This window comes from Streptomyces sp. BE303 (assembly GCF_036290945.1).
GTDB lineage: Bacteria > Actinomycetota > Actinomycetes > Streptomycetales > Streptomycetaceae > Kitasatospora.
Genome location: NZ_JAQYWZ010000960.1, coordinates 115343 through 173013, shown reverse-complemented (window position 1 = coordinate 173013; position 57671 = coordinate 115343). Strand labels below are relative to the sequence as shown.

At 74.1% G+C, this 57671-nt stretch carries 47 protein-coding genes and 1 pseudogene (2 of these 48 running past the window's edge); 14 read left to right on the top strand and 34 right to left on the bottom strand.

The features are described 5' to 3' along the window. The 6 genes and pseudogenes from PUR56_RS42390 to PUR56_RS42365 all read right to left on the bottom strand — a co-directional run. Window positions 1–869: the 5' portion of an ABC transporter substrate-binding protein gene (locus PUR56_RS42390; protein ID WP_329952924.1), read on the bottom strand. 154 nt of this gene lie to the left of the window's left edge; only the first 869 of its 1023 coding nucleotides appear in the window; its start codon is at window positions 867–869; the stop codon falls past the left edge of the window. A 174-nt stretch (window positions 870–1043) separates the two neighbouring features. After that, window positions 1044–2438 carry an enterobactin transporter EntS gene (entS, locus tag PUR56_RS42385; RefSeq protein ID WP_329952923.1) on the bottom strand — a complete coding sequence of 465 codons (1395 nt, stop codon included), beginning with the start codon at window positions 2436–2438 and terminating at the stop codon, window positions 1044–1046. Window positions 2439–2648: 210 nt separating this feature from the next. Next, the gene (locus PUR56_RS42380) at window positions 2649–3980 is read right to left on the bottom strand and encodes a cation:proton antiporter (RefSeq protein ID WP_329952922.1); all 1332 of its coding nucleotides are present in this window, start codon (window positions 3978–3980) and stop codon (window positions 2649–2651) included. Window positions 3981–4179: 199 nt separating this feature from the next. Beyond that, complete coding sequence (locus tag PUR56_RS42375; RefSeq protein WP_329884040.1) at window positions 4180–5703, bottom strand: tryptophan 7-halogenase; 1524 nt, start codon at window positions 5701–5703, stop codon at window positions 4180–4182. 37 nt (window positions 5704–5740) lie between these two features. Next, complete coding sequence (locus PUR56_RS42370; RefSeq protein ID WP_329884041.1) at window positions 5741–5986, bottom strand: phosphopantetheine-binding protein; 246 nt, start codon at window positions 5984–5986, stop codon at window positions 5741–5743. 1070 nt (window positions 5987–7056) lie between these two features. Further along, a pseudogene (locus PUR56_RS42365) lies at window positions 7057–7254 on the bottom strand (SIP domain-containing protein); the annotation flags it as partial. A gap of 232 nt (window positions 7255–7486) precedes the next feature. Between PUR56_RS42365 and PUR56_RS42360 the strand changes: the two are divergent. Beyond that, entirely contained in the window at window positions 7487–8740 is a 1254-nt protein-coding gene (locus PUR56_RS42360) for a hypothetical protein (RefSeq protein WP_329952921.1), read from the top strand. A gap of 71 nt (window positions 8741–8811) precedes the next feature. Here the strand turns inward: PUR56_RS42360 and PUR56_RS42355 are convergent, their stop codons facing one another. After that, window positions 8812–9372, bottom strand: a complete 561-nt coding sequence (locus PUR56_RS42355) for a GNAT family N-acetyltransferase (RefSeq protein ID WP_329952920.1) — start codon at window positions 9370–9372, stop codon at window positions 8812–8814. A gap of 222 nt (window positions 9373–9594) precedes the next feature. Here PUR56_RS42355 and PUR56_RS42350 point away from each other — a divergent pair, with 222 nt between their 5' ends. Continuing rightward, window positions 9595–10545, top strand: a complete 951-nt coding sequence (locus PUR56_RS42350) for an NAD-dependent epimerase/dehydratase family protein (RefSeq protein WP_329952919.1) — start codon at window positions 9595–9597, stop codon at window positions 10543–10545. 82 nt (window positions 10546–10627) lie between these two features. Here the strand turns inward: PUR56_RS42350 and PUR56_RS42345 are convergent, their stop codons facing one another. From PUR56_RS42345 to tdh, 17 genes are all read right to left on the bottom strand, one after another. After that, on the bottom strand, window positions 10628–11527 hold the full coding sequence (locus PUR56_RS42345) for a Gfo/Idh/MocA family protein (RefSeq protein ID WP_329884148.1): 900 nt from the start codon (window positions 11525–11527) through the stop codon (window positions 10628–10630). A gap of 155 nt (window positions 11528–11682) precedes the next feature. Then, window positions 11683–12744 carry an ATP-grasp domain-containing protein gene (locus tag PUR56_RS42340; RefSeq protein WP_329952918.1) on the bottom strand — a complete coding sequence of 354 codons (1062 nt, stop codon included), beginning with the start codon at window positions 12742–12744 and terminating at the stop codon, window positions 11683–11685. A 2-nt stretch (window positions 12745–12746) separates the two neighbouring features. Then, on the bottom strand, window positions 12747–13400 hold the full coding sequence (locus PUR56_RS42335) for a GAF domain-containing protein (protein WP_329884047.1): 654 nt from the start codon (window positions 13398–13400) through the stop codon (window positions 12747–12749). After that, window positions 13390–14265 (bottom strand): S8 family serine peptidase, encoded by an 876-nt coding sequence (locus tag PUR56_RS42330; protein ID WP_329952917.1) that lies wholly within the window; start codon window positions 14263–14265, stop codon window positions 13390–13392. The genes PUR56_RS42335 and PUR56_RS42330 overlap by 11 nt, the downstream gene beginning before the upstream one ends. After that, window positions 14258–17509, bottom strand: a complete 3252-nt coding sequence (locus PUR56_RS42325) for an AAA family ATPase (protein WP_329952916.1) — start codon at window positions 17507–17509, stop codon at window positions 14258–14260. The genes PUR56_RS42330 and PUR56_RS42325 overlap by 8 nt, the downstream gene beginning before the upstream one ends. Continuing rightward, a complete protein-coding gene (locus PUR56_RS42320; RefSeq protein ID WP_329952915.1) occupies window positions 17506–18948 on the bottom strand; it encodes an MFS transporter in 1443 nt (480 codons plus the stop codon). The genes PUR56_RS42325 and PUR56_RS42320 overlap by 4 nt, the downstream gene beginning before the upstream one ends. After that, the gene (locus tag PUR56_RS42315) at window positions 18945–19892 is read right to left on the bottom strand and encodes a DUF6895 family protein (protein WP_329952914.1); all 948 of its coding nucleotides are present in this window, start codon (window positions 19890–19892) and stop codon (window positions 18945–18947) included. Before PUR56_RS42315 ends, PUR56_RS42320 begins: the two co-directional genes overlap by 4 nt. Before the next feature lie 2 nt (window positions 19893–19894). After that, on the bottom strand, window positions 19895–21088 hold the full coding sequence (locus tag PUR56_RS42310) for a radical SAM protein (RefSeq protein ID WP_329952913.1): 1194 nt from the start codon (window positions 21086–21088) through the stop codon (window positions 19895–19897). Continuing rightward, the gene (locus tag PUR56_RS42305) at window positions 21085–22128 is read right to left on the bottom strand and encodes a DUF6895 family protein (RefSeq protein WP_443034635.1); all 1044 of its coding nucleotides are present in this window, start codon (window positions 22126–22128) and stop codon (window positions 21085–21087) included. Before PUR56_RS42305 ends, PUR56_RS42310 begins: the two co-directional genes overlap by 4 nt. Next, on the bottom strand, window positions 22034–23299 hold the full coding sequence (locus PUR56_RS42300) for a glycosyltransferase (protein ID WP_329952911.1): 1266 nt from the start codon (window positions 23297–23299) through the stop codon (window positions 22034–22036). The genes PUR56_RS42305 and PUR56_RS42300 overlap by 95 nt, the downstream gene beginning before the upstream one ends. Before the next feature lie 413 nt (window positions 23300–23712). Continuing rightward, window positions 23713–25605 (bottom strand): AfsR/SARP family transcriptional regulator, encoded by a 1893-nt coding sequence (locus PUR56_RS42295; protein WP_329952910.1) that lies wholly within the window; start codon window positions 25603–25605, stop codon window positions 23713–23715. Between the two features lies 1 nt (window position 25606). Then, window positions 25607–25798, bottom strand: a complete 192-nt coding sequence (locus PUR56_RS42290) for an aroma-sacti cluster domain-containing protein (RefSeq protein ID WP_329884063.1) — start codon at window positions 25796–25798, stop codon at window positions 25607–25609. Next, complete coding sequence (locus tag PUR56_RS42285) at window positions 25758–26150, bottom strand: helix-turn-helix domain-containing protein (RefSeq protein WP_329952932.1); 393 nt, start codon at window positions 26148–26150, stop codon at window positions 25758–25760. Before PUR56_RS42285 ends, PUR56_RS42290 begins: the two co-directional genes overlap by 41 nt. 320 nt (window positions 26151–26470) lie before the next feature. Next, window positions 26471–28873 (bottom strand): excinuclease ABC subunit UvrA, encoded by a 2403-nt coding sequence (locus PUR56_RS42280; RefSeq protein ID WP_329952909.1) that lies wholly within the window; start codon window positions 28871–28873, stop codon window positions 26471–26473. A 357-nt stretch (window positions 28874–29230) separates the two neighbouring features. Further along, a complete protein-coding gene (locus PUR56_RS42275; RefSeq protein ID WP_329884070.1) occupies window positions 29231–30142 on the bottom strand; it encodes a LysR family transcriptional regulator in 912 nt (303 codons plus the stop codon). Between the two features lie 357 nt (window positions 30143–30499). Continuing rightward, window positions 30500–31693 (bottom strand): glycine C-acetyltransferase, encoded by a 1194-nt coding sequence (locus tag PUR56_RS42270; RefSeq protein WP_329952908.1) that lies wholly within the window; start codon window positions 31691–31693, stop codon window positions 30500–30502. A gap of 80 nt (window positions 31694–31773) precedes the next feature. Further along, on the bottom strand, window positions 31774–32802 hold the full coding sequence (gene tdh / locus PUR56_RS42265) for an L-threonine 3-dehydrogenase (protein WP_329952907.1): 1029 nt from the start codon (window positions 32800–32802) through the stop codon (window positions 31774–31776). A 563-nt stretch (window positions 32803–33365) separates the two neighbouring features. On the opposite strand from tdh, the gene PUR56_RS42260 reads away from it, so the two are divergent. Then, the gene (locus PUR56_RS42260; protein WP_329952906.1) at window positions 33366–34802 is read left to right on the top strand and encodes a serine hydrolase domain-containing protein; all 1437 of its coding nucleotides are present in this window, start codon (window positions 33366–33368) and stop codon (window positions 34800–34802) included. A gap of 102 nt (window positions 34803–34904) precedes the next feature. Here PUR56_RS42260 and PUR56_RS42255 read toward each other — a convergent pair whose 3' ends face one another. Continuing rightward, window positions 34905–35966, bottom strand: a complete 1062-nt coding sequence (locus tag PUR56_RS42255; RefSeq protein WP_329884078.1) for an ATP-dependent DNA ligase — start codon at window positions 35964–35966, stop codon at window positions 34905–34907. A 189-nt stretch (window positions 35967–36155) separates the two neighbouring features. Between PUR56_RS42255 and ligD the strand changes: the two genes are divergently transcribed. Next, entirely contained in the window at window positions 36156–37172 is a 1017-nt protein-coding gene (gene ligD / locus PUR56_RS42250; RefSeq protein ID WP_329884150.1) for a non-homologous end-joining DNA ligase, read from the top strand. Between the two features lie 89 nt (window positions 37173–37261). Next, window positions 37262–37438, top strand: coding sequence for a hypothetical protein (locus PUR56_RS42245; RefSeq protein ID WP_329952905.1), 177 nt, complete (start codon window positions 37262–37264; stop codon window positions 37436–37438). A gap of 145 nt (window positions 37439–37583) precedes the next feature. Here the strand turns inward: PUR56_RS42245 and PUR56_RS42240 are convergent, their stop codons facing one another. From PUR56_RS42240 to PUR56_RS42230, 3 genes are all read right to left on the bottom strand, one after another. After that, on the bottom strand, window positions 37584–38120 hold the full coding sequence (locus PUR56_RS42240) for a hypothetical protein (protein WP_329952904.1): 537 nt from the start codon (window positions 38118–38120) through the stop codon (window positions 37584–37586). 85 nt (window positions 38121–38205) lie between these two features. Continuing rightward, entirely contained in the window at window positions 38206–38880 is a 675-nt protein-coding gene (locus PUR56_RS42235) for a hypothetical protein (protein ID WP_329952903.1), read from the bottom strand. 113 nt (window positions 38881–38993) lie between these two features. Next, the gene (locus PUR56_RS42230) at window positions 38994–40190 is read right to left on the bottom strand and encodes an 8-amino-7-oxononanoate synthase (RefSeq protein ID WP_329952902.1); all 1197 of its coding nucleotides are present in this window, start codon (window positions 40188–40190) and stop codon (window positions 38994–38996) included. 404 nt (window positions 40191–40594) lie between these two features. Between PUR56_RS42230 and PUR56_RS42225 the strand changes: the two genes are divergently transcribed. Then, window positions 40595–43087, top strand: a complete 2493-nt coding sequence (locus PUR56_RS42225; protein WP_380360834.1) for a DEAD/DEAH box helicase — start codon at window positions 40595–40597, stop codon at window positions 43085–43087. Window positions 43088–43223: 136 nt separating this feature from the next. On the opposite strand, the gene PUR56_RS42220 is transcribed toward PUR56_RS42225, so the two are convergent. Further along, window positions 43224–44072 carry a hypothetical protein gene (locus tag PUR56_RS42220; RefSeq protein WP_329952901.1) on the bottom strand — a complete coding sequence of 283 codons (849 nt, stop codon included), beginning with the start codon at window positions 44070–44072 and terminating at the stop codon, window positions 43224–43226. Between the two features lie 210 nt (window positions 44073–44282). Here PUR56_RS42220 and bioB point away from each other — a divergent pair, with 210 nt between their 5' ends. From bioB to PUR56_RS42195, 5 genes are all read left to right on the top strand, one after another. Then, a complete protein-coding gene (gene bioB / locus PUR56_RS42215; RefSeq protein ID WP_329952900.1) occupies window positions 44283–45614 on the top strand; it encodes a biotin synthase BioB in 1332 nt (443 codons plus the stop codon). Between the two features lie 43 nt (window positions 45615–45657). Further along, window positions 45658–46962 (top strand): adenosylmethionine--8-amino-7-oxononanoate transaminase, encoded by a 1305-nt coding sequence (locus PUR56_RS42210; protein ID WP_329884094.1) that lies wholly within the window; start codon window positions 45658–45660, stop codon window positions 46960–46962. Further along, the gene (bioD, locus tag PUR56_RS42205; RefSeq protein ID WP_329952899.1) at window positions 46959–47696 is read left to right on the top strand and encodes a dethiobiotin synthase; all 738 of its coding nucleotides are present in this window, start codon (window positions 46959–46961) and stop codon (window positions 47694–47696) included. The genes PUR56_RS42210 and bioD overlap by 4 nt, the downstream gene beginning before the upstream one ends. 198 nt (window positions 47697–47894) lie before the next feature. After that, a complete protein-coding gene (locus tag PUR56_RS42200) occupies window positions 47895–48338 on the top strand; it encodes a hypothetical protein (protein WP_329884096.1) in 444 nt (147 codons plus the stop codon). 154 nt (window positions 48339–48492) lie between these two features. Then, entirely contained in the window at window positions 48493–49107 is a 615-nt protein-coding gene (locus tag PUR56_RS42195; RefSeq protein ID WP_329952898.1) for a hypothetical protein, read from the top strand. Window positions 49108–49168: 61 nt separating this feature from the next. On the opposite strand, the gene PUR56_RS42190 is transcribed toward PUR56_RS42195, so the two are convergent. Continuing rightward, window positions 49169–50107, bottom strand: a complete 939-nt coding sequence (locus PUR56_RS42190; RefSeq protein WP_329884100.1) for an aldo/keto reductase — start codon at window positions 50105–50107, stop codon at window positions 49169–49171. A 139-nt stretch (window positions 50108–50246) separates the two neighbouring features. Next, complete coding sequence (locus tag PUR56_RS42185; RefSeq protein ID WP_329952897.1) at window positions 50247–50588, bottom strand: deoxyxylulose-5-phosphate synthase; 342 nt, start codon at window positions 50586–50588, stop codon at window positions 50247–50249. 313 nt (window positions 50589–50901) lie between these two features. On the opposite strand from PUR56_RS42185, the gene PUR56_RS42180 reads away from it, so the two are divergent. Continuing rightward, window positions 50902–52062 carry a N(5)-(carboxyethyl)ornithine synthase gene (locus PUR56_RS42180; protein WP_329952896.1) on the top strand — a complete coding sequence of 387 codons (1161 nt, stop codon included), beginning with the start codon at window positions 50902–50904 and terminating at the stop codon, window positions 52060–52062. A gap of 128 nt (window positions 52063–52190) precedes the next feature. Here PUR56_RS42180 and PUR56_RS42175 read toward each other — a convergent pair whose 3' ends face one another. The 3 genes from PUR56_RS42175 to PUR56_RS42165 form a co-directional block, all read right to left on the bottom strand. Beyond that, on the bottom strand, window positions 52191–53624 hold the full coding sequence (locus tag PUR56_RS42175; protein WP_329952895.1) for a pyridoxal phosphate-dependent aminotransferase: 1434 nt from the start codon (window positions 53622–53624) through the stop codon (window positions 52191–52193). Between the two features lie 268 nt (window positions 53625–53892). Continuing rightward, on the bottom strand, window positions 53893–54330 hold the full coding sequence (locus tag PUR56_RS42170; RefSeq protein ID WP_329884107.1) for a GNAT family N-acetyltransferase: 438 nt from the start codon (window positions 54328–54330) through the stop codon (window positions 53893–53895). 126 nt (window positions 54331–54456) lie between these two features. Next, window positions 54457–55146: a class I SAM-dependent methyltransferase gene (locus tag PUR56_RS42165; protein ID WP_329952894.1), complete on the bottom strand. Its 690-nt coding sequence runs from the start codon at window positions 55144–55146 to the stop codon at window positions 54457–54459. 232 nt (window positions 55147–55378) lie between these two features. Between PUR56_RS42165 and PUR56_RS42160 the strand changes: the two genes are divergently transcribed. Both PUR56_RS42160 and PUR56_RS42155 read left to right on the top strand, forming a co-directional pair. Next, window positions 55379–56161, top strand: a complete 783-nt coding sequence (locus PUR56_RS42160) for an SDR family oxidoreductase (RefSeq protein WP_329952893.1) — start codon at window positions 55379–55381, stop codon at window positions 56159–56161. Between the two features lie 415 nt (window positions 56162–56576). After that, on the top strand, window positions 56577–57671 hold the 5' portion of the coding sequence (locus PUR56_RS42155; protein ID WP_329884113.1) for an ROK family protein. 93 nt of this gene lie beyond the right edge of the window; only the first 1095 of its 1188 coding nucleotides appear in the window; its start codon is at window positions 56577–56579; its stop codon lies beyond the right edge, outside the window.

The following is a 57671-nucleotide window of genomic DNA, read 5'->3' as shown; positions in this document are numbered from 1 at the left end:
GCGGACGGCTTGGTGCCCGGCTCGTCGCCGTCGACGAGGATCACGTCGGCGCCGTCGAGCTTGCCGATCTCCTCGTACGAGAGGTCGGCCCAGGCGTCCTCGAAGCCCACGCCCGGCAGCGCGGCGAACTTGCCGCCCACGTCCTTGAGGACCAGGCCGAGCCAGGACTTGCCGTTGTAGGCGGAGAACTTGCCGGACTCACCGGAGTTGACGATCGCCCAGCTCGTCTTCGCCAGCTTGTCGGCGTAGGCCGTCTTGATCCGGGCGGCCTTGTCCTCGTACTCCTTCTTCACCTTGAGGCCGGCCTCCGGCCGGCCGGCCGCGTCCGTCACCTTGAGGGTGGTGGCGAGCAGTTCGTCCGGGTTGCCGATGCCGAAGGAGACCACCGGGGCGATCGGCTTGAGCTTGTCGATCTGGAACTGGACCCGCTTGGGCGCGGAGATGATGATCAGGTCGGGGGTGAGCGAGGCGATCTTCTCGAAGTTCAGCTCGTTCCCCTCGCCGACCAGGGGGATCTCCTTGACCTTGGCCTTCTGCTCGGCGGAGAGCGCGGCGTCGTCGATCGAGGTGACGCCGACCATCGGGATGCCGGAGTCCAGCAGCCAGGCGGCGGCGTAGGAGAGGCCGATGATCCGCTTGGGCTTCGCGGGGACGGTCACGTCACCGTCGGGCGTCGAGACGACGCGGGTGGCGTTCGACGACGCGGACGGGTCCCGGGAGTCGGAGGCGCTGCCGTCGGAGCTGGTGGTGCAGGCCGCGGCGGCGGCGATCAGGACGGTGGTGAGAAGGGCGGCGAGCACCCCACGCGGCCCGCGGGCGCGCGTGTCTCTGCGCCGGTTGTGGTCGGGGCTTGCGATCTGACGGGTCACCTGTGGTGCCTTTCCGGTTTCTTCGGGGTGGGGCGGCCGGCCGTGCGGGGCACGGGGCCGCCGGTCTGGAGCCATCGGCGCAGGGGCCGGGTGGTCCGGGTCTGGGTGGTCCGGGTCTGGGGGTCCGGGTCCGGGTCTGGGGGAGGTCGGAGCGGGAGACCGGAGCCGGCGGGGTCAGGGGCTGGCCGACGCCGTCGGGCGGCCCTCGCCCTGTTCGGTGTGGACCGGGTCGGTGCCGTGGACGGGGCCGGACGGGCCTGCGCCGTCCTCGTGGCCGTCGTGGCCGTCGTGGCCCTCGTCGTCCTCGCCGTCCTCCTCCTCGTCGTCGGGGAGCGTCGCCCGGCGCAGGCCCGGCACCGCGAGGGCGACCACGACCGCCGCCAGGGCGCACACGATGCCGTTCAGGAGCGCCGCCCCGCCCGGGTTGAACCAGCGGGCGAGCAGGGCCACTTCGGCCTCGCCGCCGATCTCGCCGGTGGTCTGCTCGGCGGTGACGACGCTGACCATCCGGCCCCGCAGGCGGTCCGGGGTGTGGTGCTGGAGCAGGGCGTAGTCGAGGATCGCGGCGACGGTGCCGGCCGCACCGGCCACCGCGAGCGCCAGGAAGGCCGGGACCACGGACGGGCTGAGGCCGAAGCCGGCGACGGCCAGTCCGGTCACCAGGACGGACCCGATCAGCACCGCACCGGGGCGCTTGGTGCGGCCCACCCATCCGCTGGTGGCGGAGGCGATGACGGCGCCGACCGCCGGCGCGGTGTAGAGCAGGCCGAGCATCAGTTCGCCGCCGCCGAAGCGCGTGTCGACGAGCTCGGGGAAGAGCACCACGGGGACGCCGAACAGCGCCGTGGCGCCGCCCAGCAGGAGCAGGCCGCCGACCACCCGGTGCTTCACCGCGTAGCGCAGCGCGACCAGCGGCGATCCGTCGTCCGCGCCCGACTCGTCGTCCGGGTCGGCCTCGTGGCGGACGGGCGGCAGCGGGCGGAGCCGGGTCACCAGCAGGGTGGTCAGCGCGGTGGTCGCGGCGGTGACGGCGAAGGCCGTGCCGGGACCGGACGCGGCGAGCAGCACGCCCCCGAGGAACGGCGCGGCGACCGAGCCGATCTCCGTGGTGAGGGACAGCAGGGCACCGGCCGCCGGGAGTTGGTCGCGCCGGACCAGCGTCGGTGCGACGGCCATCAGCGCGGTCACACTGACGCCGGAGGCGAGGCCGTCCCAGGCGACGCAGAGGTAGATCGCCCAGAGGCTCGGTTCGGGGAGGAAGGCGTTGGCGGCGAGCCCGGCGAACGCGAGGGCCGCGGCGCCGCGCGCCAGGATGATCAGGCGCCGCCGGTCGGTGCGGTCCGCCAGGACGCCGCCGACCAGCGAACCGACCAGCACGCTGACGCTCATGACCATGCTGACCGCGGCGACGGTCAGGGTCGATCCGCTGAGGTCGTAGACCTGGGCCGCGAGGGCGACGGTGGCGATGCCGAGACCGAAGAGCGAGACGGTCCGGGCTATGAAGACCGCGCGGAAGTCGCGGCTCGCCCGTAGGGGGGCGGTGTCGATCAACAGGTCACGCAGGGACACTCAGAGGCTCCTGGGAGGACGGCACGGGTGACGGCGGCGCGGTGTCGCCGGTGGCTGGGCGGTGGAGGTCGGGCCGCGGTGTCGAGGGGTCGACGGCGGCGGGCCGGCGGGGCGGACACGGTCGAACCGGACGCTGTCCGGGTCCGATCAGGTCGGGGATCGGGTCGGGCTCGGGGTCGAAACGGGGTCGGGTTCGGGGTCGGGGCGGGCCTACCGGGCCGCCCGGACCCGGTCGGCCGCCCCGGCCCTGGGGCCGGCGGGCTTCAACAGCCGGCCCGGCGGGGGCGCGACCGCCCTCAGCAGCGGCCCGGTGGCGGCGGTGGTCAACAGGGCCATCAGCACGATCACCGTGTAGCCGGTCTCGCTCAGCACCCCGGCGGAGAGTCCCACCGAGGCGACCACCACCTCCACCGCACCGCGGCAGTTCAGGCCCACCGCGACGGCCAGACCTTGGCGTCGCGGGAGCCGGGCGAGCCGCGCCCCCCCGTACGCGCCGGCGACCTTGAAACAGACCGCCACCGCGAGATATCCGGCCGCCCAGAGCAGTGCCTCCGCACTGCTCAGGACGGTGAGGTCCATCCGCAGCCCTGCGACCGCGAAGAAGACCGGTGCCAGCAGGACGAGCGTGACCGGCTCCAACTGACCGCGCAGGCGCGGCCGGTAGTGCGGCGAGCGTCCGAGCAGCAGACCCGCCGCGAAGGCACCGAGCAGGCCGTCGGAGCCGACCGCGTCGGCGGCCACCGCGAGCACCAGGGCCAGGACGACGGCCACCAGGAGGTCCCCGGAGCCACCGGTCCCGGCCTCACCGGCCTCGCCTTCCCCGCCGGTCCCGCCGGTCCCGCCGGGCAGCCGGTCCGACCGGCGCACCCGGGCCAGCGCGGCGTCGACCAGCCGCGGGGCGACCAGCACGAGGACCGCCGTCAGCAGGAGCAGGCCGGCCACCGGGGCCAGCAGCTCCCCCGCGTCACCGCCACCCGGTCCGGCGAGCACCGTCACCCCGGCGAGCGCCATCCACCCCACCGCGTCCGACACCAGCGCCACGGTGAGGATCATCTGACCGAAGTCGGCCTTGAGGAAGCCGAGTTCGGTCAGCACGCGGGCGACCACCGGGATCGACGAGATACTGAGGGAGACGGCGACCAGCAGCACGAACGACGGCCGGCTCGCGGCGCCCCCGGCGAACGAGTCCGGCAGCAGCAGCGCGAGGCCCACCCCGGCCGCGAACGGGACCAGGACGGCCCCCGCGGCGATCATCAGCGCCGGGCGGCCCAGCCTGCGGATCACGCCGAGGTCGGTGTCCAGGCCGGTGAGCAACAGCAGGAAGGCCGCGCCGAGCCAGGCCACCGTGTTGATCGGCGCCCCCAGCAGGGTCTCACCGGGGACGAGCCGGTGCTCCCCGTCGGGCCAGAGCACCCCGAGGACGGACGGGCCGAGCAGCACACCCGCCACCAACTGGCCGATGACCGCGGGTTGACGCAGCCTGCGCGCGGCGGCCCCGGCGAGGTGCGCCACGACGGTGATCACCAGCAGCTGCACCAGCATGGCCCATTGGGCCGCATGGCCGAGGGAGGGAAGGCCCACGGGTCTGCCGACCTGCCTTTCGTGCTCGTCGTGGAGCGGTCCACACGGAAGCGTGCGGTCGCCGGCGCGGAAGTCGTACGGGGTCGGTCCGACCACGGCGTGCGGCCGGACCGGCCGCCGGGGCGGGCGTGGCGGAGCCCGCCCGGCGGCCGGGGTTCGGTCAGCCTCCGGCCGGCTCGGCCCAGGAGAGGCCGTCGGCGCCCGGCACGAGGCCGTCGGGCAGCAGCGGCGACTCCTTGATGTCGGCGCCGAGGACACCGCGCCGCTGGATCTCGTTCATCTCGTGCATCACGTCGCCGACGACCTTGGCACCGAAGAGGTGGTTCATCCGCTCACCGGACTCGGTCTGCATCGACCCCGTGGCGGCCACGGCGTCGGACAGCGCCTTCGAGGAGGAGGCGAACCGCTCGGTGAGCGCGGCGGAGTCGGTCAGCGCCCGCTCCCGGGAGGCCACCCCTCCGACCAGGGTGACGAACGCCTCCAGGTCGGAGGAGTCGAAGGCGGTGACCTTCTTGGCCTTCCAGAAGTAGTTCTCCTCGCTGCCCTGCATGTCGTAGAAGGCACTGAGGAATTCGTAGAAGACGCCGTACTCGCGGCGGTACCGGCCCTCGAACTCGCCGAAGGCACGCTCCTCCGAAACCCCGCCCGCCAGCACGCTGTTGATCGACCGGGCCGACAGCAGCCCGGCGTAGGTGGCGAGGTGGACGCCGGTGGAGAAGACCGGGTCGATGAAGCAGGCGGCGTCCCCGACGAGCGCCATGCCGGGCCGCCAGAAGCGGGTGTTGGCGTACGAGTAGTCCTTGCGGACCCGCAGCTCGCCGTAGGTCCCCTCGGTGACGCGGGTCGCCTCGGAGAGGTAGTCGCGGACGATGTCGCAGCGGTCGATGAACCCGAGCAGTGCCTTCTCCTGCTCCTCGTCGGTGCCCTGGATGTCGGCCGCACGGGTCCGGCTGATCACCGCGCCGACGCTGGTCAGGGTCTCGCTGAGCGGGATGTACCAGATCCAGCCCTCGTCGAAGGCGGCGCAGAGGATGTTCCCGCGGTCCGCGCCGGGCAGCCGCTTGCCGCCCTCGAAGTAGCCGAACAGCGCCAGGTTCTTGAAGAACTCGGAGTAGACCCGCTCCCCACCCGCGTGCCTGCTGATCCGGGTCTTGTTGCCCGACGCGTCGATGACGAACCGCGCCGCGACCTCGTGGACCCGGCCCTGCGGGTCGGTGTAGCGGACGCCCCGCACCCGCTCATCGTCCTCCAGCACCTCGCTCACCGGGGAGTTCTCCCGGACGTCGACGCCGTGCTTCGCGGCGTTGCGGAGGAGGATGTCGTCGAACTTCATCCGCTCCACCTGGTACGCGTACGAGGTGGGCCCGGAGAGCTCGGGGGCGAGGGCGAAGAGGAAGTTCCACGGTACGGGGTTGGTGCCCCAGCGGAAGCTGCCGCCCCGCTTGACCATGAAGCCGGCCTTCTCCATGTCCTCCTGGACGTCGAGCAGGCGACATATGCCGTGGACGGTGGCGGGGAGCAGCGACTCCCCGATCTGGTACCGCGGGAACGTCTCCTTCTCCAGCAGCAGGACCCGGTGGCCGTGTTTGGCCACGAGCGTCGCGGCCGTGGATCCACCGGGGCCACCGCCGACCACGATGACGTCGAACTCTTCGTGCAGTGTTGGTTGTTCAGAGGTGTTCACTGGCGAGTCTCTCCTGGTGATGACGGGCTTCCGCTGGTCAGGGGGTGCCGAGCTGATCCCGCCAGCGTTTGATGGTGGCCTCGCCGGCGAGGTCGACGAAGGTCACCTCGGTGCCCTTGTCGCGCCAGCGCTGGACGAGGGTCATCAACCGGATCGAGTCCATGCCCTGATAGACGAGCAGTTCGTCGTCGTCGAGTTCCTGCGGGTCGATCTGCAGCACATCGGCGACGTCCTGCCTGATGCGCTCCAGGGAAAACGCGTCGGTCGGGGGTATCTCAGGCATCGAGCGGCGTCCTCCTCTTGTCGCGGGGGTGACGGCGCGACGGCGCACGGCACGGACCACCGGCCCGGCCGAAACCGTGGAACCGATGTGATACGCACCGACGGCCGACGGCCTTCGGCCACCCGCCCTACTTAGGTAAGGCTAACCTAACTATTGGTCGGACCTCGCTGTCAAGCCGCCGGGCGACCGGACCCGACGGCCCGACGGATTTCCCTGATGTCACGTCATGCCACCCACGCGGGGCGGCAAAGGCCGGGCACACCGTCGACGGTTCCGCCGGCAGACCCCGACAGCCCCGTGGGCGGCGATCCCGCCGCCCACGGCGGCCCCGGGCGCGCGGGCACCGTTCCGGCCCCCACCAGCACCGTTGCCGCCGCCGTCGGCGGTGCCGTCACGACGGGGTGCGGCCGGGGCGGGAGCCGGGCGACGGCCCCGGGTTCCACGGCGGGCGGAAAGCCGGATCGGCCGGGAGACGGGCAGCGCCACCCCGGTCGGAACCGACCCCGAAAGGGTTACGGAGGGAGCAGAAACGCTTTTCCGCCCACCGGCGAGAATCCTGGACCCGTCGAACACGAATCATGGTCCGGACCGGGGGGCGGGAGGAGTCGAAATCACCGGCCGGCCCTTCCCGGCGCCCGCGCCGACGCCGCGCCCGCGAACGCGCGGGCGCCTGCGGGCGCGGGCGCGGGTGCGACGGAGCAGCCCGGCGCGACAGGGCAGCGGGCTCGGTGAAGGGAGAGCGAAGGGAAGGGGGACACCACGCGCAGGACACCAGGCACGGCACATCGGGCGCCGGAGATCAGGCGCGGGGCGTCCGACCCCGAGCGTCGGGCTTCGGACTTCGGACTTCGGGCGTCAGGCGTCAGGCGTCAGGCTCGGGCCGGGCGCGAGGAAGCCGCGCCGGGGCGGGCCCGACACCCCGGCGCACCCCGGCGCACGCCGCGAGCGCCGGAAGACGGCGGGGCGCAGCAGGACGCACCAGGACGCAGCGGGGTCGAACAGGGGCCGACCGTGTCGGCGGGACGTGTGAACGTGGCGCCCGGACCCCCACGGCCGGGCGCCACGGGTCCTCAGGGCCGCCAGTAGCCGAGGGCGTGCACCTGCGGCCTGGGCACGGCGAGCTCCTTCCGGGTGAACCGGGCGAGAGCGCGCGTGGTCACCGTGTCACAGGCGATCCACACGTACGCCCCCGCCGGGTCCCCGAGCAGGCCGGGCAGCGCGGCGCGCACCTCCGCGACCAGCTGCGCCTCGTCGTCCTCGCGCGGCATGACATCCTCCAACCCCCGAGAAAGTAAGGCAAGCCTAACCTATGTTGTCGGGGGCGTGCGCCGGTCCTCACCCGGCCGCCCGCACCGTTCCGACGACGCCTCGGCAGCACCCCGGGGGCCGGAACCGCCCCCGCTCCACGGCTCGCCCCCGTTCGGAGCAATCCACCGACAAATGGCCCGAACGGTGCTCTCGTGAGGGGGCATCCACGAACACACCTCACCGGAGGTTCAGTTGTCGCACCCTCAGCCCCCGCGCTCCGCCGACCCCGCCCGACGCGCCCGCCGCGCGCTGGCGGCGGCCGTGGCCGTCGCCTCGGCCGCCTGCGTGCTCGCCGCTCCCGCCGCCTACTCCCGCGGCACCGGCCCCGCCCAGGGCCACCGCGCCGCGATCACCATCCAGGAGAACCGGCTGCCCTTCACCACCCGCTTCCAGGGCGACTTCCACGGCTCCGTCACCCACATCAGCAACTCCCTGATGACCTGTGACGAGACCAAGCCGCCCGTCGACCCCGCCCAGCCGCCGTGCGAGCAGGGCCGCACCGGGGCGGGCAGCAGGCCGATCAACAACAACTACCAGATGCGGTACGTCAACATCGATCCCGGCAGCATCGGCCCGCTCGGCGACCCCATCTACTCCGCCAGCTCCGCCGACCTGCAGCTGCCCCCCGGGGCGACGGTCAAGCACGCCCGCCTGTACTGGGGCGGCACCCGCGGCATCGACGACGTCGTCCTGCCCGAGAGCCAGATCGACGAGATCTACCTCAAGTTCCCCGGTGACGGCCAGTACACCAACATCGCCAACCAGCAGCCCTCCATCGGCTACATCACCACCGACGAGGAGAGCAGCTACCAGGCCTCCGCCGACATCACCGAGCTCGTCAAGAGCCACGGCACCGGTACCTACACGGCCGCCAACATGGACTCCGTCGTCAAGCCGCACAGCTGGGGCGGCTGGACCGTCGTGGTCGCCTACGAGGACCCCTGCGCGCCGCTGCGGCACGTCCACCTCTGGGACGGATTCCAGCCCGAACTCCCCAACAGCCCGGCCCTGTCGGGCAGGCTGACCGGGATCAGGACGCCCGCGAGCGGCCCGGTCACCGGACACCTGGGCTGGGTCGTCTACGACGGCGACCACAAGTGGACCGGCGACACCATGTCGATCAAGTCCACCAACGGCCCGATCACCGACTTCACCGACGCCAACCACCCGCTGAACGACGCCTTCAACTCCACCATCGACAACCCCAACCCCGCCCAGCGGTTCCCCCGCAACCCGGCGCCGCGCAACAACTTCGGCTACGACGCGAACCGCTGGACCGTCTCCCCCTACCTGCGCAACGGCGACACCGACGTCACCGTCACCGTCAACACCCAGGGGGACGGCTACAACCTCGGCGTCTTCTACGCCGACATCGACCTCGACGCCACCGAGGCCGCCCGGGGCGACTCCCCCGCAGTCACGTCCACCTGGAGCGGCGGGAAGTAGCCGCCGACGCACGGAGGGGCGGGACCGGTCGATCGGCCGGTCCCGCCCCTCCGCACGTCCACCCGTGCCCCTTACCGCGCGGTGTCCGCCGGCTTCAGCACGGGGTCGGTCCATTCCTCACTGAGCAGCCCGAGGACGACCTGGTCGCTGAAGGATCCGTAGGTCCAGGCGGAGCGCCGCAGGGTGCCTTCGAGGCGGAACCCGGCGCGGGCGGCCGCGGCGATCATCGGCCGGTTGTCGGCCAGCGTGTCGACCTGGAGGCGCTGCAGCCCGCGAACCGTGAAGCCGTAGTGACAGAGCAGGGCGACCACGTCGTGCGCCAGGCCGCGACCGCGGAAGCCGGGGAGCAGCGCCAGGCCCAGATGGGCGGTGCGACTGTGGGTGTCGATGCCCCACAGCAGTGCCTCGCCGGCCAGTTCGCCGGAGGAGCGCTCCACGACCGAGAAGCACGCCGCCTCGTCGCTCGGGGCGGCCACGGCGTAGGGCGACCCGGCGGCACCGGGCGAGAGGGGCTGCCAGGGCCGGGAGTCGGCCCGGGAGCGGGTGGCGACGTCGTCGTACAGCCCGGACATGAGGACCGGGACGTCGCTCTCGTGCCGGGCACGGAGAATAAGGGCAGCATTTTGTAACATGTCACATTGCTAACAGGGGTCGAGGCTGCCGGGCAACCGAATTCCGCCCGCCTCCGCCTTCCGCACCCGCACCCGCACCCGCACCCGCACGCACTCTACGACGCCCCGTCACCGGCGGCCGGGCCACGGTCCGGTGACGCGACGTCGGGGCGGGCCGGCCGGGGGAGCCCTGTCGACATGACCTCGTCACCACCCCCGGAGGGCCCGGGCTAGGGTGTGCTCGTGAGTCTTCATGTGGTTGTCGGATACGGGCCCGCGGGGGCGGCCACCGCTCGGGCGCTGGCCGAGCAGGGGCACGAGGTACGGGTGGTCAGCAGGTCGGGCCGCTCCCCGGAGGCCGGCATCGAGCACGTCGCCCTGGACGCGGCGCGCCCCGAGGCCCTGACCGAGGTCGCCCGCGGCGCCGTCGCGCTCTACGGCTGCGCCGCACCGCCCCTCCACCGCTGGACGACGGACTGGCCGCCGCTGGCCTCGTCGCTCTGCGCGGCGGCCGAGTCGACCGGGGCCGTCCTCGTCATGCTGGGCAACCTGTACGGGTACGGCCCGGTGGACCGCCCGCTCACCGAGGACCTGCCGCTCGCCGCCACCGGCCCCAAGGGGCGGGTCCGGGCGGCCCTCTGGGAGCAGGCGCGGACGCTGCACGAGGCGGGCCGGATCAGGGCGGTCGAAGTACGTGCCTCCGACTTCTTCGGCCCCGGTGTGACGGACGGGGGCCACCTGGCCGGGCGCGTCCTGCCGCGCCTGCTGGACGGCCGGTCCGTCACGGTGCTCGGCGACCCGGACACCCCGCACAGCTGGACCTACCTCCCCGACACGGCCTCGGCGTTGATCGAGGTCGCGGGCGAGGACCGGGCCTGGGGCCGGGCCTGGCACGTGCCGACGGCCCCCGCGCTGTCCGCGCGGACCATGGTCGCCCGGCTCGCCGCCGACGCGGGAACCGGCCCCGTGGCGGTGCGGCGGCTGTCACCGGCGGTGCTGGGAGCGGCGGCGCTCTTCTCCCCGCTGCTCCGCGAACTCCGGGAGGTGCGCTACCAGTTCGACCGACCGTTCGTGATCGACTCCGCCGCCTACGAGTCCGCGTTCACGCTGCGCGCCACCCCGGCCGAGGAGCAGTTCCGGGCGACGGTGGACTGGTGGCGCCGCCGGATCGCCGCCCCCGCGCGACACGCCTGAGCCCGACCTCCCTGCCCACGTCCGCCCCGCACGCCTGGCTGCGGTGGGCCGGTCCGCGGGAGGCCGCGGACCGGCCCGGGGCTCAGGCGGACTCCAGCCGCTCGACGATCTGCTCGCACAGCTCGTGGGTGCGCAGGGCGTCGTGGGCGTCGAGGGTCTTCCCGGAGCGGACGGCGTCCAGGAAGGTCAGCACGACCTGCTCGATGCCGCGCTGACGGGCGACCGGCACCCAGTCGCCGCGGCGGCGGACGGTCGGCTGCCCGCGGTGGTCGATCACCTCGGCCAGGTTGTGGACCTCGCGCTTGGAGTCACCGCCGGAGACCTCCAGGATCTCCTCCGTCGAGCCGGAGAGCCGGTTCATGATCCCCAGCGCCGTGAAGCCCTCACCGGACAGGGTGAGGACCACGTGCTCGACCAGGCCGCCGCGCACCCGGGACCGGACATCGACGTGCTCGATCTCGCCGGGCACCAGGAACCGCAGCAGGTCCACGACGTGGATGAAGTCGTCGAAGATCATCGGCCGTGGCGCCTCGGGCAGCCCCTCGCGGTTCTTCTGCAGCACGATCAGGTCGCGCGGACGCTCCTTCGCCTGCACGTAGCCCGGCGCGTGGCGGCGGTTGAAGCCCACCATCAGCGACCGCCCCGTGCGGTCGGCGAGGTCCACCAGCCGGCGGGAGCCCTCCAGGGTGTAGTCGAGCGGCTTGTCCACGTACACGTCGACGCCGGCGGTCAGCAACTGCTCGACGATCGGGACGTGCTGATCAGTGGCCGCGTGCACGAACGCGGCCCGGATCCCGCTGCCGATGAGCTCACCGAGGTCGGTGAACCGGTGCGCCGGGTCGATCCGGTGGGCGTCGCCGATCCGGTCGAGCTTGGCCCGGTCCCGGGTCATCAGCCGCAGGTCCAGGCCGGGCAGCGCCGTGAGCACCGGCAGATAGGCCTTCTGCGCGATGTCGCCGAGGCCGATCACCCCGACCGGCAGCACGGCGTCGGGAACGGCGGTCTCACTCATGGAATCTCCTGCCAGGGGGCGAACGATCATCAGGCGGCTCCACCCTACGAGCTGCCCCGCCGACCGAACCAGGCACCCGGCCGAACCAGGCACCCGGCCGCGCCGGGCCCGCCGCCGGGGCGCGGTCACCCGCCGGACCCGGCCCGGGGGGCGGAGAGGAAGCCCAGGAGGTCGAACGGTCCCGGGGTGGGCAGGGCCTCGCGGTGCAGGGCCGCCAGCATGGCGGCGACCGCGGTGGTGACCGGGGCCGTCCCCGCCCGCTGTTCGGCCCAGAGCCAGTCCCCGTCGGGGTTGACCTCCAGGAAGACCGGTCCGCCGGCGCTGATCAGGAAGTCGAACGCGCCGTAGCGGAGCGACATCGCGGCGGCCAGGGTCCTGGTGGCGGAGGCGACGGCCGGCGGCGTCCGGACGGGCTCGGCCCCGACCCGCTCGGGAGCCGTCCACGGGTCGGCCGGCGAGGTCTTGCCGATCCGGAAGGCGTGCAGCCGCCCGGCCACGTGGTAGACGCGCAGCTCCGCCTCGTGCTCGACGTACTCCTGCACGATGACGGGCGGACCCGGTCCCGGGCCGGGGTCCGCGGCCGGGTCGTCCCGTTCGACGACCACGGGGAAGATCCCGTTCAGGCGCCCCGGCTCCGGCTCGACGAAGTGGTGGTGGGCCGCCTTGACCACCAGCCGCGGGCAGTCGAACGCGCCCCGGGCGCGCTGCGGGTCGGTGGTCAGCACCGTGCGCGGGACGGCGATCCGGTGGTGCCGGGCCAGGTCCAGCTGGGCGAGCAGCCCCGGCCCGGTCGCACGGATCGCCGTCCCGGAGACCGCCGCCAGCTGGTCGGCCGCGGCCTGCCAGGACTCGCGCAGGAACACGGTCCGGGCCGGATCCCCGGTGCTCTCGATGGCGGACGCCGAGAAGTGCCTCACCCAGGTCACCGTGGGGGTCAGCCAGCGGCCGTTCAGCCGGACCGCCCGGCGTTCGGGGTCGACGAGCAGGTCGGCGGCGCCGAGCTCGTCGGCGTTCAACCGCTCCGACCGGACGCCCGCGCTCCCCAGCAGGCCCTGTACCGGCTCCAGGCCCCCGTCACAGGCGCGGCTGAGCAGCAGGACGGCCGGGGCCGGCCGGGGGCGGACGTCGACGGTGCGGCCGGGGCGGGCCAGCTGGTCGAGGAAGGCCGAGGGGCCGTCAGCCGCCACCGTCAGCCGTCGCCGTCGGCCAGCAGCTCGTCCGCCATCGTCAGGAGCTTGGCGACCGTCGCGGCCACCTGCTCGGACGCCCGCGGCAGCCGCTCCGCCACCCGCTGCAACAGGACCAGGTCGGGCTGCGGGACCGCGGCCTGCGTCGCCGCCGCGCGGGAGGCGCGGTCGGCGTCCAGCGACCGGAGCCGGACGAGCAGCTCCAGCACCGTCGCCATCTCGGTCGCCAGCAGCCCCAGGGAGGCCATGTCGCCGAGGTCGCAGCGTTCGCGGCTGTCACGGTCCAGCACCGACAGCACCCCGATGCAGTCGCCCTCGCAGATGAGCGGCGCGGCCATGATGCTGCGCGGCACGTAGCCGGTGGACTCCGCGGCGCCCCGGGCGAACCGGGGGCTGTCGGCCACGTCGTCGATCACCACCGGCTGCCCGGACACCATCGCCCAGCCGGCGATGCCGGTGCCGCTCGGGAACCTCGTCCCGAGCAGGTGGTGTTCGCCCTCGCCCGCGACCGCCTCGAAGACCAGGTCCCCGTTGTCCCGGTCCACCAGGAGCACGGAGGCGGCGGCCGCGCCGAAGACGCTGCGGGCGACTTCCACGATCGACTGGAGCAGTCTTCGTTGCGGGATGCCGGCACTGTCCAGCGGGTCAGTCGACACGCGCACCTCCCTCGGGTACGGCTACGTTCTCGGCGGCCAGGTAGAGGACGGACTTGAGTTGGAACGGCGTGAGCGCGCGGTGCTTGCCGAGGATGAGCGCGCAGATGCCCGCGATGTGCGGGGTGGCGAAGCTGTTGCCGGTGCTGAGCAGCCGCCGCCCGCCCGGCCCTGCCACCGGCACCCGCACGCCCCGTGCGTAGAACTCGACCGGTGGGGACGGGTTGTAGTAGTAGGTCATCGGGTCGGGGCGGTCGTGGCTGGCCACCGAGATGACCGAGGCGAACGGCCACGGATAGCTGTGGACCGGCATGTTGTGGGCCGACGCGACGATGGTGCAGCGCCGGAAGTAGGCGGCGTCCGAGAGGTCGCGCAGGCCGTCGCGGAAGTCCGGCTTCGTCGTCGAGAGGCTCATGTTGATGACGTCGAACCCCTCCTCGATGGCCCAGGTCAGCCCGGCCAGCAGGGCGGCGCCGCTGCCGTGCCTGCCGCCGGAGAGGACGCGCACCGAGGTCAGCGACACGGCGGGGGCGATCGACCGGATCACGCTCGCGCAGGCGGTGCCGTGCCCCGCCGGGTCGCCCGGTTCGGTCGGGGTGACGGCGAGGACGCCGTCCTCGCCCTTGACCACGTCCATGGCGCGGTCGAGCCCGCCGACCATCGGGTGGTCGGCGTCCACGCCGCTGTCGAGCACGCAGACGCGGACGCCGGAGCCGTCCGCGCCGCCCCAGGCCCACTCCCGGGTGACCGGGCCGAGCGGGCTGACCTCGAAGGGCTCCTGCGGCACCACCGAGACGGGCATGCTCCAGGCGGGCACGCCCGGGAAGTGGTCGCGCGGCGGCCGGCGCCAGGGCGGCTGGTCAGTCATCGGCCGCGCCCTCCCCCGGTCCGCCGGGCCCGCCCGGTTCCGGACCCGCCCTCCCGTCCGCACCCGCACCCGCACCCGCACCCGCCTTGCCGTCCGCCGTCCCCGGCCCGTGGGCGGCGAGCCAGCGACGGACCCGTCCGGCGGGCAGCGCGGCGCCCTTCGCCTCGAACATCCGCAATGCCTCGGTCCCTTCAGCCCGCGCCCGTTCGGTCATCCCGGCCGCTTCGAGCACGATCGCCAGGTCGAGGAGGGTCTCCCCGGTCAGGCACAGGTCGTCGCACCGGGCCACCAGCGCACGAGCCGCCCGGGCCCCGGCGAGCGCCTCCTCGTGGTGCCCCCGGACGGAGGCGATCCGCCCGCGCAGCGCGGCCTCGCCCAGCCGCGCCCGCAGGCCCGCGCCCTCGCCGTCCAGGTCCGCGCCGTCGAGGCGGTCGAGAGCGGAGGCGGCGGCGGCGGTCCGGCCCTGGGCGAACAGTTCCCGGGCGATCGCGACCTCGGTGTTCCGGGTGTCGGTCGCGTGCTCCGAGGTCCGCAGCACGCCCAGGCTCTGCCGGTACCGCGCCTCCGCCACGTCGTGGGCGCCGGCCAGCGATTCCACGAAGCCCGCCGTGTCCAGCACCACCGCGTCCGCGAGATCGGCGTGCACGTCGCGGGAGTAGGTCAGCGCCTCGGCCACGGTGCGCCGCGCGCCGTCCAGGTCGCCGCCGAGCGCCTCCAGATGCGCCCGGGTCACCAGGACCGGGAGGAGCAGCGACCGGCTCGCGGCGAACCGGACGCCGAGCGCGGCGCAGAGCCTCAGCCCGGCGTCCACCCGCATCGGCGTCCACTGGGCCAACTCGCAGACGGCGCAGAGCAGCCGGTCCTCCTGGTAGCCGTCGCCCAGGGTCCGTGCCAGGGCCAGCGCGCGCCCGAACGAGGCCGCCGCGGACGCCGCGCGCTCGGCGACGAGTTCGAGGTGGGCGAGCAGTTCGTGCAACCGGCACCAGCTGAGATCGTCCTCGGGGTCCTGTTCCAGCTCCGCCGCGATCCGCTCCGCGTCCGCCGCCACGGACGCGGGCGGCGCCAGGCCGAGCCGGAGCGCGACGATTGCGCGCTGGACCGCCAGGGTGGCCGCGGACCGCCGGTCCCCGGGCAGCGCGGCCTCCGCCGCGGCCAGCGCGGACCGGCACCGCTCCTCGTCCTGGAGCCAGATTCCGGCGTCGCAGACGTGCAGGGCGAGCGCCGTGTGGCGGGGATCGCCGACCGGCAGCAGTTCCCTCGCCCGCTCCAGGAGCTGGACGGCCGCCGGCAGGTCCTTGCGGGCCAGCGCGTGCATGCCCTCGGCGGTCAGGGTGTCCGCCGCCGCACCGGCCAGTCGCGGGGGCTGCGGGTCGCCCGGCCGCAGCTGCCTGCGCAGCCGGGAGGTCTCCTCGACGTGGTAGGCCACCGCCATCGCGTCCTGCGGCAGCTCGCCGGAGAACCGCTCGGCCAGGAAGTCGTGCCAGCGCTCGCGGCGGGTCTTCGGGGTGAACTCGTAGGCGGTGTCGCGCAGCAGGGCCTGGGCGAAGCGGAAGGTGCCGGCCGGGCCGCGTTCGAGGACGCGCCGGCGGACCAGCCGTGACAGTGCCTCGTCGGCCTCGGCGGAGCCGGTGCCGTCCGCGGCGGCCATCACCCGCAGCAGCTCCCGGGTGGACTCGCGCCCGACCACCGCGGCCAGCTCCACCATGCCCCGTTCGGTGACGGGCAGTTGGTCCAGCCGGGCACCCAGCATCGCCTGGATCGTGGGCGGGACGTTGGTGCCGGGGGCCGTCTCCGCGAAGACGTCCATGAGCTGCTCGGCATAGAGCGGGTTTCCGTCGCACAGGGTGGCGACGCGGCTGTTGACCTCCTGGAGGTCCTGCGGAACCACCTCGGCGAGGAGCGACAACTCGCCCAGCAGGGACGTGATCTGATGGTAGGTCAGTGGTCCGACGTCGAGCGTCGTCGCACCCGGTTTGCCGGCGCCCCAGCCGGTGCGGGTCTCCAGGAGTTCGGGGCGGGCGACGCAGAGCAGCAGGACCGGGACCCCGCGCAGCCAGGTCGCGACCTCGTCGATGAGGTCCAGCAGGGTCTCCTCCGACCAGTGCAGGTCGTCCCAGACCATGACCACGGACCGCGAGCGGCCGAGGACCTCCAGAAGGTGCCGCACCGCCCAGGCGATGTCCTCGACACCGGCCGCGCCGCCGTCCTGGTCCACGACCGTGCCGAGGGTGCGCGCCGCCAGGCCGTGGGCCGGCGCCGCCGCTCCGTCGTCACCGGCCCGCGCCGGGTCCTCCTCCAGCAGCCGGGCGAGGGCCGGCCAGCCGCCGGGGAGCGAGCCGAGCATCTCGGCCAGCGGACGGTAGGTGATCCCCCGGCCGTAGGCGGAGCACCGGCCGGCGAGCACCGTCACCTCACCGGCCGGCAGGCCCGCGAGGAACTCCCTCACCAGGCGCGACTTTCCGATGCCGGGCACGCCGACGACGGTGGCGAGGCAGACCTGCCGCCGCAGCCGGGCCCGCCGGAAGCCGCGCTCCAGCGCCTCCAGTTCGTCGACCCGGCCGATGAACGGGGTCACCGGCCCGGGGAGGTCGGCCGCCGGCTCCGGGGCGGTCACCCGCCAGGCCGGCAGCGGGCGGGCCTTGCCCTTCACCCGCAGCGGAGCGACGGGCTCGATCCCGACCTGCCACCGCACCATCGCGGCGGTGTCGGCGCAGAGCAGCACCTCGCCCGGGCGGGCGGCCGTCTGCAGCCTGGCGGCCGTGTTGACCGAGTCGCCGACGACCCGGAAGTCGTCCCCCGGTCTGGTGATCACCACGACGTTGCCGGTGCACACACCGGCCCGCGCCTCCAGCTCGACCTGGTACTCGGCGCTGAGCTCGGCGGTCAGGCCGGCCAGGGCCGCGAGCGCCCCGTTCGCGGCGCGCACCGCCCGGAGCGCGTCGTCCTCGCGGGCCACGGTGGCGCCGAAGGCGGCCAGGATCGCGTCGCCGATGAACTTCTCCACCTCCCCGCCGTGTTCGGCGATGCAGGCCCCGCAGCTCGCGAAGTAGCGGTCCATGACCTGCCGCAGCGGCTCCGGGTCCAGGCGTTCGGCGAGCGCGGTCGAGCCGACGATGTCCAGGAACAGCATGGACACCTTCCGGCGGGTCTCGCGCGGAGCCCCACCGGCCGTGAGCGGCGTGCCGCAGCCGGCGCAGAACCGGTCCGACCCACCGGCGAGCCGGCCGCACCCGGAGCAGATCACTGCGGGCCCGCCGGGGCGGGGCGGGCGGCGGGCCCGGCGGGATCGGCCCCGGGCGCGGCGGGCCCCGCCGGATCGGGCCCCGCCCCGGATCCGGTCCCGGTCCCGGGCTCGGCCTTGGCGGCCGGGGCGGCGGCCGTGTCGGGGAGCGCGATCCGGGCGTAGACGCCCGCGAGGACCACGACGACCGCGGACGCCGCGAAGATCGTGTCGATCGGGCCGAACCGCTGGCCGGCCAGCGAGCCCGAGAAGTCCCGCAGCCCGGTGCCGGCGAGCCAGCCCGACAGCACCGCGGCCAGCATCGCGGCCAGCCGGGTGACGGGATAGAACACGGCGACCACCCGGCCCCGGAACTCCTGGGGCGTCGCCGCCAGCAGCAGCGGCGACATGGCGGTGTTCAGCATGGTGATCGGGAGGACGAAGAGGAACAGCAGGGTCACCGCGGCCGGGAAGCCGCTCTGGCGGGAGTACAGGAGCAGCAGGGCGCCGCTCACCATCAGCCCGATCCAGGTGGTCCTCCGGGCGCCGATCCACTGGACCACCCGGCCCGCGGCGAGCGCTCCCACGATGCCGCCGATCCCCATCGCCATGCCGAGGTAGCCGTACAGCTCGGCGGACGCGTGCAGGTTCCTGGTGGCGAAGAAGATGTTCAGGGTGTTCAGGGCGCCGATGCCGAGCTGGCCGATCACGGCGAACAGCAGCAGCGCCACGAGGAACCTGCTGCGGCGGAAGAACCGCAGGCCCTCCAGGAACTCCGCGCCCAGTCCGCGCCGTTCGGCGGCCGGCCTGCCCCGGTCCGGCTTCGCGGCCCGTGCGTCCCCGGCCGCCGGCCGCACGTCCACCGACCGGATGGCGAGGTAGGACACCAGGTAGGAGAGGGCGTTGAACAGCAGCGCCCACTGCAGGCCGACCGTGAACAGCAGCGGCGCGGCGAGCGGCGGGCCGATGATCCAGGCGGTCTGTCCGGTCGCCTGGGCGATCCCGGCCGCTCTCGCCCGGTCGGCCTCCCCCGTGACGAGTTCCGCGATGACCGAGAACCTCGCCGGGGTGAAGAACTGGCTGGCCGCGTTGAGGACCAGCACCGTCGCGTAGATCAGGCCGAGCCACAGCCCGACCGGGAGGTCACCGGCCGGCAGGAAGGAGACCGCGGTCAGCAGGGCCACCAGCCCGCCCCGGATCGCCTCGGTGCCGAGCATCGTCGCACGCTTGTCCCAGCGGTCGACGAACACGCCCGCGAGGGGGCCGACGAACAGGACGGCGGCGCTGGTCGCCAGGACGACGCCGCTGACCGCCTGCGGCGCCCACGGCTTCCCCTTGGCCAGCTCCATGGCCACCCACAGGACCAGGGTGGTGCTGAAGACGGCGTCCCCGACGGAGGAGACGGCCTGCCCGAACCAGAGGCGGGTGTAGCTGGGGTCGATGAGGACCAGTCGTGGTCTCATGAGGCGTGCTCCGGCCGGAGGAGGAGCGTCATCAGGGCGGTCACCAGGGTCGTGTGGTAGGCCCTCGCGAAGAAGGCCCCGACCGGTTCGGCGTCCGTCGCGGCGGTCCTCGCGGACCGGCCGGGGAGCGCGCCGTCGGGCCGCTGGGCCCGGACCAGGCAGTCGACGGCGGCACGGCCCCAGGGGGTGCGCAGCGGGTCGAGGCCTAGGCAGACCTGGGCCATGACGAGCTCCGCGGCCAGGTCCCACCAGTCGTGCCGCACGCAGTGCTCCAGCAGCCGGCGGAGCAGCTCCGCCGCGTCCGCGAGGGCCGCCGCGGAGAGCCCGGGGGCGGTCCGGCCGAAGTCGCTGAGGTAGAAGCTGGAGTGCGTGAGGGCGTACGCCTCCGGGACGGTGACCGGTGCCGCGTCGTACGGCCCGGCACGGTCCGGTGCGGCACGGTCCGGCATCGCGGCGGGCAGCCGGACGAGGAAGTTCCGACCGAGCAGTTCCTCGTAGGGTTCGAACGCGTGCGGCACCCCCGCCTTGTCCGCGTAGTGGCGCAGCTCCAGCTGCTGGTAGGCCGACCTGCCCTGCGGTGACAGGTCGTCGGGGGTCAGCCGGGCGAGCACCGCCCGGTACGGCGTGCCGTCGGTCCCGGCGGGTGCCAGTGCCGCGCAGGCCAGTCCGTACGGGGCGGCGCACCGGGGGTCGGCGGTGAGGAGCGCCGGGAAGTCCGGGTGCTGCCAGACCGTGCGGACCAGCGCGGTCGCCTCGTCGAGGCGGGGGTCGCCGCCCGTGTCCCGTCGGGCCCACAGGTGGCAGAGCAGCGCCAGTTCCAGCGCGGCCTTCGCCCGCCCGTGCTCCGCCGAGCGGCCGGGCGCCGAGTACGGGTCGAAGTGGTCCAGGTGTCGCCCCAGCCAGGCGAGCGTGCCGGCGGACAGCCGGTCGAGGTCCGATGGCATGGCTACAGGCGCCCCGTCTCGTCCAGGTAGTCGAGCAGGGCCGCGTCCACCGTGTCGTGGAAGGCGGCGAGTGTCCGCCGGTCCTCCTCGCGCCGGTACAGGTCCTCGCAGCCGACCCACCGCTCGCGGGTGACCGTGTCGGGCAGGTACCCGCCGGTGACCGTGCCGACCTCCCACGCCGTCCTGCCCGCGGTCTCCCAGCAGCTCGCCAGGGTGCCGTCCGCGCTGACCACCGCGCCGTAGCGGCCGTCCCGGTAGCCGCAGGTGACGCACGGCCGGTGGCCCTGCGGCCGGGTGACGGTGAATCCGAGGTCGAGCGCCCGCCGCTGCCACCGGGTGAAGCGGGCCGACAGCTCGCCGGTGTGCAGCAGGTCGTTGCCGTAGCCGATGCCCACGTCGCCGACCTGGGCGAAGTACAGGGTGCACCGGGCGGGGTCGAGCCGTGTGGCGAGCCGGTCGATCAGCGCGTCGACGCCCCGGTAGGTCTCCCCGGAGACGTTCACCCGCAGCAGCCACCGGAGCGGGGAGGTCTCGGACGCCCGGACGAGGTTGTGGACGATCGTGTCGAAGGTCCCGCCGCCGTCCGTGCGCCCGACCCGGATGCGGTCGTGGTCGGGGCGGTCGCCGTCGAAGGTGATCTGGACGGACCCCAGCCCGAGGCCGGAGAGCCGGCCGGCCAGTGCGGGCGTGAGCAGGGTGGCGTTGGAGATCATCCAGGCGGAGACCGGCCCGCGGGCGGCCGCGCGTTCCAGCAGTTCCAGGCACCCGCGCGGGTTGAGCAGGGGTTCGCCGCCGAACAGCAGGATCCGGAGCTCCTCCAGTCCGGCGGCGGCCATCTGCCGCTCGGTGAAGTCGAGGATCGAGGTGATCGTCCGCGAGGTGAGGCGGGTCCGGGCGATCCGCGGCGGACGGCTGCCGCCGTCCGGGTCCTGGCTCGTGTTCTGGAAGCAGTAGTCGCAGCCTAGGTTGCAGTGGGTGCTGGTCAGCACGGTCAACGCGTAGCTGTGCGGGGGTTCCGCGGTCATCAGGCCGTACTCGCGGAGCCGGCGTTCGGTGCCCGGCCGGAGCAGGCCGTCGGCGGTCAGCTGGGTGGGGCGCAGGCGGGCCAGCCCGCCGCCCGGGCCGAGGAACCACCAGTTCCGCTCGCCCCGGAGGAGGCGGACGCCGCGGTCGAGGTCGGCCTGCGCGGGGTTCACCGGGCACCCCGCGTCGCCGGCGCCCGGTCCCGGCCGGTGGCGTGGTCCGCCGCCGGAGGCCCGGCGCTCCCGCCCGCCGCACGGGCGCCGTCCGGGGGGCCGGCGTCCGGTGCGCCGCCTCGCCGGCCGTGGGCGACGGTCAGCGCGGTGAGGGCCGTCACCAGGGTGGCCTGGTAGGCCTTCCGGAAGAACTCCGCCGTGGTCGCGGTGGTGTCCGCCCGGTCGGCGGCGGACCGTCCGGGAACGGCGCCGCCGGGCGACTGCACCTCGCCGAGCAGCCGCAGGCCGGCCTCTCCCGAGGGGGTGCCGAGCGGGTCGAGGCCGAGGCAGTGCTGCGCGAGCACCAGCTTGGCCGTGAGGTCCCAGTCGCCGTTGCGCACGCAGTCCCCGGTGAGGCGGCAGACCAGGTCGCGGGCGTGTTCCAGGGCGTCGCCGGTCAGGCCGGGGTCACGGAAGCCGAAGTCGCTCAGGTGGAAGAGGGTGTGGGTCACGTCGCACACGTCCGGCTCGCCGACCGGCTGCCCGTCGCGGTGCCGGGCCAGCCGGCTGGCCTCGTACAGTCGCCGGTAGGAGTGCAGCCGGTGTCCGACGCCGGCGAGGTCGGCGTAGAACCTGGTCTCCAGGTGGAGGAAGGGCGACTTCCGGCCCGGCGTCAGGAAGCCGCCGGCCGTCACCTCCGCGAGCGCGGTCCGGTGCGGGCCGTCGGTGAGCCCGGCGGGTGCCAGTGCGCCGTACATCAGCTTGAACTGCCAGGCGTAGCGCGGCTCGGCGACGAGCAGGGCCGGATGGGCCGGGCTGCGCCAGACCCGCTCGACGGTCCCGGTCACCTCGGCCAGGCCCGGGTCCGACGGCGCGGCCCGCTCCCAGGAGCGGCGCAGCAGGGCGAGCTGCAGCAGGGCCTTGACGCGTGGTGTCACCGGCAGTTCGGCCCGGCCCGACGGGGAGTCAAGGTAGCCCGAGTGAAGGCGTATCCACTGCAGTGCGCCCGCCGCCAGGCTCTCCACGGCCACTGCGTCCGGGCCGGCTGATCGAGTACCCATGGTTCTCCCTAGAGGTTGCGGACCGCTGGGCCGCCTGCTCGATGACGTCGGCCGCACGGGCCGGGCTGTTCGCCGCCGCGAGCCGGCGGCCGAGCCGGCGGGCCCCCTCCCGCAGCCGGTCGTCCTGCCAGGCCGCCTCGACCGGCCGGGGCCGGTCCGGCCGCTCCGCCCTCGGGATGTGCGCGGCCACGCCGGCCCGGAGGCAGGCGCCGGAGAGCACCGGCTGCTCGGATCCGTTGGGGGTGACGCCGAGGGGCCGGCCGCGGAGCAGCGCGCCGAGTACCGGGGCGGAGGTGCCGCTGGTCAGCACGAGTCCGGCGAGGTCGACGAGCGGCCCCAGCCAGGGTTTGCGGACGAGCAGGACGTCGGCGCCGGGCGCGGGTCGCGGGTCGGCCGTCCGCCCCTGCTCGACCACCGCCTGGAACGGGCCGCCGGTGAAGGTGGCGTTGAGGCGCGGCCAGGGGGTGCCGCCGCCGAAGAACCGGCCGAGGTGCACGTAGACGACGGGCTTGCCGACGCGTGCCAGGTGGTCGGTGATCGCCGCGAGTTCGGCCCGGTCGGCGGCGGGCTCCCAGGCCAGCGGCCCGACCTGGTGCGCGCGCTCGGGCAGCACCGCGCCCGGGTACTCCAGCTCGGGGTCGCCGCGGAGCAGCAGGGCGTCGCCGAGCAGCGGGCCGTCCGGCCACCGGGAGGGCCGGCTCGCCAGGCCGGCCTGCTCGCGGGTGGCGGCGTACAGCTCCAGGCACTCGTGGGTCCGGTTCTCCCTGGTGCGGCCCCACTGGGGCTCGTCCTCGCCGCCGGTGCGGTAGTTCCAGAGGTGGACGGAGAGTCCGATCACCGCCACCGGGATGTCCAGCGCCTCGGCGGCGAGCAGGGCGCCGTTGCACAGCACCGAGGTGACCAGCAGGTCTGCCCGCGCCTCCCGGGCCGCGCGTACGGTCGCCCGGTACTGCTCCACCCCGGCCGGGCCCCACCGGGCGGCGGAGAAGGCCCGCGCGCCGCCGAAGTCGTCCGCCGGCGCGAACGGCAGGCTCGCCTCGGCCACCACGGCTGCGGCACCGGCCCGGCCGAGCACGCCGACCCGGTGGCCCCGGCGCCGCAGCTCCCGCCCGGCGGCGAGTGCCGGGTAGAGGTAGCCGCCGTCACTGAGCGGGCAGAGCAGGATGTTCACGGGGCCTCCGGGCCGGGGCGGGCCGACACCGAGCGGGCCGCCCCGGTCCCGGCGGCTCGCGCCGGGGACCGGATGGCCCGCTCGGTTCTCGTGGCTCGACCTGTCGAGTCGGTCGGGTCAGAGGGCCGCGCTGTTGTTGATGATGCAGATGGAATCCTCGCCCGCATCGTGCGCGACGACGTCGACGTCCTCGTCCTCGACCTCGGTCGGCTCCGGGTTGATGTCCTCGGGCATGTTGCCTCCTCTCCCCTGGCGGCGTCCGCTACGCCGATCCCAGAGAACGGTAGGGATCCTCGGTATGACGACGATTAGTCAGCGGTTCAATACCGGTATGACAGCCACTCAGAGCCCCTTCGCGCGGCCGCACGGGCGGCTGTACGGGCGGCCGGCGGGTCGGCCGCCCGGCCCGCCGCTCAGGGGTGCGGCACAGGACTCCGGTCGGCCGTGCGGGCCGGGGCCTGCCCGGCCGCCGTCTCCCGCGCGTAGGCGTACGGCAGCGCCGGCATCTCGTAGCGCACCGTGTGTGCGAGCCCCTCCACGTTGGGGACGGTGAGGAGGCTGGCCTCCAGGAGGTGCTCCAGGACCCGCACCGCCGCGTCCGGCCGGCAGTCCAGCACCGCGGCGGCCTGCTCCAGCGTGAACACGGGCTCCGCGAGCAGCCCGAGCCGCAGCACCGCCCAGTGCGCCGCCTCGGGCAGGTCCCCGATGGACTCGGCCAGCCGGGCACGGACCGCCGGGTCGCCGCCGCAGAGCTCGTCCAGCAGCCCCGGGGCTCCGGCCATCCGCGCGCTGTACTCGCGCAGCGGCACGTGGCGCAGGAACGCCAGCCGGTCCGCCACCAGCCGGACCCCGAGCGGCAGCAGCCCCGCCGCCCGGACGATCCGGCCGGCCGACTCGCGGTCCGCGTCGACCCGGTCCGGGCCGATCACCCGGCCGAGGAACTCCACGGCCTCCTCCACCGCCAGCGAGGAGAGCCAGAAGCGGTGGGCGCTCTCCAGGCCGATCATCCGGGGCCGGGCCGTCACCACGACCGCGCTCTCCCCGGCCTCCGGCAGCAGCGGCCGGACCTCGCTCTCCCGCCGGGCGTCGTCGACGACCACCAGGGCCCGGCGTCCGGTCAGCCAGAGCTGCCAGGCCCACCGGAGGTCCGGCGGGTCCGGCGGTCCGGCGGGCTCCGGCCGGCCGGGTGCGACCGCGGCCAGCAGCTGGCGCAGCACGTCGTCCAGCGGGCGCAGTCTGCCGTCCTCGCCACGGAGCCGGACGAACAGCCGGCCGTCCGGGAAGCGGTCGCCGAGCCGGTGTGCGACGTGGACGGCGAGCGCCGTCTTGCCGGAGCCGAGCGGGCCGGTCACCACGGCCAGCCGGTTGCCGCCCCGGGCCAGCGCCTCGGACAGCTGCCGGGCGGCCGGCGCCCGGCCCGTGAAGGCCGGGGGATCGCAGGGCAGCAGGTTCGGCGGGGCCGTCCGGCCCCGCCGTGGTTCCGCGGGCGTCGCCGTGACCGCCTCGGCCGCCCGCGGCAGCGGCTCCGCCGACGGCGGCCCCTCCCCGGGGGGCCGCAGCCCGGCGGACGGGCGCAGCTCGGCGGGCTCCCTCGGCCCGGCGGGCGCCGGCTCGCACAGCAGCGAGCGGTAGAACCGGGCCAGCGCCGGACTGGGCGGCAGCCCGAGTTCGTGGGCCAGGCACTGGCGCAGCTCGTCGTAGACCGCCAGCGCCTCGGAACGCCGCCCCGCCTGGCACAGCGCGGTCATCTGCAGCATCCGCAGCCGCTCCCGCAGCGGGTGCAGCTGGACGGTCTCGGTGACGCGCTCGATCACGGCGGGCCCGCCGCCGGCCGCGATCTCCGCCTCCACCCAGTCCTCGAACACCCCGAGGAACCTGCGGTCCAACCGCTGGGCGGCGGCCCCGATCAGCGGCACGTCCCGGAACCCGTCGAGCGCCGAGCCGCGCCACAGGTCCAGTGCCTCGGTCAGCGCACCGGCCCGGGCCCGCTGCTCGAAGCAGAGCGCGTCGAGCTCGCCGGCCGCCGTGTGGAGCACGTACCCGCCGGTCTGGTGGCTGATCCGCGATCCCGACTCCGCGCCCACCAGGCGGCGCAGTCCGGACACGTACACCTGGACGTTCTTGCGGGCCGTCCGCGGCGGGGCGTCGTCCCACAGCGCCTCGACCAGGGAGTCGAACGAGACCCGCGCATTCGCGTGACACAGCAGGGCGGCCAGGAGAATCTGCTGCTTCCGCGATCCCGGGTCCACCGAGCAGCCGTTCGCCAGCACCCGCAGAGGGCCCAGAATCCCGAAACTCACCGTCATCTCACGCCAACTTGATAACGAGGGAATGCCCTTCCACCTCGGCGTCCGAAACCGCGTCCAGCCGTTGTTTGACGGAGTTGAGGACGGTCACCTCGTCCTCGGTGAGCCGTGCGAGCACGTCCCGCTGCTCCTCCGTCAGCAGGTCGACCGGGTTACCCGCTTGCCGCAGGGCGGCGAGGGCGTCGAAGGTCATGGTCCCCTCCTGTCTCGTGTGCCTGAACATCATCGTCTTCGGCCCGAACGCCGTCCATGAGACCTTCGGGCCAGAAAGCACCGTCGACCGGGGACGAAGCCGCCATCAGCGCGAGGAGGCCGGCCTGCAGTCTTGACCGAAGTCCCAGCTTCGCCAGAATGGCGGTGACGAACCGCTTCACCGTGCGTTCGCTGACCTGCATTTCCCGGGCTATCGAGCGGTTGTCGTACCCGAGGCCCAGGAATTCGAGGACGACGCGTTCCCGGGGAGTGAGCGCCCGGCTGAGCGGCAGGGCCTGCGCCAGCGGCTGCGGCAGCCCCGGCGGCCGGTGCGCCCCGCACGCCGGACACACCACGGCGATCGAACCACCCGCCCCGCTCAACGCCGTCGTACCTCGGTACACGAACGCGGCGGTCCGTCTCCATCAGACATCACCAGGATCCCCCCTCGGGCCACACGACCGCCGTGCCCACATGCTGACGCGAGGACCGGGCACCGGCAAGAGGGCTGACCGACCCTCGTCATGTCGACCTCCCACCGGGGCAAGGGAGTTGTGGCCGGAGCGACGGATGTGAAGAGTCCCCGCGGCCCGGCCGGGGCCGGACCGCGGGGACTTCTCGCTCCGAGGACGCCGAGGGCGCCGGGAGCGCCCGGGTGCGCCCCGGGCCGCGGTCAGGCGCCGACGTAGGCCGCCAGGTGCTCACCGGTCAGGGTGGAGCGGGCGGCGACGAGGTCGGCCGGCGTGCCCTCGAAGACGACCCGGCCGCCGTCGTGGCCCGCGCCGGGCCCCAGGTCGATGATCCAGTCGGCGTGCGCCATGACCGCCTGGTGGTGCTCGATGACGATGACCGACTTCCCGGAGTCGACGAGCCGGTCGAGCAGGCCGAGCAGCTGCTCGACGTCGGCCAGGTGCAGGCCGGTGGTCGGCTCGTCGAGGACGTAGACGCCGCCCTGGTCGGCCATGTGGGTGGCCAGCTTGAGCCGCTGCCGCTCGCCGCCGGACAGCGTGGTGAGCGGCTGGCCGAGGCTGAGGTAGCCGAGCCCGACGTCGGCGAGCCGCTCCAGGATGCGGTGCGCGGCCGGTGTCCGCGCGTCGCCCTCGCCGAAGAACCGCTCGGCCTCGGTCACCGACATCGCGAGCACCTCGCTGATGTCCCGGCCGCCGAGGTGGTGGTCCAGCACCGACGCCTCGAACCGCTTCCCCTCGCACTCCTCGCAGGTGGTGGCGACGTTGGCCATCATCGCGAGGTCGGTGTAGATGACGCCCGCGCCGTTGCAGTTGGGGCAGGCGCCCTCGGAGTTGGCGCTGAACAGCGCCGGCTTCACCCCGTTGGCCTTCGCGAACGCCTTGCGGATCGGGTCGAGCAGGCCCGTGTACGTCGCCGGGTTGCTCCGCCGGGAGCCGCGGATCGCGCCCTGGTCGACCGACACCACGCCCGCGCCGGGCGGGATCGACCCGTGCACGAGCGAGCTCTTGCCCGAGCCCGCGACACCGGTGACCACGACCAGCACCCCGAGCGGGACGTCCACGGAGACGTCCCGCAGGTTGTTCGCCGTCGCGCCGCGGATCTCCAGCGAGCCGGTGGGCTTGCGCACCGCCTCCTTGACGACGGCCCGGTCGTCGAGGTGGCGGCCGGTGATGGTGTCGCCCGACCGCAGCCCCTCCACGGTGCCCTCGAAGCAGACCGTGCCGCCGCCCGAACCGGCGCCCGGGCCGAGGTCGATGACATGGTCGGCGATCGCGATCGTCTCCGGCTTGTGCTCCACCACGAGCACCGTGTTGCCCTTGTCCCGCAGCCGGCGCAGCAGGCCGTTCATCCGCTGGATGTCGTGGGGGTGCAGGCCCGTGGTGGGCTCGTCGAAGACGTAGGTGGTGTCGGTGAGCGAGGAGCCGAGGTGGCGGATCATCTTCACGCGCTGCGCCTCGCCGCCCGACAGGGTGCCCGACGGCCGGTCGAGCGCGAGGTAGCCCAGGCCGATCTCCACGAACGAGTCGAGGGTCTGCCCGAGCGTGGCGAGCAGCGGCGCCACCGAGGGCTCGTCGAGGCCGCGGACCCACTCGGCGAGGTCCGTGATCTGCATCGCGCAGGCGTCGGCGATGTTGATCCCGCCGATCCTCGACGCCCGGGCGCCCTCGCTGAGCCGGGTGCCGTCGCACTCGGGGCAGGCGGTGAAGGTGACCGCCCGGTCCACGAACGCCCTGATGTGCGGCTGCAGGGCGTCCTTGTCCTTGGAGAGGAACGACTTCTGGATCTTGGGGATCAGGCCCTCGTAGGTCAGGTTGACCCCGTTGACCTTCACCTTGGTCGGCTCGCGGTAGAGGAAGTCCTGCATCTCCTTCTTGGTGTACTTGCGGATCGGCTTGTCCGGGTCGAGGAAACCCGACTCGATGAAGATCCCCACGGTCCACCAGCTGTCGACCTTGTAGCCGGGGATCGTGATCGCGCCCTCGGCGATCGACTTGGTGTCGTCGAAGAGCTGGGTGAGGTCGATGTCGGAGACCTTGCCCCGGCCCTCGCAGCCCGGACACATGCCGCCGGTGCGGCTGAAGGTCTGCTTCACCGTCTTGCTGCCGGTGCCCCGTTCGACCGTGATCGCGCCGCTCGCGCGGACCGAGGGGACGTTGAAGGAGTACGCGTTGGGCGAGCCGATGTGCGGGTCCCCGAGTCGGCTGAAGAGGATGCGCAGCATCGCGTTGGCGTCGGTGGCGGTACCGACGGTGGAGCGGGGGTCGGCGCCCATCCGCTGCTGGTCGACGATGATCGCGGTCGTCAGGCCTTCGAGGACGTCCACCTCGGGCCGGGCCAGGGCCGGCATGAAGCCCTGGACGAAGGCGCTGTAGGTCTCGTTGATCAGCCGCTGCGACTCCGCGGCGATCGTGCCGAACACCAGCGAGCTCTTGCCGGAGCCGGAGACGCCGGTGAACACCGTCAGCCGGCGCTTCGGGATCTCGACGCTGACGTCCTTGAGGTTGTTCACCCGCGCGCCGTGGACGCGGATCAGGTCGTGGCCGTCGGCCACGTGCGAGTCGGTCGACTCGGGGGACTGCGTGTCGGGCCTCGGGGCCTTGCTCATCGTGTCTCCGTATCCGTGACGCGGGCGGCTGCCGGGCGGGCCCGCTCGCACGGTCTCCGTCGGCGTCGCCTGGTTCGATCTCGATCCAACCACTTCGGGGCACCGCCCGGCCGCCGTCCGGATCTTCGCGGGCCGTCGCGGACGTGCGCGCACGTGCGGTGACGTGCGAGGACGTGCTCGGGCCTGCGGCGATCTTCGCGAGCGGGCGGGCAGCGAGTGAGCATACGGGCAGGCTCTGACAACGGCGGTCCTGCCGGCCGTCCGGCCGGTGGTTCCGCCTGCGGACGGCCCGGCGCGACGGCCCGGCGAGCGACGGGCCCCGCGCGCCAGACGCGCCGCGGGTGCGGGCCCCGGGGCTCAGCCGGTGGCCGCCGCCGCCTCGGCGAGGGCGTCCAGCACCGGCCGGATCAGCGGGTGGCCGTCCGCACCGGCCCGGACCGCGGCGAACACCCGGCGGGTCGCGAGCGCGCTGTCCACCGGCCGCACCGCCACCTGTCCGAGGTCCACCCCGAGCAGCGCGGAGCGCGGCACCAGCGCCACCCCCGCACCGGCGGAGGCGAGCGCGACGACGGCGCGGAAGTCGTCGGAGGAGTGCACCAGGCGCGGTTGGAAGCCCGCGTGCTCGCAGGCCAGCAGCACCACGTCGTGGCACGGGTTGCCGGGGTAGGGGCCGATCCACGGCTCGGCGGAGAGGTCGGCCACCGCGATCGGGCCGTCGCCGGTGGCCAGCGGGTGGCCGAGCGGCAGTACCGCCTCGAACGGTTCCGCGTACAGCGGGACCCTGGTCAGCCGGGCGTCGTCGCCGCGCGGCGCGCCCCGGTACTCGACGGCCACCGCGAGGTCGGCGCGCCCGTCCAGGACCATCGGCAGGCTGGCGTCGCCCTCCGCGTCCAGCACCTTGAGCCGGACACCGGGGGCACGGGTGGCCAGGGTGCCGATGGCGGGGGCGAGGACCAGCGAGATCCCGGTGGCGAAGGACGCGACGGTGACCTCCCCGGAGACGCCCGCGCTGTAGGCGGCGAGGTCCGCCTCGGCGCGTTCGAGCTGGGCGAGGACAGCGTCGGCGTGGCCGAGCAGGATCTCGCCGGCGGCCGTGAGGCGGACGCCCCGGCCCTCGCGCGCCAGCAGGTGGTGCCCGGTCTCCTGCTCCAGCGCGGCCAGCTGCTGCGAGACGGCGGAGGGGGTGAGGTAGAGGGCGGCCGCGGCGGCGGTCACGGTCCGGTGGTCCGCCACCGCCCGCAGGGTCCGCAGCCGTCTTGCGTCGATCACGGGCCAATTCTGCCAGCGCCGGAGCGGCCGGTGGGTCGGGGGTGGCCGCCGGGGCCGGTGGGCCCGGTGGGGCGGCGGCGTTCCCCCGGCGGTGGCGGCGCCGGGGCGGCCGCGCGTGCCCCGGAACCGCGAACGGGAGTGGGACGTCGGGCGGGCCGACGTCCCACTCCCGTGCGGGAGGGTGGGGCAGGTGGTCTTCGGGTGCCGCGTGGCGGGGGCGGGCCGGTCCGGGCCCCGCCGCGCGGCGGCTTTCGGAGCCCGTGGCACGTCCGGTTCCGAGCGGACGTGCCACGGGCGGTCAATGGGGAGCCGGCCCGGACGGGGGCCGGCTCCGCGGGGTCCTCCCCCGCTGCCGGGCTACTTCCCCAGCGCGGTGCGCGCGTCGACGAAGGCGGCGACGGCGCGCTCGACGTCCTCGGTGGAGTGCGCGGCCGAGAGCTGCACCCGGATCCGGGCCTGGCCGTGCGGCACGACCGGGTACGAGAACCCGATCACGTACACGCCGCGCTCCAGCAGCAGCTCGGCGAGCCGGCCGGCCTCGGCCGCGTCGCCGATCATCACCGGGGCGATCGGGTGGTCGCCGGGCAGGATCTCGAAGCCGGCCTCGGTCATCTTCGACCGGAACAGCGCGGTGTTGGCCACCAGCCGCTCCCGCAGGTCGGTGGACTGCTCGACCAGGTCGAGCACCTTCAGCGAGGCGGCGGCGATGACCGGCGCGAGCGAGTTGGAGAACAGGTACGGCCGCGAGCGCTGGCGCAGCAGGGCGACGATCTCGCGGCGTGCGGCCACGTAACCGCCCGACGCTCCGCCGAGCGCCTTGCCGAGGGTGCCGGTGATGATGTCGACGCGGTCCATCACGCCGTGCAGCTCGGGGGTGCCGCGCCCGCCCGGGCCGACGAAGCCGACCGCGTGCGAGTCGTCGACCATGACCATCGCGTCGTAGCGGTCGGCCAGGTCGCAGATCTCCCGCAGCGGGGCGACGTAGCCGTCCATCGAGAACACGCCGTCGGTGACGATGAGGCGGCGGCGCGCGCCCTGGGCCTCCTTGAGCTGCTGCTCCAGGTCGGCCAGGTCACGGTTGGCGTAGCGGTGGCGGCGCGCCTTGCAGAGGCGGATGCCGTCGATGATGCTCGCGTGGTTGAGGGCGTCCGAGATGACCGCGTCGCGCTCGTCGAGCAGGGTCTCGAAGACGCCGCCGTTGGCGTCGAAGCAGGAGGAGTAGAGGATGGTGTCCTCCTGGCCGAGGAACGCGGAGAGGCGCTCCTCCAACTCCTTGTGGACGTCCTGGGTGCCGCAGATGAAGCGGACGGACGCCATGCCGTAGCCCCAGCGGTCGAGCGCGTCCTTGGCGGCGGCGATCACGTCCGGGTGGTCGGCGAGACCGAGGTAGTTGTTGGCGCAGAAGTTGAGCACCTCGCCGGGGGTGCCGCCGCCGGTGACGGTGACGGCGGCGCTCTGCGGGCTGCCGATCACCCGCTCCGGCTTGAAGAGGCCCGCCTCGCGGATCTCGTCGAGGGTGGCGGCCAGGTCGTCACGCACGTTGTCGATCACAGCAGACTCCTACACGAGTGAGCGAGGGCGAAGGGGGTCGCGGACGGTCTCGTCCGTTCCCGGGCGGGCTCGTCCGGTGGTCAGACGGTCCAGTCGAGGATGATCTTGCCGCAGCGGCCGCCGGCCGCCTCGTCGAACGCGGCCTCGAAGTCGGCGGCGGGGTACCGGCCGGTGATCACGGGGCTGAGGTCCAGCCCGCCCTCCAGCAGGACGGACATCGCGTACCAGGTCTCGAACATCTCGCGGCCGTAGATGCCCTTGATGGTGATCATCGAGGTCACGACGGAGGCCCAGTCGACCGGGAACTCCTCGGCGGGCAGGCCGAGCACGGCGATCTTCCCGCCGTGCGTCATGTTGGCGATCATCGACTGGAGCGCCTCGGGGCGGCCGGACATCTCCAGGCCGACGTCGAAGCCCTCGCGCAGGCCGAGCTTCTGCTGGCCCTCCTCGATGGTGTGCTCGGCGACGTTGAGCGCCAGCGAGACACCGACCTTGCGGGCGAGGTCGAGCCGGTAGGGCGAGACGTCGGTGATCATCACGTTGCGGGCGCCGGCGTGCTTGGCGACGGCGGCGGCCATGATGCCGATCGGACCGGCTCCGGTGATCAGCACGTCCTCGCCGACCAGCGGGAACGAGAGCGCGGTGTGGACGGCGTTGCCGAACGGGTCGAAGATCGCGGCGACGTCGAGGTCGACCGGCACCCGGTGCACCCAGACGTTGGAGGCGGGCAGCGCCACGTACTCGGCGAAGGCGCCGTCGCGGCCGACGCCCAGGCCCACGGTGTTGCGGCAGAGGTGGCGGCGGCCGGCCAGGCAGTTGCGGCACTTGCCGCAGACCAGGTGGCCCTCGCCGCTGACCAGGTCACCGACGGCGATGTCCGCGACGGCCGAGCCGATCTCGGCGACCTCGCCGACGAACTCGTGGCCGAGCACCAGCGGGGTCCTGATGGTCTGTTGCGCCCAGCCGTCCCACTTGCGGATGTGCAGGTCGGTACCGCAGATGCCGGTGCGCAGCACCTTGATGAGCACCTCACCGGGGCCGATCACCGGGGTGGGGACGTCCACCAGCCAGAGTCCGGGCTCGGCCTTCTGCTTGACGAGTGCCTTCACGGCGGTGGCTCCTGACGCACGGTGGGTGGCGGCCCGGTGTGGGCAGGCCGACGGGGCCCGGCGGGGAGTGGCGGTTCCTTGCAGGCTTCCAGGAGGTCCTGGTGTCCGCATTCCGGGCAGGCAGCAATCTGCCTGGTGAGAGGGGGTGCGGTCCATCGAGGAATTCTTAAGGGCCGCCACAGCTGGGCTAAACGATCGTGCCCGAGCTGGGGTCGGGGGCCCTCGCGGCATGCCGGTGGCCACTCGTACGGCGGAGCGCACGGGGTGGTCCTGCGGGGTCGCGGGGTGTCCCGCCGGGGTCGCGTCGGCCGGCGGTGGCGGTGGCCGACGGCGCGGGTGCGCGCGGCCGGGGCCGCGGGGAGGGCGGCGGCCGGCGGGATGGGGAGACGGCGCCCGTCCGCGAGCGGGACTGGGGCGTGCGGCTGAGCCTTGGGTCCGTTCGGGCCAGCGGGACGACCGCCGGCGCGCGGGCCCGCGGCGGCGCGCATACGGTGGCGATCGCTCCCCCAGGGGCCCGTGGAGCGCTGCTCCGGGTCCGTCCGGCCCAGAGAGGCGCCTCGAAGATGACGACGAATTCCGCGGCGAGTCCCCGCCCCCCGCGCCCCGCCCCCCTGCGGCGGCGCACCCGGTCGGCCCCGGCGGTGCTGGCGCTGGCCGGGCTGCTGGGCGCGGCCGGCTGCTCGGGCGGGGCGGCGTCCGATCCGCCCGCCGCGGGGGCGGTGACCGCCGTCCCGGCGGCGCTGAGCCCGTCGGCGTCGGCCTCCTCCTCCGGGCCGTCGGCGTCGGCGAGCTCCGGCGGGGCGGTGGTGCCGATCACCTCGGACGTCACGGCGCGGCTGGACACGGCCGTGCAGCGGGTGCTGCGGGAGGCCTCGATCCCCGGTGTGATCGTCAGCGTGTCGTCCCCGGGCGGCAACTACCTCAAGGCCTTCGGCGTCTCCGACAAGGTCGCGGGCACGCCGATGGTGACCGGTCTCAACATGCGGATCGGCAGCGAGACGAAAACCTTCACGGTCACCGGACTGCTCAAGCTGGTCGACCAGGGCAAGGCGGGCCTGGACGACCCGATCGGCACGTACGTGTCGGACGTGCCCAACGGCGACACGATCACGCTGCGCCAGCTCGCGGCCATGCAGAGCGGCCTCTTCTCGTACACCCAGGACGAGGAGTTCGTGCAGACCCTGGAGGCCGACCCGGACCGGGTGTTCACGCCCCAGCAGCTGCTCTCCTACGCGTTCAAGCATCCGGTGAACTTCGCGCCCGGCGCCAAGTTCGAGTACTCCAACACCAATACGGTGCTGCTGGGCCTGGTGATCGAGAAGCTCGGCGGGCAGCCGCTCGGAACGTTCCTGAAGCAGCAGGTGTTCGAACCGGCGGGCCTGGGCCGGACGGTGTTCCCGGTCGGCAGCGAGTTCCCGCAGCCGCACGCCCGCGGCTACACCAACCAGACGCCGAACGGGGCGATCGCGGACGCCACCGACTGGGACCCGTCCTGGGCCTGGGCCGCGGGGGCGATCATCTCGGACCAGGCGGACCTCCAGAAGTGGGCCAAGGTGGTGGCCACCGGAACGCTGCTGACCCCGCAGACGCAGGCGCAGCGGCTGAAGCCGCAGCCCTCGACGGTGCCCGACACCTGGTACGGGCTCGGGATCTTCTACGACCACGGGTGGATCGGGCACAACGGCTCACTGCCGGGCTACCAGAGCGTGGTGGTCTACCTGCCGTCGGCGCAGACCTCGCTGGTGGTACTGCTGAACACCGACGTGTCGTTCCAGGGGCAGGAGCCGTCGACGCTGTTCGCGCAGGCCGTCACCGAGATCATCTCGCCCGCGAACGTCTACACGCTCCCGGCGGCGCCGGCCGGCTCGGGGTCCCCGTCCGCCACGTCGTCGGCGTCGTCGGCGTCCCCCTCCAAGTCCCCCTCGCCCTCGTCGGGGTCCCCGTCGTCGAAGTCGCCCTCGCCGTCCCCGAAGTCGCCCTCGTCGAACGCGAACGCCTGACCGGCGGGTCCTCCGTGCGCGGCGCCGTGCGCGAACGGAGGACCCGCACGGCCCCGCCCGAAGCCTGGGAATCCGGCTTCGGGCGGGGCCGTCGAGGTCCGGTCAGATGCCCAGGACCTGCGCGAGGTCGTAGGAGACCGGTTCCTCCAGCTGCTCGTAGGTACAGCTCCCGGGGGTGCGGTCGGGGCGCCAGCGGCGGAACTGGGCGGTGTGCCGGAAGCGGGTGCCCTCCATGTGGTCGTAGCGGACCTCGGCGACGCGCTCCGGGCGCAGCGGCACCCAGGAGAGGTCCTTGCCGCCCGTCCACCGGCTCTGCGCGCCGGGCAGCCGGGCGTCCGCGTGGGCGGCCTCGTCGGCCCAGGCGCCCCAGGGGTGGGCGCCGGTGTCGGCCATCCGCAACGGGGCCAGCTCCTCGACGAGTTCGCGGCGGCGGGCCATCGGGAAGGCCGCACAGACGCCGACGTGCTGGAGGCGGCCGTCGGCGTCGTGCAGACCGAGCAGGAGGGAACCGACGATCGGGCCGCTCTTGTGTTCGCGGTAGCCGGCGACGACGCAGTCCGCGGTTCGCTCGTGCTTGATCTTGTACATGGCGCGCTCGCCCGGCCGGTAGGGCTGGTCGAGGGGCTTGGCGACGACGCCGTCCAGACCGGCGCCCTCGTACCGGGCGAACCAGGTGTCGGCGAGGTCGCGGTCCGTGGAGGCGGGGGCCGTGAAGACGGGGTCGGCGGCGTCGGCGAGGGCCGCCTCCAGGGCGGTGCGACGCGCGGTGAGGGGCTCGTCGATCAGCGACCGGTCACCGAGGGCGAGCAGGTCGAAGGCGACGAAGGAGGCGGGGGTGCGTTCGGCGAGCAGGGCGACGCGGCTGGCGGCGGGGTGGATGCGTTCGAGGAGCTCCTCGAACCGGAGCCGGCCCTCGCGGGCGATGACCACCTCGCCGTCCAGCACGCAGCGCGGGGGTGTCTCACGGCGCAGCGCCTCGACGAGCTCGGGGAAGTAGCGGGTGAGCGGCTTGCCGGTGCGGCTGCCGAGCTCGATCTCGTCGCCGTCGCGGAAGACGACGGTGCGGAAGCCGTCCCACTTGGCCTCGTACTGCATTCCGGGCGGGATCTTCGCGACCGACTTGGCGAGCATCGGCGCGACCGGCGGCATGACGGGCAGGTCCATGGTCCCGATCCTCGCGCCGAAGGCCCGCCGCCGCGCGGCGGCGGGCCCTGGACGGCGGGCGGGGCGCGTGGGCGGGGCGCGGGCTGCGGGCGGGGCAGGGCACGTGGACGGGGCGCGGGCTGTGGGCGGGGCCGCCTCGGGGCGCGCCGCGGGCGGGGCGCGCTTAGCGTGAGAGGCATGGGCTCTGCCGTGGAACTGGATGTCGCCGGGCGCAGTGTCCGGCTCTCGAACCCCGACAAGGTGTACTTCCCGGAGCGTGGCTTCACCAAGCTGGACGTCGCCGAGTACTACCTGGCGGTCGCGGACGGGGCGCTGCGCGGGCTGCGGGACCGGCCGACCACGCTCCAGCGGTTCCCGGACGGGGTCGAGGGCGAGTTCTTCTACCAGAAGCGGGCGCCGAAGGGCCTGCCGGACTGGCTGCCGACCGCCCGGATCGCCTTCCCGAGCGGGCGGTCGGCCGACGAGATCTGCCCGACCGAGCCCGCTGCCGTCCTCTGGGCGGCCAATCTGGGCTGTCTGACCTTCCACCCGTGGCCGGTGCGGCGCGGGGACACCGAACACGTCGACGAGCTGCGGATCGACCTGGACCCGCAACCGGGGACGGACTTCCGGGACGCGGCGCGGGTGGCGCACGAACTGCGGGCGGTGCTGGAGGAGCACGGGTTGCGCGGCTGGCCGAAGACCTCGGGCGGGCGCGGGCTTCACGTGTACGTGCCGCTGGTCCCGGAGTGGACGTTCACGGACGGGCGGCACGCGGTGATCGCGCTGGGCCGGGAGCTGGAACGGCGGCTTCCCGGCCGGGTGACGACGGCCTGGTGGAAGGAGGAGCGCGGCGAGCGGATCTTCGTCGACTACAACCAGATGGCGCGGGACCGCACCATCGCCTCCGCCTACTCGCTGCGCGCCCGGCCGCGGGCTACGGCGTCGACACCGCTGCGCTGGGACGAGGTGGACGACGCGCTGCCGGAGGACTTCGACCTGCGGACGGTGCCCGCCCGGTTCGCCGAACTCGGCGACCTGCAGGCGGAGATGGACGAGGAGGCGTTCCGGCTGGAGAGCCTGCTGGAGCTGTACGAGCGGCAGGTGACGGACGAGGGGCTGGGTGAACTGCCGTATCCACCGGACCACCCGAAGGCGGCCGGGGAGCCGACCCGGGTCCAGCCGAGCCGGGCCCGGAAGAAGGCCGACGAGGAGCACCCGGCGTGATCGCGTAGGCTGTCGCGCCACGAAGATCACCCGGCCTCCGGCGGCTGCGCCCGCGGGTGCGGGCCGGGGTACGGACGGGGCGGAAGGGCGTGGACGGGGTGGGCGTGCGGGGGCTGCGGCGGATCCTGGCGGACGCGGCGGGCGGGCTGCACCCGCCGTCGGACGGAACGGTCCCGGTGGCCGCCGTGCTGACCGCGGCCCCACGGACGGCCGCCGGCCGGCGGGACGCCGGGACGGCGTTCCTGCGGGAGCTGGGCGGGCTCTGACGGCACGGGCAACCGGCACCGGGCAACCGGGCAACCGGCACGGCGGCCGATACCGTGACCCTCGTGGCGGCGCTCGGCGAGGGACGCGGCGGCACGTCCGGCTCCGCACCTCGAAGCCCGGCCCGGACCCGCCCGGCGCCCGGCGCTACCGGCCGACGAGCGCGCCGACGAAGGCCGCGAACGCCCCGACCAGCAGGACGGCCGCGGCGATCCCCAGGCCGACCCGGAGCCGCTGCGAGCGGTCCAGCGGACGCAGCGGCTGATGGACCGCGACGAACCCGGCCACCGGGAGGGCCGCCAGGGCGAGCAGCAGGATGCTCAGCCAGAACAGCACGCCGGCGGCGCCCACGAGCCGGCACTCGCCGTCGCCCGTGCAGGAGACCTCGACGCGTTCACCGGTGGCGATCTTCCAGTCGATCCACGCGTGCTCGTTCGCCTGCCCGCCGCCGTCGGGGAAGAACGTCCCCCGGCAGTCACCGGTCGTGCCCTGGGCGGGCCGGGCGGGATCGGTGCGCAGGCACCGGTCGGCGACCAGCTCGCCGCGCGTCCCGGCGACCGCGGTGGCGTAGGCCAGTCCCTCCCCCGCCGTCACCGCGCCCCAGCCGCCGAGTCCGAGCAGGGCCAGCACCGCCACGACCGGCACCAGCGCTCTGCCCGGCCCGCGTCGGATGTCCGGATCCATTCCCGCCCCCTGCCGTTCGGTCCGGCGAGCCGTTCTCACCGCCCCTCGGCTGGGACGCGGGAACGGCGCGGCCGGTTCGGCCGTGTCAGGCGCTTCCTCTACCGGTCAGCAGGCAGCAGAGGCAGGACAGCCCGAGCATCACGCCGACGCCGACGGAGGCCGGCGTGAAGAGGCGGTCGGCGAGCGGTTCGGCGACGGCCCAGACGATCAGGAAGGCACCTGCGGGCACCGCCGCCAGCCCGCCCAGCAGCACGAAGAGCCACCACGCCGTGGCCCTGAAGCCGGACTCGTGGCACTCCCCCGCTCCGCACCGCACCTGGACGGGGCCCGCGCTGTCCGTCGGGTTCTCGTTCAGGGCGTAGCGGTAGGTGGATTCACCGTCGGCCGGGTCGAACCGCCCGTCGCAGCCGCCCGGCGGGAGGTGCTCCCTCTGGTACTCGGAGAGTTCGGCCTCGGGCAGGCAGACGCCGCGCATGTACCAGCCTCGCTCACCGGTGGCGCCGACCGAGTAGCCGAGGTGCGGGACGGTGGCCGAGGCGGCCAGCCAGGCGAGCCAGAAGAGCCCCATGGCCACCGCGACCAGGGCGAGCCTTCCGAGGAAGCGGCGCGCCCGGTGCCGCGGCCCCTCGGGCCCGGCCGGCACGGCATCCCGGACCTCGGCGCTCTTCGGCTCCGCGTCGCACGGCTCCGCACCGCGGGCACCGGTGCCGCCCGGCCCGGTGCCGCCCTCGTCGTGGACCGCCTCACCGTTCGTGGTCATCCGCCCCGCCCGTCCCGCGCCCGCCCGTACCCGCCCGTGCCGTACCCGCCCGTGCCGTGCCGTGCCGTGCCGTGCCGTGGGTCAGGACGCCGGTCGGGTGGCGGCGGTTGCGGTCAGCCGGCGAGCGCGGCGCCCTCCGGGGCGCACGAGGCGATGATCCCGACCGCTTCGGCGATCTGAATGTCCGTCAGGTCGCCGCGGGCGGTCAGCCGCAGCCGGGAGATCCCGTCGGGGACGGAGGGCGGGCGGAAGCAGCCGACGGCGAGGCCGGCGCGGCGGCAGTCGGCGGCCCAGGCGACGGCGGCCTCGGGGCCGGGCGCGCGGACGGACACCACGGCGGCGTCCGGGCGGGAGGCGTGCAGCCCGGCGGCCGTGAGCCGGGCGGCGAGCGTGCGGGCGACCTCGCGGGCACGGTCGGCGCGGTGCGGTTCCGCGCGCAGCAGGCGCAGCGCGCCGAGGGCGGCGCCGACGGCGGCGGGGGCGAGGCCGGTGTCGAAGATGAAGGTGCGGGCCGTCTCGGTGAGGTGGCGGATCACCCGGCGGGGGCCGAGGACGGCGCCGCCCTGGGAGCCGAGCGACTTGGAGAGGGTGACGGTGGCGACCACGTCCGGGGCTCCCGCGAGGTCGGCGGCGGCGAGGGCGCCGGCACCGCCGGGCCCGAGGACGCCGAGCCCGTGGGCGTCGTCGACCAGCAGCGCAGCGCCGGACGACCGTGCCGCGAGGGCGAGTTCGGGCAGCCGGGCGGCGTTGCCGTCGACCGAGAAGACGGAGTCGGTGACGACCAGGGCCCGCCGCCGGGTGCGTTCGGCGAGGACGGCGGCGACGGCGGCGGGGTCGCTGTGCGGGGCGCGGTGGACGTCGGCCCGGGCGAGCCGGCAGCCGTCGATCAGCGAGGCGTGGTTGTACGCGTCGGAGACGATGAGGGTGTCCGGGTCGGTGAGCGCGGTGAGCGCGGCCAGATTGGCGGTGTACCCGGAGGAGAACACGAGGGCGGCCTCGACGCCGCAGAAGTCGGCCAGCTCGCCCTCCAGTTCGGTGTGCAGGGCGGTGGTGCCGGTGACCAGGCGGGAGCCGGTGGCGCCGCCGCCCCAGCGCAGCGCGGCGTCGGCGGCGGCCCGGGTGACGGCGGGGTGCCGGGTGAGCCCGAGGTAGTCGTTGCCGGCGAGGTCGAGCACCGGGTCCTCGGCGGGCCGGCTGCGCAGCGTCCGGGTGAGCCCGGCCCTGGCACGCTGCTCGGCCGTCTCGTCGAGCCAGTCGAAGACGGCGGCGGGGGCGACGACGGGCGCCTCGGGCGCAGAGGGGTGGGCCATGGTCGGCACTCTGGCACGCCCCGCGCGCACCGGGCAATGTGCGTCTGCGCACACGCCCGGCCCTTTCCTTCGCCCTCGATTCGACGGAATTCGGGAAACGAATTCCTCGAAATTGCCCGGTGATTCCGGAATACGGTGCGGCGAGATCGGCCGGGTGGCCGGCCGGGTTCCCTTCGTGGTCCCGCCTCGGTCCTTTCGCGTTCCGGTCGCCGCCCGGCCCTCTCCCCGTACGGTGGCGGCCACGGCCCGGCCGGGCCCGAGGTCGTTCACGGGCAGGCCCCCGGACACGCCGCCGCCCCCTCCCCGCAGGCGGCCGGCCGCTCCTGCCGGGAGGCCGCGGGGCGCGGCCTTTGCCGGGGGCGGCGACGAGCAGGCAAGATAGCCGGGTGACCCTCCTAGATCTGATGCCGAAGCCCGCCACGCCCGACGCGCTGTACGAGACGTTCGCCGCCTGGGCGGAGGAGCGCGGGATCTCGCTGTACCCGGCGCAGGAGGAGGCGCTGATCGAGCTGGTGTCGGGGAACAACGTGATCCTGGCGACGCCGACCGGGTCGGGCAAGAGCCTGGTGGCGGCGGGTGCGCACTTCGCCGCGCTGGCGGAGGGGAAGCGGACGTTCTACACCGCGCCGATCAAGGCACTGGTGTCGGAGAAGTTCTTCGACCTGTGCAAGATGTTCGGCACCGAGCAGGTCGGCATGATGACGGGCGACGCGTCGGTAAACCCGACCGCGCCGATCATCTGTTGTACCGCGGAGGTGCTGGCACAGATCGCGCTGCGCGACGGGCGCCTGGCCGACGTCGGCCAGGTGGTCATGGACGAGTTCCACTTCTACGCGGAGCCGGACCGCGGCTGGGCCTGGCAGATCCCGCTGCTGGAGCTGCCGCAGGCGCAGTTCCTGCTGATGTCGGCGACGCTCGGCGACGTACGGCGCTTCGAGGAGGACCTGAACCGCCGGACCGGCCGCCCGACCACCGTGGTCCGCAACACGACCCGCCCGGTGCCGCTGTTCTACGAGTACCGGCGCACCCCCATGCACGACACGCTGGAGGAGCTGCTGAAGACCGGCCAGGCGCCGGTCTACGTCGTGCACTTCACGCAGAAGGAGGCGGTGGAGCGGGCGCAGTCGCTGATGAGCATCAACATGTGCTCGAAGGCGGAGAAGGACGCCATCGCCGCGCTGATCGGCAACTTCCGGTTCACCACCAAGTTCGGCCGCAACCTGTCCCGGTTCGTACGGCACGGCATCGGCGTGCACCACGCCGGCATGCTGCCGAAGTACCGGCGACTGGTCGAACGTCTCGCCCAGGCAGGCCTGTTGAAGGTCATCTGCGGGACGGACACGCTGGGCGTGGGCGTCAACGTGCCGATCCGCACGGTGCTGTTCACCGCGCTCTCCAAGTACGACGGCCAGCGGGTGCGGATGCTGCGGGCGCGGGAGTTCCACCAGATCGCCGGGCGCGCCGGGCGGGCCGGGTTCGACACGGTGGGCCAGGTGGTGGCGCAGGCCCCCGAGCACGTCATCGAGAACGACAAGGCCGTCGCCAAGGCGGGCGACGACCCGAAGAAGAAGCGCAAGATCGTCCGGAAGAAGGCGCCGGAGGGGTTCGTCGGCTGGTCCGAGGAGACCTTCGAGAAGCTGATCTCCGCCGACCCCGAGCCGCTGGTCTCCCGGTTCAAGGTGACCCACGCGATGCTGCTCTCGGTGATCGGCCGGCCGGGCAACGCCTTCGAGGCGATGCGCACGCTGCTCACCGACAACCACGAGGACCGCTCCGCCCAGCGCCGGCACATCCGCACCGCCATCGCCATCTACCGCTCGCTACTGGAGGGCGGCGTGGTCGAGCGGCTTCCGGAACCGGACTCGGAGGGCCGGATCGTCCGGCTCACCCTGGACCTCCAGGAGAACTTCGCGCTCAACCAGCCGCTCTCGACGTTCGCGCTGGCGTCCTTCGAGCTGCTCGACCCGACCTCGCCCTCGCACGCGATGGACGTGGTGTCGGTCGTCGAGGCGACGCTCGACGACCCGCGCCAGATCCTCGCCGCGCAGCAGAACAAGGCGCGCGGGGAGGCCGTCGGCGAGATGAAGCGCGACGGCATCGAGTACGAGGAGCGGATGGAGCGGCTCCAGGAGATCACCTACCCGAAGCCGCTGGAGGAACTGCTCACCCACGCCTACGAGGTGTACCAGCGGGCGCACCCGTGGATCGGCGACCACCGGCTCCAGCCGAAGTCGGTAGTCCGCGACCTGTACGAGCGAGCGATGACCTTCTCGGACTACGTCGGCTTCTACGAGCTGGCCCGCACCGAGGGCATCGTGCTGCGGTACCTGGCGGGCGCGTACAAGGCGCTGGAGCAGACCGTGCCCGAGGACGTGAAGACCGACGACCTGAAGGACATCATCGCCTGGCTGGGCGAGCTGGTCCGCCAGGTCGACTCCAGCCTGCTGGACGAGTGGGAGCAGCTGGCCAACCCGACCGACCCGCAGTCGGCCGAGGTGGCGCTGGACGACAAGCCGGCGCCGGTGACGGCCAACGCCCGGGCGTTCCGGGTCCTGGTGCGCAACGAGATGTTCCGCCGTGTGGAGCTGTGCGCGCTGGAGCACTACGACGCGCTGGCCGAGCTGGACGGCGAGTACGGCTGGGACGCGGACCGCTGGGCGGACGCCATGGACGGGTACTGGGACGAGTACGACGACCTGGGCACCGGGCCGAACGCGCGCGGGCCGAAGATGCTGCTGATCGAGGAGGCGGACTCGTCCTGGCGGGTCCGGCAGATCTTCGACGACCCGGAGGGCGACCACGACTGGGGCATCAGTGCCGAGGTCGACCTCTACGGGTCCGACGAGGAGGGCCGGGCGGTGCTGCGGATCACCTCGGTGGACCGGCTGGGCGGCTGACGGCCCGCCGGCCCCGGTGCGGGTCCGGCCCCGCTCAGGGCCGGGCCCGGCGATCAGGACGGCGGCAGCGGCATCCTGACACCGCGTCGGAAAGGGGCGGGCGGAATGCACTCCGCCCGCCCCGTCGCATGCGGCGCTACATCCAGACGAAGGGCGCGCCGGCCGTGGCGGAGAGCGCCCGGGTCGCCTCGTCGAGCATCTGCTCGACGCTGGGGGAGCCGGTGGACGGCACCGGCAGCGGGGTGCCGGCGGAGGCGGAGGGGGTCGGCGAGGCCGCGTGGGCGTCGACCGGCCGCGAGCTGGTGACCGTCACGTAGTGGCCGACCAGCTCGACCCGCGGATCGCCGCCGGGCCGGGCCGCGCCGGCGGCCTGGGCGGGCGCCGCGGAGGCGTCGGGGAGGACGAAGGCCACCGAGCCGGGCCTGGCGCGCAGCGCCTCCGCGGCTCTGGCGGCGGAGGCGGCGTCCGCGAACCGCAGCAGGGTGACGCTGCTGAGCACCGGCTTCTCCTGGCCGGCGAAGCTGACGGCGAGGTAGCCGCGGCAGCCGCCGTCGCGCAGGAGGTCCAGGGTGCGGTCCTGGAGCACCTCGGTGCAGTTGTCGCCCCGGCGGGCGCCGGAGCGCTTGCCCTTGTAGCCGCCCGCCTCGATCAACCGCTGGGCGGGGAAGTAGGCGTCGACGTCCAGGGCTTCGGGGTCGGCGACCGCGCGCGGCGCGTCCCCGACGACCGGTGGCGACTTGGTCGCGTCCTTGCTGGACGGACCGAGCCCGGGTATGAAGTCGCCGGGCGTCGGGCTGGTGATGACCCATCCTCCGGCCGCCACCACGCCGATCACCACGACCCAGCCGACGACCCGGCGGGCGGTCACTCTCCTGGCCCGGTACGCCCCGGCGGGCCGTTCGGACGTCTGGCCTACCGGTCGTTCCGCCGGTCGTTCCGCCGGTCGTTCCGCGGGTGACGGGGCGTGCTCCCCCTGCGTGGTCATGGCGCCGATTGTATGCAGGTCACGCGTGGTGGAGATCACTGGGGCGGGCTCCGGCGGCCGTCGCGCGACGCCCCGACCCGGCCCCGCACCCGACGTGACCTGCACCACTACCGTGAGCTTCGACACTGTGACAACTCGCACATCCTCCCCGGGATCTTCTGGTGGGTTTCCTCTGGCGTCTCTCGCGGGCCAGGAGGCAGGATCAGGCCCATGGATCTGCTCGATACCCTCACCGCCAAGGGCCTGCGTGGGGAGACCCCCACCCGCGAGGAGGCGCTGGCCGTCCTCGCCACCACCGACGACGAGCTGCTGGACGTGGTCGCGGCCGCCGGGCGGGTGCGCCGGCGGTGGTTCGGCCGCCGGGTCAAGCTCAACTACCTGGTGAACCTCAAGAGCGGGCTCTGCCCGGAGGACTGCTCGTACTGCTCGCAGCGGCTGGGCTCCAAGGCCGGGATCCTCAAGTACACCTGGCTGAAGCCGGGCCAGGCCGCCGAGGCCGCGAAGGCCGGAGTGAGCGGCGGCGCCAAGCGCGTCTGCCTGGTGGCGAGCGGGCGCGGTCCGACGGACCGTGACATCGACCGGGTCACCGACACCATCACCGCCATCAAGGACGCCGACCCCTCGGTGGAGGTGTGCGCCTGTCTGGGCCTGCTCTCCGACAACCAGGCCGAGCGGCTGAAGGCGGCCGGCGCCGACGCCTACAACCACAACCTCAACACCTCCGAGGGCACGTACGGCGCCATCACCACCACCCACACGTACGCCGACCGGGTCGACACCGTGCGGAAGGCGCACGGTGCGGGCCTGTCCGCCTGCTCGGGCCTGATCGCCGGCATGGGCGAGAGCGACGAGGACCTGGTGGACGTCGTCTTCGCGCTGCGCGAGCTGGGCTCGGACTCGGTGCCCGTGAACTTCCTGATCCCGTTCGAGGGCACCCCGCTGGCCAAGGAGTGGAACCTCACCCCGCAGCGCTGCCTGCGCATCCTGTCGATGGTCCGGTTCGTCAACCCGGACACCGAGGTGCGGATCGCCGGCGGTCGCGAGGTGCACCTGCGAACCCTGCAGCCGCTGGGCCTGCACGTCGCGAACTCGATCTTCCTGGGCGACTACCTGACCAGCGAGGGGCAGGCCGGGCAGGCCGACCTCGACATGATCCGGGACTCCGGCTTCGAGGTGGAGGGCATGGGCGAGGCCACCCTGCCCCGGCACCGGGCGGACGCCCTCGCGGGCGGCGGCTGCGGCACCGGCGCGGCCACCGGCGGAGGCTGCGGCAGCGGCGCGGCGTCCGACACGCCGGCCGACGCCGCGGACGCCCCGGCGGGCGGGCCGTGCGGGACGGGCGGCGGCTGCGGCCCGTGCGGAGGACACGGCGGGACGCTCGACGCGGAGCCCGCGGCCGCGGCCGAGGCGCCCGGGCTCGACGAGCCGGCCGAGCTCGTCGAGGTCGCCGGGCCGGCCGGTGGGAGCGGCGACGAGTCGCGCACCGACCTCGTCCGGGTCCGCCGTCGTGGCGCCGGCACCGAGCTCGCGCCCAACGCCTGATCACCCGCCGCACGGAACGGAACGGTACGGAAGTAGACCCCTCATGGCCCAGCTGTCCACGGACACCCTCCTCGCGCTCGACCGGGCGCACGTCTGGCACCCCTACGGACCGATGCCCGGCACCGCCACCCCGTACGTCGTGGAGTCGGCGTCCGGCGTCCGGCTCACGCTGGCCGCGCCGGTCGCGGGCGGCCACCGCGAACTGATCGACGGCATGTCGTCCTGGTGGGCGGCGATCCACGGGTACGGCCACCCGGTGCTGGACGAGGCGGTGCGCGGACAACTGGGCCGGATGAGCCACGTCATGTTCGGCGGGCTCACCCACGAACCGGCCGTCCGGCTGGCCGCCACGCTGGTGGAGATCACTCCGGAACCCCTGCAGCACGTCTTCCTCGCCGACTCCGGCTCGGTGGCCGTCGAGGTCGCGATGAAGATGTGCCTGCAGTACTGGCAGTCCGTCGGCCGGCCCGAGAAGCGCCGGCTGCTCACCTGGCGCGGCGGCTACCACGGCGACACCTTCCACCCCATGTCGGTCTGCGACCCCCAGGGCGGCATGCACCACCTGTGGGGCGGGGTGCTGCCCGGCCAGCTCTTCGCGGCGCAGCCGCCGGCCGGCTTCGACGCCCCGCTCGACGACGCCTACGTGCAGTCCTTCGACGAGCTGATGGAGCGTCACGCGGGCGAGCTCGCGGCGGTGATCGTCGAGCCGGTGGTGCAGGGCGCGGGCGGGATGCGGTTCCACTCCCCCGCCTACCTGCGGATGCTGCGCGAACTCTGCGACCGGCACGGGGTGTTGCTGGTCTTCGACGAGATCGCCACCGGGTTCGGCCGCAGCGGTGCGCTGTTCGCGGCCGACCACGCGGGCGTCTCCCCGGACGTGATGTGCCTGGGCAAGGCGATGACGGGCGGCTACCTCACCATGGCGGCGGCGCTGTGCACGGCGGAGATCGCCGACGGGATCAGCCGGGGCGAGATGCCGGTGCTGGCCCACGGCCCGACGTTCATGGGCAACCCGCTGGCGGCGGCCGTCGCGAACGCCTCGATCGACCTGCTGCTCGGACAGGACTGGCAGACGGAGGTCAAGCGCCTCGAAGCCGGCCTGCGGGACGGCCTGGCGGACGCGGCCGGGCTGCCGGGCGTCCACGAGGTGCGGGTGCTCGGTGCGATCGGCGTCGTGCAGCTGGACCACCCGGTGGACATGGCGGCGGCGACCGAGGCCGCCGCCCGGGAGGGCGTCTGGCTGCGCCCGTTCCGGGACCTCATCTACACCATGCCGCCGTACGTGACCGGCGACGAGGACGTGGCGCGGATCGCCGCGGCCGTCACGGCGGCGGCGGTGGCGGGATGAGCGCCCGGATCGTGTTCGTGACCGGGACCGGCACCGAGGTCGGCAAGACCGTGACCACGGCCGCCGTCGCCGCGGCGGCGCTGCGGGCCGGGCTGCGGGTCGCGGTGCTGAAACCCGGGCAGACCGGCGTCGCGCCGGGGGAGGCCGGCGACGTCGAGGAGGTCGCCCGACTGGCCGGCGGTCCGCTGACGCTCCGTGAACTCAGCCGCTACCCCGAGCCGTTGGCGCCGGACACGGCGGCTCGACGGGCGGGTCTGCCGTACCTGGCGGCGGAGGAGGTCGCGAAGGCGGTGGCCGAACTGGCCGACCGGCACGACCTGGTGCTGGTGGAGGGGGCCGGCGGTCTGCTGGTCCGCTACGACGGGCAGGGCCGGACCCTGGCCGACCAGGCGCAGGTGGTGCGCGGCCTCGGGCTGCCGGCCGAGGTGCTGCTGGTGGCGACGGCCGGTCTCGGCACGCTCAACACCACCGCGCTCACGGCGGAGGCACTCGCCGCGCGCGGCCTGCCGCTGCTCGGTGTGGTGGTCGGCGCCTGGCCCCGCTCGCCCGGCCTCGCCGACCGCTGCAACCTGGCCGACCTGCCCCGCGCCGCCGCCGCCCCGCTGCTCGGTGCGCTGCCCGAACGGGCCGCCGGCGCGGAGGACTTCCCCGCCGTGGCGGCCGCCTCGCTCGCCCCCGGGCTGTACGGCCGGTGGGACGCGGCCGGGTTCACCGCGGAGCACGGCGCCGGCTGAGCGCCGGCTTTGCGCCGGCCGGGCGTGGGCCGGGGCGCAGGGCTCTGGCCTCGCGCCCCGCCCGTGGCCGGCCTCCTCCCGGGGGCCCGTCACCACCGTGCGCGCGCCGGGGCGGGAACGCGATGGTATTCGCTCGAACGGGTGAGATCCCGGCACCACCCGGTCCGCTGCGCGATAGGCCTCAATACCGTTCTCCGCATGACGGATGGCCTGATGGTGGACGAGGCCCTGCGGGCCCTCGCCGCGCTCGAAGCGGCGTGGAAGGACGACGACGAGGCACTGGCCGCGCTGGCCACGCGGGGACCGGCCGAACAACCGCTCGCCGCGCTCGTCGCGGCGTACGGCGAGCACGCCGTGGACACGCTGATGGCGCTCGCGTTCGGACTGCGGTCGAGCATGACCGACGAGGAGCTGGCGGAGCTGAGCGACGCCGTCAGCTCCAACATCGGGGCCCGGATGAGCGCCCTGCTCACCCAGACCCTGCGCGCCTGGGGCGAGACCGCCGGCGACGACCTCGACGTGGTCAAGGTGATCGCGCACGCGGTGATCGACGCGATGCGGGCGGTCACGGAGGAGCCGAGCAAGACGGACGTCCTCCCCCTGCTCGCCACCTTCCGCACGTACGCGCTCAGCAATCCCTGACGGGCCCCGACAGGTCACCGCCGGACGGACGGCGCACCTGGCCGGCCGGCGCGCCGTCCTACCGGCCCGTCCGCCTACCCGCCGGCCGGCCCGGGGGCCGTCTCGGGGGCCGTCTCGGGCGGGCTGTGCGGATACCACCTGATTGAATGACGGTATGCACGATCTCCTGCTCCGTCTGCCCGACATCCCCGCGCTCCGCGACCGGTGCCGGGCCCTGGCCATGCTCGACGCCGTCCTCAGCCCCGACTGGGGCGACCGGTACTACTCCTTCGACGCGCACTGGGGCGAGGGCGAGGAGATGGCCTCGATGCGCAACGGGCAGGGCGACGACTGGTTCATGGTCTTCTCGGCGGCCGGCGTGTACGCCCGCGGCCTCGACCACGAGGCGCCCAACGCGCCGCACCTGCTGGCGGAGGTGCCCGAGTCCTTCCGGTCGTACGTCGACGAGCCGGCGTTCGCCGACTCCGAGGGCCGGCCGGACCTCACCGTCTGCTTCTGGCGCGAGAGCGGGGACACCCGCTGGCAGGCCCCGCAGACCGCCCCCACCGGCGGTGTGGAGCTCTTCGGGCTGCTGGCCGACGGCACGGCCACCGCGTACCGGGCGTGGGCCGAGGACTACTACGAGCCCGAGCACGAACCGGACCTCGCCGCCGTCGAGCACGTCCTGGCGCTCCGTCCGCTCACCGGAGCCGTCGTGTCCGCCCTCAATCCGGAGACGGACCTGGGCGACATCGCCGACGACATCGCCGGGATCGGCTACCCGGCCTGAACCCGGGTGGCCGGACCGCCCCGGCGGCCCGGCGGCGACCGGACCGCCTGGGCTGCCCCGGCTACAGCGCGGCCTCGTCCAGACGGCGGCGCTGCTCCTCGGACAGGGTCACGTCGAGGGCGCCGAGCACCTCGTCGAGCTGGGCGATCCCGCTCACCCCGACCAGCGGCAGGATCCGCGGCTCGTGGTCGAGCAGCCAGCTGAGCGCCACCTGGTTGACGGTGGCACCGGACTGCTCGGCGACCTCGCGCAGGGCGGCGAGCCGCCTAGGCGTGCCCGGGTGGTCGTAGGCGGCGCCGATCTCCACCTCGGGGCGGGTGAGGCCGCCGGAGAGGAGCGGGCTGTACGCCCAGAGCCGGAGGTCGCCCTCGGAGCGGACGTAGTCGAGGAGTTCGGACGTCACGTGGACGTGCGCCGAGGAGAGCAGCGGCACGTCGAACCGCGGCTGGAGGTACGAGTAGCGGTACTGGAGGTGGCTGTACCGCGGCTGCGCGCCGGCCAGCGCCCGCGCCCGCTCCACCCGCCAGACCGCGTGGTTGCTGGCGCCGACAGCCCCCGCCTTGCCGGACGTCACGAGGTCGGCGAAGGTCTCCACGGTCTCGGCGAGCGGGACGGACCGGTCCTCGATGTGGCTCCAGTACACGTCCACGTGATCGGTGCCGAGGCGGCGCAGGCTGCCCTCGATACCGGCCCGGACCGCCTTCTCCGAGAGCCCTTCGGCGGCCTCCAGCCCGGCCCCCGGAACGGACGGACGGGCGCCCACCTTGGTGCTGATGACGACCCGGTCGCGGGCGTTGCGGTCGGCCAGCCAGCGGCCGATGACCTCCTCGCTCTCGTCCCCGGTCGCGCCGTCGAGCCAGAAGGCGTAGTTGTTGGCGGTGTCGAGGACGGTCCCGCCCGCCTCGACGAACCGGTCCAGGATCCGGAACGAGGTCTCCTCGTCGACGATCGTGCCGAAGCCCAACGTGCCCAACACAATGGTGCGCTGAGGAACAGTCATGGATGAGCCTTCCGTAGTGGTCTGGACCATCCAAGACCGAATCACGATCACCCGCAACCGCTTATCCCCCGGCTCCGCACGGCCGGTCGCGGCGATCGGCTCGGCGCCGGACGGGCCGGGGAGTCCGGCCCCGGCCCGGCTACGGGCGGGGGGCCGGGACCTCCGGGCGGACGAGGGCCCGCGCGAACGGCTCGCCGCTGCGGCGCGCGTACGTCATGCGCTCCTTCACCTCGGGAAGGGTGCGGGGGCGGTAACCGGGGCCGCCGCAGCAGCTCTTGTGGAAGCGGACGCCCGCGTGGAGCAGCACCGCGAGCGTCCGCCAGCCGGCGGCGTCGCGCCTGCGCGGGGCCGCGAAGGCGGAGCCCGCGTGGACCATCGGGCCGGCGCAGCGCGGGCAGACCCGACCGCGGTCGCGGTCGTAGGGCTGCTTGTACGAGGCCCGGCAGGGCAGGCAGACGTAGGAGGTCTTCGCGTGGGCCATTCCGCCAGCGTAGGGGCGCCCGGGCACGGCGATCGACCGGTTTTCCACACGGCGGCCCGGCCTCCGTCCAGGACGTCGCGGGCACGAGTGCGGTGCCGAAGGGGCGGTGCCGGGCGGTGCCGGAGGGGCGGTGCCGAAGGAAAAGGTCGAACACCCGGCTGCCGGGCCGCGAAGCGGAGGGGACCGCCTCCGAGCAGGGCGGACGGCCCCGCCCGCGGGGGGTGCCCACGGCACCGGCCGAGCCCCCGGACCCTCCGGCCGGTCCGGTGACGTGCGGAACTGTGCTAGACCTTGGGTAATCAAAGGGGCCCACGTGCACCAGCTCAACCTCGGAGTCATGGCACAGTCGCGCAAAGAGAACGAGCGCCGACTGCCGATTCATCCCTCACACTTCGAGCGGATCGACCCCGACCTCCAGGGGCGCATCTTCCTTGAACACGGCTACGCCGAAGGTTTCGGCGTCCCGGACGAACAACTGGCGCCACTGGTCGCCGGCTTCCGCTCACGCGAGCAACTGCTCGCCGAATGCGGCGTCATCCTGCTGGCCAAACCGCAGGCGGCGGAACTCGTGGAGTTCCGCGACGGACAGGTCCTCTGGGGCTGGCCGCACTGCGTCCAGGACGAGGAACTCACGCAGATCGCCATCGACCGCCGGTTGACCCTGATCGCCTTCGAGGCGATGAACCACTGGACCAACGACGGCTCGTTCAACCTGCACGTCTTCCACAAGAACAACGAGCTTGCCGGGTACTCCTCGGTGCTGCACGCCCTCCAGCTCACCGGCTCGACCGGTGACTACGGCCGCCGTCTGCGGGCCGTGGTCCTGGGCTTCGGCGCGACGGCCCGGGGCGCGGTGACGGCGCTCAGCGCGCTCGGCGTGCACGACGTCGACGTGCTCACCCAGCGCGGGGTGACGGCGGTCAGCTCACCGATCCACTCCACGCGGATCGTGCAGTTCGACCGCGACGAGAACGACGACCGGCGCAGCTTCGTGCTGTCCGAGGACGGCCGGGTGCCACTGGCCGGGTTCCTCGCCGAGCACGACATCATCATCAACTGCGTCCTGCAGGACACCGCCGCTCCGCTGACCTTCCTCGACGAGGAGGATCTCGGACTGCTGGCACCCGGCACCCTCATCGTCGACGTGTCCTGCGACGAGGGGATGGGCTTCAGCTGGGCCCGTCCCACGTCCTTCACGGAGCCGACGTTCCAGGTCGGCGACAACGTCCGGTACTACGGCGTCGACCACAGCCCGTCCTACCTGTGGAACTCGGCGACCTGGGAGAACAGCGAGGCGCTGCTGCCCTTCCTGCGAGCGGTGCTCGCCGGTCCGGAGGCGTGGAGCTCCAACGAGACCCTGCGGCGCGCGATCGAGATCCGCGACGGAGTCGTCCAGAACCCGAGCATCCTGGCCTTCCAGCACCGCTCGGCGGACTATCCGCACCAGTCCCTGGGGCTGTCGGCCGCCGCCTGACGCGACTCGCCCGCGCCCCCGCCGGCTCCCGGGAACGGGCCGGGCACCGCCCGCCGTCCCGTCGACGAAGGGCTTCGGCCGGCCCCGGAGGCCCCGTCCTCCGGGGCCGGCCGGCCGCCGTGCGCCGGCTACCCCGGGGTGACCAGCTTGCTCAGCGCGAGGCCGATCCGGTCCACCGCCTCACCGACCTCCTCGGGCTGCCGGGCGGTGAAACAGAGCCGGAAGAACCCCGGGGCGGGGCTGTGCATCGTGCCGCCGGGGAGGAGGGAGACCTCCGTGGGAGGGCCGGCCAGGTGGTTGAAGAGCCACAGCTCGTCCCGGTCCAGCCCGCTGCCGGCCGTGACCGGCAGCGGGGCGTCGCCGTGCGCGCCCTCCGGCGGGCGCTTGCCGAGGTACTCCTGGAGGTCGAGCCAGAAGAACTGGGCCGGGTTGTCACCGTCCAGGTACACGAACTCGATGTCGTTGGCGACCAGCCGGTCCTTCACCTTCTCGAAGCTCCCGCTCAGCAGCTCGCGGTAGCGCCGCATCGCGTAGTCGGTGTACAGCTCCGAGCCGGCGCCGTTCACCGTGCTCGACAGGAGCGAGCCGATCACGTAGTGCTTCAGCGAGTCGAAGGGCGTGAACCAGGACAGCGGGTGCTTCTTCTCCTCGATGCCCGTCGTGCCCAGCATCGCCCGCTGCACCGGCCCGTACTTGGAGACCAGGAAGCCCGTCCGGAACCCCGACAGCCCGAAGTCCTTGGCGAAGCCCCACACCACGTGGATCCGCTCGGGGTTCCGCCGGTAGGCGTCCAGGGCCACCGCGCTGGTGAACGGGATCCGGCCGCCGTCGACCTGCGAGTGGCAGTAGATCTCGTCGGAGACGATGTGCAGGTCGGTCTCGTCGATCGACCAGGTGTAGATCTCCTCCAGCAGTTCCTTGCCGTAGTTGACGCCCAGCGGGTTGTGCGGGTTCGTCAGCACCAGCATCCTCGGCTGCCGGGCGGTCTGCCGCTCGTACTCCCGGAACCGCTCCTTGATCAGGTCCAGCGTCAGCCGGAACCGCCCGGGGCCTTCCGTCGGCAGGTCCACCGGGACGCAGGTGAGCCTGGGCCGCTGTTCGAACGACCAGTTGAACCCCTGCCAGTACGGCGCCGGCAGCAGCACGGCGTCCCCCTCGACCAGCGGCGGCGGGCCGGGCTCGCCGGGCCTCGGTGCGTCCTGGAGAGCGAAGGCGAGGCACTCCAGCGCCGAGGCGACGCCCGCCGTCCCGAAGACGTCCCCCGCCGCCACCGGGGCGTCCCACGCCTTGGCGAGCAGCGCCGCCACCTGCCCCCGCAGTTCCGGCGTGCCGTACGCGGACATGTAGTGGATGTACGGCTCGGGGAGCAGGGCGGTGTGGTCGAACACCGCCTTCTGCATCGAGTCGTCGTAGACGAGGACGTTCTCCGCCACGGAGAGGTCGACGGCGGAGTCGGGCGCCAGGTGGCGGTGGTAGAAGGCGAGTGCCTGCTCGAAGTCGGGGATGCGCGCGAGCAGCTCGGCGGCCTCGTTCGGGCCGGTGGGGGTGACGGGGGTGGTCATGGTGGGGAGCACTCCTCCGGGTCGGCCGGATTCGCCGGATTCGCCCGCCGGTCACGGAACGTGGCGACATCGGCATGGTTCGCATACGGATGGTGTCAGCGCACCACGCCCCCGAGACCCCCGCCAGCGATCGGCACCCATCCGGCGACGGCTGGCGGCCGGCGGCACCCGTCACGCCGGGACGACCCGTACCCGACCTGGCATCGACCCGGCCCCGGCGGAGGTCGCGCGAAGGTCGGGCCGACGTCAGGCCGGCGTCGGGGCGAGGTCAGGCCGACGCCAGCGGCTTCGCCCAGCGGGTCCACTGCGGCTGCGGGCCGTACCCTGCGGCCTGCCAGGTCCGGTGGCCGAGGAGGTTCTCGTCCAGCACCATCGCGTCGGCCCGCCGCCCGCCGAGAGCGGCGAAGCGCTCCTCCGCGGCGGCCAGCAGGGCGGCGCCGATGCCCCGGCGACGATGATCCGGGTCGACGGCCAGACGGTAGAGGTGACAGCGCCAGCCGTCCCACCCGGCGATCACCGTGCCGAGCAGGACGGCCGGATCGTCCGCCCGTACCGCGACGATCAGGCACTCCGGGTCGCGGGCCAGCAGCGCGGCCACCCCGGCCGCGTCGTCGGTGATGCTGGTGCCCTTCGCCGCGCGGGCCCAGAGGGCGAGTACGGCGGGGATCTCGTCGGGGGTGGCGGTGCGCAGCGCGTGGTCGGTCATGCCGCCGTGTCTACCAGGGCGTTCGCACGCGCCGCCGGGAATTCCGCGGAGCGGGACGGTCCCCGGCCGACCGCAGCAGACCCGCAGCAGGCCCCCGGCGGGGCGGGAGGCGGGGCGGGGCGGCCCTCAGCCGCCCGCCAGCGACCACACGGTGGTGGTCTTCAGCGCCGCGTCCTCCAGGTCCGCGACAACCGGGACCTCGTACTCGGCCAGCTCGGTGAACCGTCCGCGCGGCAGGTAGGCACGGCCCGGGTCGCCCACGATCACCACCGCGCCCCGGGCCCGGGCGCGCTCCAGGAAGGGCAGGAAGCGGGCCGCCATCGCCCGCTCGTAGAAGACGTCCCCGGCGAGCACCACCTCGGCCGGGGCGCCGTCGCCGTCCAGCAGGTCCGCGAACGCCGCGTCCACCCGGACGCCGTTCGCCTCGGCGTTGACCCCGATCGCGGCGACCGCGTACGCGTCGATCTCGGCCGCCCGCACCGAGGCGGCCCCGCGCAGCGCCGCCGCGATCCCGACCAGACCGGAGCCGGCCGCGAGGTCCAACACCGTCCGGCCGTCGACCAGTTCCGGATGGTCCAGCACGTAGCGGGCCACGCCGACCCCGCCCGCCCAGGCGAACGCCCAGAACGGCGGCGGCAGTCCGCGCTCGCCCCGCGCGTCCTCGGTCGTCTCCCAGAGCGCGATGGCGTCCTCCGCCATGTGCAGGCTCACCTCCGGCACGAACGGCACGGGTCGGACCACCGTCTCCCGGCGCACAAACTCCCGGTCCGACCGGGCAGTTGCGGCGGACTCGGCCGGTCGCGTCTCGTTCAGCATGCGTGCAGCATAGAGCCCGTGACCAGGTGCTCCGCCCACCCGACCGCTCGAACGGCCCCGGCCGCGCCCGGTCCGCGCCCCGGCCCGTGTCCCGGACACCGGCCCGCGACGTGCTACCGCTCCGTGTCCCGGACGGCCGAAAGACGACCCGCGGACCCGGCCGAACGGCCCCGCACAACGGGTAGGTACTCCGCGTGGTCGGCACGGGGCCGGCCGGAGACGGGGGTCGGCGATGTCGGACAAGGCGCTCACGGACAAGGCGCTCACGGACAAGGCGCTCGCGGGCAAGGCGGCGGTCGTCACGGGCGGCTCGCGCGGGATCGGGCGGGCCGTCGTCGAACGGCTGACCGCGGACGGGGCGGACGTCGTGTTCGCGTACGCGGGCAACGAGGCGGCCGCGGCCGAGGTGGTCCGCACGGTGCGGGCCAACGGTTCCGGCCGGGCGCACGCGGTACGGGTCGACCTGGGCGAGCCCGACGGCGCGGAGCGGCTGATGACCGAGGCCGAGGAGCACCTCGGCGGGCTGGACATCCTCGTCAACAACGCGGCGCTCACCTTCACCAGGGCCACGCTCGCCGAGACCGACCCGGCCGACTTCGACGCCGTCCTGGCCGTCAGCGCGCGCGCCGTCTTCCTGACCCTCCGCTACGCGGCCCGGCGGATGCGCGACAACGGGCGGATCGTCAACATCTCCAGCCTGAACACCCGCCGCCCCACCGACGGCATCGCCGCCTACCTCGCCGGCAAGGGAGCCCTCGAACAGCTGACGGCCGCCGCCGCCCTCGAACTCGGCCCGCGCGGCATCACCGCCAACACCGTCTCCCCCGGTCCGGTCGAGACGGACCTGCTGCGCGCCGTCAACCCGCCCCACGCCCTGGAGGTGGTGGCCGGGCTGACGCCGCTGCGGCGGCTCGGGCAGCCGTCGGACATCGCGGACGTGGTGGCCTTCCTGGCCGGACCGGACGGGCGGTGGGTCTCCGGGCAGAACCTGGGAGCCACCGGCGGGCTCGGCTGACGGGGTGACGGGGACCGCAGGCCCCGGCGCGCCGGGGCCGCCCGGGCCCGGCGCGGCCCGGGTGGTCCGGCCCGCCGGGAGGGGCCGGGCCGCCCGGGCCGCGCGCCGCCACCGACGCGGTGCCGGCCGGCACGCGACCGGCCGCGTGCCCCGAGAGGTGCCCGGCGCAACCCGGATCACGCACCGCCACCCGATGCGTACCATTTCGATACCGAAGCCTGGGTGAGCTGCGAAGATGCTCGCTCCCCGGGGCCGGGCACGGGTAGCATCCGGCACATGCCATCCGGCCCGGTGCAGGCGGCTCAGCGCTGCCCTGCCGGCCTGCCGGGCGGCGGACTCGCGCGGGCCGGTCGGTGGTGCCCGCGTACTCGGTACGCGCGCCAGGGCAGTCGCGCGAACGGCGAAGGGCAGCGTCTTGGCGGATCGACTCACCGGTGGCGACTCCTCACTACTGCGGCGGATCAACGCCGCGGTGACCCTCCGGGCGCTACGTGCCGGCCACGCTGTGACCCTCACTCAGCTGGTCGGCGACACCGGACTCTCCCGGCCGACGGTCGAGGGCGTGATCGAGGGACTGGTGGAGACCGGCCTGGTCGCCGAGGTCGAGCAGCCGCAGAACGGCAGCCAGCCCGGCGGCGGCAGGCGCGGGCGGCCCGCCCGCTGGTTCAGGTTCCGCGCCGAGGCCGGGCACATCCTCGGCATCGAGATCGGCGTCCACGACATCCGGATCATCCTCGCCGACCTCACCGGCGAGGTGGTCGGCAGCCACTTCCGGCCGGTCGAGGAGACCCTCGACGCGGAGGAGCGGCTCACCGCCGTGCGGTCGGTGGTCGCCGAGGTGCTGCGCAAGGCCGGTGTCTCCCGGGACAACCTGTGGGCGGTCGGTGTCGGCACCCCCGGCATCGTCGACCGCGACGGCACCGTACAGCTCGGCACCGCCATGCCCGGCTGGACCGGCCTCGACCTCGGCGCCCGCCTCCGGCGCTCGTTCCGCTGCCCGGTCCTCATCGAGAACGACGCCAACCTCGCCGCCATCGCCGAGCACTGGCAGGGCGCCGCGGTCGGCGCCGACGACATGGTCTTCGTCATGGCCGGCCTCAGCCCCGGCGCCGGCTCCCTCATCAACGGCCGGCTGCACCGCGGCTTCGGCGGCGCGGCCGGCGAGATCGGCGCCCTGCACCTGCTGGGCCAGGAGGTCACTCCCGAGCGCCTCCTCTCCACCACCGGCAAGCCGCTCAACCCGCTCGACGAGGCGGCCGTCGCCCGGGTCCTCAAGCTCGCCCGCGAGGGCGACGAGGTCGCGCAGGTCGCCATGGACCGGTTCCTCACCCGGCTCGTCCAGAGCGTCGCCGCCCTCGTCCTCGCCATCGACCCCCAGCTGGTGGTGGTCGGGGGCTGGGCGGCCGGCCTCGACGGCGTCCTCGACCCGCTGCGCCAGCGCCTCGCCCAGTTCACGCTGCGCGCGCCCGAGGTCGCCCTCGCCGCCCTCGGCTCCGAGGTCGTCGCCATG

What these genes read in the sequence shown, in the direction of transcription:
- PUR56_RS42380 (WP_329952922.1), bottom strand. Translation starts at nt 3,980, where the DNA reads ATGCTGGTGCAGCTGCTGGTGATCACCGTCGTGGCGCACCTCGCCGGG.
- PUR56_RS42370 (WP_329884041.1), bottom strand. Translation starts at nt 5,986, where the DNA reads ATGCCTGAGATACCCCCGACCGACGCGTTTTCCCTGGAGCGCATCAGG.
- PUR56_RS42355 (WP_329952920.1), bottom strand. Translation starts at nt 9,372, where the DNA reads ATGTTACAAAATGCTGCCCTTATTCTCCGTGCCCGGCACGAGAGCGAC.
- PUR56_RS42330 (WP_329952917.1), bottom strand. Translation starts at nt 14,265, where the DNA reads ATGACTGACCAGCCGCCCTGGCGCCGGCCGCCGCGCGACCACTTCCCG.
- PUR56_RS42320 (WP_329952915.1), bottom strand. Translation starts at nt 18,948, where the DNA reads ATGAGACCACGACTGGTCCTCATCGACCCCAGCTACACCCGCCTCTGG.
- PUR56_RS42315 (WP_329952914.1), bottom strand. Translation starts at nt 19,892, where the DNA reads ATGCCATCGGACCTCGACCGGCTGTCCGCCGGCACGCTCGCCTGGCTG.
- PUR56_RS42305 (WP_443034635.1), bottom strand. Translation starts at nt 22,128, where the DNA reads ATGGGTACTCGATCAGCCGGCCCGGACGCAGTGGCCGTGGAGAGCCTG.
- PUR56_RS42295 (WP_329952910.1), bottom strand. Translation starts at nt 25,605, where the DNA reads ATGACGGTGAGTTTCGGGATTCTGGGCCCTCTGCGGGTGCTGGCGAAC.
- PUR56_RS42290 (WP_329884063.1), bottom strand. Translation starts at nt 25,798, where the DNA reads ATGACCTTCGACGCCCTCGCCGCCCTGCGGCAAGCGGGTAACCCGGTC.
- PUR56_RS42280 (WP_329952909.1), bottom strand. Translation starts at nt 28,873, where the DNA reads ATGAGCAAGGCCCCGAGGCCCGACACGCAGTCCCCCGAGTCGACCGAC.
- PUR56_RS42260 (WP_329952906.1), top strand. Translation starts at nt 33,366, where the DNA reads ATGACGACGAATTCCGCGGCGAGTCCCCGCCCCCCGCGCCCCGCCCCC.
- PUR56_RS42255 (WP_329884078.1), bottom strand. Translation starts at nt 35,966, where the DNA reads ATGGACCTGCCCGTCATGCCGCCGGTCGCGCCGATGCTCGCCAAGTCG.
- PUR56_RS42240 (WP_329952904.1), bottom strand. Translation starts at nt 38,120, where the DNA reads ATGGATCCGGACATCCGACGCGGGCCGGGCAGAGCGCTGGTGCCGGTC.
- PUR56_RS42235 (WP_329952903.1), bottom strand. Translation starts at nt 38,880, where the DNA reads ATGACCACGAACGGTGAGGCGGTCCACGACGAGGGCGGCACCGGGCCG.
- PUR56_RS42230 (WP_329952902.1), bottom strand. Translation starts at nt 40,190, where the DNA reads ATGGCCCACCCCTCTGCGCCCGAGGCGCCCGTCGTCGCCCCCGCCGCC.
- PUR56_RS42225 (WP_380360834.1), top strand. Translation starts at nt 40,595, where the DNA reads ATGCCGAAGCCCGCCACGCCCGACGCGCTGTACGAGACGTTCGCCGCC.
- PUR56_RS42220 (WP_329952901.1), bottom strand. Translation starts at nt 44,072, where the DNA reads ATGACCACGCAGGGGGAGCACGCCCCGTCACCCGCGGAACGACCGGCG.
- bioB (WP_329952900.1), top strand. Translation starts at nt 44,283, where the DNA reads ATGGATCTGCTCGATACCCTCACCGCCAAGGGCCTGCGTGGGGAGACC.
- PUR56_RS42210 (WP_329884094.1), top strand. Translation starts at nt 45,658, where the DNA reads ATGGCCCAGCTGTCCACGGACACCCTCCTCGCGCTCGACCGGGCGCAC.
- bioD (WP_329952899.1), top strand. Translation starts at nt 46,959, where the DNA reads ATGAGCGCCCGGATCGTGTTCGTGACCGGGACCGGCACCGAGGTCGGC.
- PUR56_RS42200 (WP_329884096.1), top strand. Translation starts at nt 47,895, where the DNA reads ATGACGGATGGCCTGATGGTGGACGAGGCCCTGCGGGCCCTCGCCGCG.
- PUR56_RS42195 (WP_329952898.1), top strand. Translation starts at nt 48,493, where the DNA reads ATGCACGATCTCCTGCTCCGTCTGCCCGACATCCCCGCGCTCCGCGAC.
- PUR56_RS42190 (WP_329884100.1), bottom strand. Translation starts at nt 50,107, where the DNA reads ATGACTGTTCCTCAGCGCACCATTGTGTTGGGCACGTTGGGCTTCGGC.
- PUR56_RS42185 (WP_329952897.1), bottom strand. Translation starts at nt 50,588, where the DNA reads ATGGCCCACGCGAAGACCTCCTACGTCTGCCTGCCCTGCCGGGCCTCG.
- PUR56_RS42175 (WP_329952895.1), bottom strand. Translation starts at nt 53,624, where the DNA reads ATGACCACCCCCGTCACCCCCACCGGCCCGAACGAGGCCGCCGAGCTG.
- PUR56_RS42170 (WP_329884107.1), bottom strand. Translation starts at nt 54,330, where the DNA reads ATGACCGACCACGCGCTGCGCACCGCCACCCCCGACGAGATCCCCGCC.
- PUR56_RS42165 (WP_329952894.1), bottom strand. Translation starts at nt 55,146, where the DNA reads ATGCTGAACGAGACGCGACCGGCCGAGTCCGCCGCAACTGCCCGGTCG.
- PUR56_RS42160 (WP_329952893.1), top strand. Translation starts at nt 55,379, where the DNA reads ATGTCGGACAAGGCGCTCACGGACAAGGCGCTCACGGACAAGGCGCTC.